The organism is Piscinibacter sp. HJYY11 (assembly GCF_016735515.1).
In the GTDB taxonomy this organism is placed as follows: Bacteria; Pseudomonadota; Gammaproteobacteria; order Burkholderiales; family Burkholderiaceae_C; genus Rhizobacter.
In genome coordinates this window covers 3,501,268-3,555,211 of the sequence record NZ_JAERQZ010000001.1, presented here as the reverse complement: position 1 = coordinate 3,555,211, position 53,944 = coordinate 3,501,268, and the positions used below count along the sequence as shown (strand labels likewise).

The window sequence follows — 53,944 nt, the reverse complement described above, 5'->3', positions numbered from 1 at the left end:
GCGTGCTGCTGGCCGAGCCACTGCCCGACGATGTGCGCGAGCTGCTGGTGGTGATCCAGCACGAGCTCTTCAACCTGGGGGGCGAGATGTCGATCCCGGGTTACGAGCTCCTGAAGGCCGACGCAGTGCTGCGGCTCGACGAGGCGCTCGCGCACTACAACGCGACGCTGCCGCGCCTGAAGGAGTTCATCCTGCCGGCCGGCACGCGCAGCGCGTCGATCGCGCATGTGTGCCGCACGGTGGCGCGGCGTGCCGAGCGGTCGGTGGTCACGCTCGCGGCCAGTGAGACGGTGCGGCCCGAGCCGCGCCAGTACCTCAATCGCCTCTCCGACCTGCTCTTCGTGCTGGCCCGCGTGCTCAACCGCGCCAACCTCGATGGGTTGGGTGGGGACGACGTCTACTGGAAGAGCGAGCGGTTGGCTCGCGATTCGGAGTAACGCGAGCGACTGGCGCGCGATTCCGAGTAGACGCCTTTCCCGCGTTCAGCCGCGGCGCGCCTTCACGGCATTGCTCAAGACATTCAGCACTTCCAGCGAGTCGTCCCAGCCGATGCAGGCATCGGTGATGCTCTGGCCGTAGGCAAGCTTCGCCGGGTCGTCCTTGCCCGCGCTGAATTTCTGCGCGCCGGCCTTGAGGTGGCTCTCGACCATCACGCCGAAGATGCGGCGCGAGCCGTGGGCGATCTGCGAGGCGATGTCCTTGGCCACGTCGATCTGGCGCTCGTGCTGCTTGCTGCTGTTGGCATGCGAGCAGTCGACCATCAGCGTGCCGGGCAGCTTGGCGGCTTCGAGGTCCTTGCAAGCGGATTCGACGCTCGCCGCGTCGTAGTTGGGCGCCTTGCCGCCGCGCAGGATCACGTGGCAGTCCTTGTTGCCCTTGGTCTCGACGATGGCGACCTGGCCGTTCTTGTGCACCGACAGGAAGTGGTGCGGGCGGGCGGCGGCCTGGATGGCGTCGGTCGCGATGCGGATGTTGCCGTCAGTGCCGTTCTTGAAGCCGATGGGCGCCGAGATGCCCGAGGCCAGCTCGCGGTGCACCTGGCTTTCGGTGGTGCGGGCACCGATGGCGCCCCAGCTGATGAGGTCACCGATGTACTGCGGCGAGATCACGTCGAGGAACTCGCTGCCGGCCGGCACGCCCAGGCGGTTGATTTCGGTGAGCAGCTGGCGCGCGATGCGCAGGCCTTCGTCGATGCGGTAGCTCTCGTCGAGGTAGGGGTCGTTGATCAGGCCCTTCCAGCCGACGGTGGTGCGCGGCTTCTCGAAGTAGACGCGCATCACGATCTCCAGCGTGTCGGCGTACTTCTCGCGCTGCTCCTTCAGGCGGCGGGCGTAGTCGACGGCGGCGGCCGGGTCGTGGATGGAGCAGGGGCCGATGATGACGAGCAGGCGGTCGTCCCGGCCCGACATGATGTTGCGCACGCGCTGGCGCGTCTCGGCGATCAGGGCCTCGGCTGCCGTGCCACGAATCGGGAAGAAGCGCACCAGGTGCTCGGGGGGCGGCAGGGGCATCACGTCCTTGATCCTTTCATCGTCGGTCTGGCCGGTCTTGTCGACGGGCGCATACCAACCCTCCGCGGCGCTGCTGGACTTGGCGTTCATTCGAGTTCTCCTCGTTCGTGGTGGCTGTGTGGCTGATCAGGGCAAAAAAAAACCGCCGGGGTGCCCCGGCGGTTTGGTGAGCTGTTGCGTTTAGGTTTGCCTACGCGCTTGCCTCTCCTCCGCCGGTGCGGTGCGAGAACCAAAAGTAGGCAAAGAAGAAGCTGGCGAAACGCATGGCCGGCAATGTAGACGGGCCCGGGTTGATCCGTCAAGCGCGCAGTTTTCGACGACTTGCGCGGCGTCACGCAGGTGAGCGAGTGGTAACGAATTGTTCGGCGTGCGCTAGTTCCTATCCCGTGGCCCGGGGCGTCCATAGCATGGGTTTCACCTGATGGCGCCACCCACGGTGCGCCGCTGGACACAACAGCCACCCATCACGAGGGAACCGCCATGAACCGCACCGCCTTCTTCCGCCGCTTCAGCCTGGCCCTGGCAACGCTCACGATCGCGACCGCCAGCGTCGCCACCGAGGACGCCCAGCTGAGCGCTGCCCGCGCGGCCGCCGCCTCCGATGCCCAGGTCGCCGTGCAATTGCAGGCCTGGCTCGACCAGCGCGACATCGCCCTCGTGGCCCAGGCCGATGGCCTGATCACCCACGACATGCGTGCCGCTGCGGCCGAATATGCCGTGGCGCAGCTGATCGAGGCCGATGGCCTGATCAGCGCCCAGCTCCAGGCGTCGGTGGTGGCCATGCTCGCCGCAGCCGACGGGCTGGTGGTCGACAACGCGGAGTTCGCGGTCAACCTGCCAGCTGCACGCCCCGCCACGATCGTGGTGGCCGGCGGCCGCTGAGGCCGCAAGGGGCCGTTATTCGGTCCCGCCCACCGTCAGCCGGTCGATGCGCAGCGTCGGCTGGCCGACACCCACCGGCACGCTCTGCCCTTCCTTGCCGCAGACGCCCACGCCGGTGTCGAGCTTCATGTCGTTGCCGATGGCGCTGACACGCGTGAGCGCGTCGGGGCCGTTGCCGATGATGGTCGCGCCCTTCACCGGGTAGAGGATCTTGCCGTTCTCGACCCAGAAGGCCTCTGAGGCGGAGAACACGAACTTGCCGCTGGTGATGTCGACCTGCCCGCCGCCGAAGTTGGTGGCGTAGAGGCCGCGCTTGAGGCCGGCGATGATTTCCTCTTTGCTCTTGTCGCCGCCCAGCATGTAGGTGTTGGTCATGCGCGGCATGGGGATGGCGGCGTAGCTTTCGCGGCGGCCGTTGCCGGTGGGCTTGACGCCCATCAGGCGCGCGTTCATCGAGTCCTGGATGTAGCCCTTCAGGATGCCGTCTTCGATCAGCACGTTGCGCTGGCTCGGGTTGCCCTCGTCGTCGACGTTGAGCGAGCCGCGGCGGTCGGGGATGGTGCCGTCGTCGAGCACGGTCACGCCCTTGGCCGCCACCCGCTGGCCGATGCGGCCGCTGAAGGCACTCGACCCTTTGCGGTTGAAGTCGCCTTCCAGGCCATGCCCCACGGCTTCGTGCAGCAGCACGCCGGGCCAGCCCGGGCCGAGCACCACGCTCATCTCACCGGCCTTTGCCGGGCGGGCTTCGAGGTTGGTCAGCGCCGCCTTCACCGCATCGTCGACATAGCTCTCGATGACGCTGTCATGGAAATAGCCCAGGCCGAAACGACCACCACCGCCGCCGCTGCCCACTTCACGGCGCACCTTGCCTTCGACGGTCTGCTCGGCGATCACGGTGACCGACAGGCGCACCAGCGGGCGCACGTCGGCGGCGAGCGTGCCGTCGGCTCGGGCCACGAGCACCACGTCGTACTCGGCAGCCACGCCGGCCATCACCTGCTTGATGCGGGGGTCCTTGGCGCGGGCGAGCTTTTCCACCTTTTCCAGCAGCGCGACCTTCTGCGTGCTGTCGAGCGTGGCGATCGGGTCCATCGGCGCGTAAAGCTTGCGGCTCTCGGCGATGCGGTGGTGGCCGGTGATCTTGACCGTCTTGCTCTGGCCGGCCGCGGCAATGGTGCGCACGGTCTGGGCAGCGTCGAGCAAGGCCGCTTCGGAGATGTCGTCGGAATAAGCGAACGCGGTCTTCTCGCCCGCCACTGCCCGCACGCCGACACCCTGGTCGATGCCAAAGCTGCCCGATTTGACGATGCCCTCTTCCAGGCTCCAGCCTTCGCTGCGCGTGTACTGGAAGTAGAGGTCGGCGTCGTCGATCCGGTGCTCGGCGATCGTTGCGAGCGCTTTCGACAGCGTCGCGTCGGTGAGCCCGAAGGGTTCCAGCAACAAGGACCTGGCGGTGGCCAGGCGCTCCAGGGTGGGTTCGCGCGAGATCATGAAGTCATTGTAGGAGTGGCCTCCTTCCTGGGTGCTGGGCAAAGACCCTGTCCCTTCCGCGCTGTTTCACGGTTCTTTACCCGGCGGGTTGTCTGCCGCACTTCGTGCGCCGCCGTTGTCAGCGTGTGCCGCACAACACATCCACAACCCTTCAGGAGTTCTCATGATCAAGTTCAAGCCCGTGGCGCTTGCCGCCGCCCTCGCCTTCACCAGCCTCGGCGCGTTGGCCCAGGCCGCATCGGCCCCTGCCACCCCGCGCGCCGACAAGCGCGAGGCGAACCAGGACACCCGCATCCAGAACGGCGTGGCTTCCGGCCAGCTGAACGCGAAGGAAACCTATCGCCTCGAGCAGCAGCAAGCACGCATCAATGCCGCCGAAGCGAATGCCAAGGCCGACGGCAAGGTGACCCGCGCCGAACGCGCCCGGATCGAGCGCAAGCAGGACCGCGCCAGCGCCAACATCGCCAAGCAGAAGCACGACGCGCAAACGGCCAAGCCGTGATCGCGCGGCGCGGCGGGCCTTCAGTCGCCCGCCTGCGCTTTCAGCGCCAGCGCGCGCGCATAGAGCGCGTTGCGCGGCGCGCCGGTCAGCTCGGCCGCCAGGGCCACGGCCTGCTTGAGCGGCAGCTCGGCCATCAGCACCGTCAACGCCTTGTCATGTGCATCGGCACCGCTGGGTTCGTCGCTCGGCGCGAGCGCATGCAGCACCAACACGAACTCGCCGCGTGAGCGGTTGGCGTCTTCGGCCAGCCAGGCCGGCAACTCGGCGGCGAGCCGCGTGTCGACGGCCTCGAACTGCTTGGTGAGCTCTCGGCACACCGTGACGCGGCGCTGCGGGCAGTGCTCCGCCAGCCCGCGCAGCAAGGCCTCGATGCGATGGGGCGCCTCGAACAGCACCTGCGTCTCGGCCCGCCCCGCCACCGACGACAGCGCCTGCGTGCGCTCGCCGCCCTTGGCCGGCAGGAAGCCGACGAAGACAAAGCCCTGCCCCACCACGTCACCCGCGACACACACGGCAGCCAGCGCCGCACTCGCGCCCGGCAGCGGCAGGCAACGCCGGCCGGCCGCCGTGACGGCGGCCACGAGCACTGCGCCAGGGTCGCTCACGGCCGGCGTGCCGGCGTCGCTGACGTAGGCGACCCGCTCGCCACGCGCCAATCGCGCCAGCACCTCGCCGGCGGCTTCGCGCTCGTTGTGCTCGTGCACGGCGAGCAGCGGCTTGTCGATGCCCAGGTGGCGCAACAAGGCCGCGCTGTGCCGCGTGTCTTCGCAGGCCACGGCATCGACAAGCGACAGCACGTGGATGGCCCGCAGGCTCAGGTCGGCGAGGTTGCCAATGGGCGTGGCCACGACGTACAGCGCCCCTGCGGGATACTGCTGCGTGCCAGCCGCGGCCTGGGCCGCCTGCAGCATCAGAGAGGGAGCGATGGTCACGGTTCAGAAGACCAGAAAGGAGAAAACCACAAAGGGAGTGGGCGACAGCGCCGAGGCGCGCGCCCTGCAGCACCTGCTTCGCCAGGGGCTCAAGCTCGTGCAGCGCAATTATCGAGTGGCCGCCGGCCCGCGGGCGCGCGGCGGCGAGGTCGACCTCATCATGCTCGACCAGGACGGCACGCTCGTGTTCGTCGAGGTGCGCGCACGGAAAAGCCGCAGCCACGGCGGCGCGGCCGCGAGCGTCACGCATGGGAAGCAGCGCAGCGTCATCTACGCCGCGCAGCACTACCTGCACCGGCGTGCCACACCGCCGCCCTGCCGCTTCGACGTGGTCGCCATCGATGGCGATGCGCTCGAGTGGTTGCGCGGCGCGTTCTTCGCCCAGTGACGGCAGTGGGCGCACACCATTTGGAACCGGGTGTGCAAAACCCGTGTCATATCATCCGTGCCCATGCTGGAACAACGCATCCAACAGCAATTCTTCGACAGTGCCGACCTCAAGTACGCGGCGGCGGAGATCCTGTCGCGCCCGATTGCCGACGCCGTCAACGCGGTGGTCGGCTGCATCACTGCCGGCGGCAAGGTGCTGGCCTGCGGCAACGGCGGCTCGGCGAGCGACGCCCAGCATTTCGCCGCTGAATTCATCGGCCGCTTCGAGCGCGAACGCCCCGGCCTCGCCGCCATCGCGCTCACGACCGACAGCTCCATCCTCACTGCGGTGGGCAACGACTACAGCTTCACCGACATCTTTTCCAAGCAGGTGCAGGCGCTGGGTGCGCCCGGCGACGTGCTGATCGCCATCACCACCAGCGGCAACTCGGCCAACGTGCTGGCCGCGGTGGAGGCGGCGCATGCGAAAGAGATGACGGTGGTCGCGCTGACCGGCCGCGGCGGCGGCAAGCTCAATGACTTGCTGACCGAAACCGATGTCCACATCTGCGTGCCGCACGAACGCACCGCGCGCATCCAGGAAGTGCACATCCTCGCGCTGCATTGCCTGTGCGATGCGGTAGACCTGCAATTGCTCGGAGAACAGGAAAACACATGACCCGCCAGCCCTCCCGTGCGAAACCCATCCGCACCGCTTTCGTCGTCAGCCTGCTGGCCGCCACCACAGCGTTGTCCGGCTGTGCCGCGCTGCTCGTCGGCGGCGCCGTCGTCGGCGGCTCCTTGCTCGTCACCGACCGCCGCAGCTCGGGCACGCAGCTCGACGACCAGGCCATCGAGTTCCGAGCCAACAGCCGCATCCGCGACATCCTCGGCGACCGCGGCCACGTGAATGCGACGAGCTACAACCGCCTGCTGCTGCTGACGGGCGAAGTGCCCAGCGACGCCGACCGTGCCAACCTCGAGCAGGCGCTCTCGCGCATCGACAACGTGAAGTCGGTGGTGAATGAGCTCGCGGTGATGACGGCCAGCTCGCTGAGCCAGCGCTCGAACGACGCGCTCATCACCACCAAGGTCAAGGCCACACTGGTCGATGCGGGCGACATCAGCTCCAACGCGTTCAAGGTGTTCACCGAACGCGGCATCGTCTACCTGATGGGCCGCGTCACCGAGCGTGAAGCCGAGCGCGCCTCCGACCTCACCCGCAGCATCAGCGGCGTGCAGAAGGTGGTGAAGGTGCTCGAGATCGTGTCGGACGCCGAGCTGGCCGAGATCGATCCCAAGGCGGTCCCGAAATCCGCCGCGGCGAAGTAGAGCCCCCCAGGGGGCGCCGCCCCAGGGGCCCGGCAAAGCCGGTTCCCCGGGGCGTTGCTTGATCAAGTCAAGCGCTTGATGAGGCTCGAGGTGTCCCAGCGCTGACCGCCTTGGGCTTGGATGTCGGCGTAGAACTGATCGACCAGGGCCGTGACCGGAAGCCTTGCGCCATTGCGCTTGGCTTCTTCCAGCACCAGCCCCAGGTCCTTGCGCATCCAGTCGACGGCGAAGCCGAAGTCGAACTTGCCGTCGATCATGGTCGGGCCGCGGTTGTCCATCTGCCAGCTCTGGGCGGCGCCCTTGCCGATCACGCCAAGCACGGCCTTCATGTCGAGGCCGGCCTTCTGGCCGAAGGCAATCGCCTCGGCCAGGCCTTGCACCAGGCCCGCGATGCAGATCTGGTTGACCATCTTGGCGAGCTGACCCGAGCCGCTCTCGCCGAGCAGCGTCACCGCCTTCGAGAAGGCCATCGCGACCGGCTGGATGGTGGCGAAGGCTTGCGCGTCACCGCCGCACATCACCGTGAGCGCGCCGTTGATGGCGCCCAGGTTGCCGCCCGACACCGGCGCGTCGATGAACTGCAGGCCGCGTGACCTGGCCTCGGCGCTCAGCTCGCGCGCCACCTCGGCCGACGCCGTCGTGTGGTCGACGAAGATCGCGCCCTCTTTCATGCCGTCGAAGGCACCACGTTCGCCGACCGTCACCGCCCGCAGGTCGTCGTCGTTGCCGACGCAGGCGAACACAATGTCGGCGCCCTGGGCCGCCGCTTCGGGCGTCGAGTCGCTCGCCCCGCCGTACTCGCCCACCCACTGCGCCGCTTTCGCCGCGGTGCGGTTGTAGACCACCACGTCATGACCGGCCCGCTTCAGGTGCCCGGCCATCGGATAGCCCATCACGCCGAGGCCAAGGAAGGCCACCTTCCGGGGTGGAACAGGGTCGTAGGTCTTCGTGTTCATGTCGTGCCCTTAAGCAAGCGAAGCGACGCTTAGATCAAGCAACGCCCCGGGAACCGGCTTTGCTGGGCCCCTGGGGTGGCGCCCCTTGGGGGCAGGAGCGAAGCGACTGGGGGGCCAATCAAACAATCGTCAGGTGTTCGGTTCCTGCCGACAGGTCCTGCGTGCGAGCCCGGTTGCTGTTGAGCTTGATCTGCAGGCGCAGGTCGTTCACCGAGTCGGCGTTGCGCAGCGCGTCTTCGTAGGTGACGAGGTGGTTCTCGTAGAGGTCGAAGAGCGCCTGGTCGAAGGTCTGCATGCCGAGCTCGCGGCTCTTCTTCATGATCTCCTTGATCTCGGTCACCTCGCCCTTGAAGATCAGGTCGCTGATCAGCGGCGTGTTGAGCAGGATCTCGACCGCCGCGATGCGGCCACGCCCTTCCTGGCGGGGCAGCAGGCGCTGGGAGATCAGGCCCTTCAGGTTGAGCGACAAGTCCATCAGCAGCTGGGCACGGCGCTCTTCGGGGAAGAAGTTGATGATGCGGTCGAGCGCCTGGTTGGCGCTGTTGGCGTGCAGCGTGGCCATGCACAGGTGGCCGGTTTCGGCGAAGGCCACCGCGTGCTCCATCGTTTCGCGGTCGCGGATCTCGCCCATCAGGATCACGTCCGGCGCCTGGCGCAGCGTGTTCTTGAGCGCAGAGAACCAGTCGTCGGTGTCCAGGCCCACCTCGCGCTGCGTCACGATGCAGTTCTTGTGCGGGTGCACGAATTCCACCGGGTCTTCGATGGTGATGATGTGGCCGTAGGAGTTCTCGTTGCGGTAGTCGATCATCGCCGCGAGCGAGGTGCTCTTGCCCGAGCCGGTGGCGCCCACGAAGATGACCAGGCCGCGCTTGGTCATGGTCACGTCTTTCAGCACCTGCGGCAGGTTGAGGCTGTCGATGGTGGGCAGCGTCTGCGGAATCGTCCGCAGCACCAGGCCCACATGGCCCTGCTGCACGAAGGCGTTGACGCGGAAACGCCCGATGCCCTGCGGCGAGATCGCGAAGTTGCACTCCTTCGTCTTCTCGAACTCGGCGGCCTGCTTGTCGTTCATCACCGAGCGGGCGAGGGCCAGCGTGTGCTGGCTCGTCAGCGGCTGCGGCGAGACCTTGGTGATCTTGCCGTCGACCTTGATCGCCGGCGGGAAGTCAGCCGTGAGGAAGAGGTCGGAGCCGTTGCGGGAGATCATCAGCCGCAGCAGGTCGTTGACGAATTTCGATGCCTGGTCTCTTTCCATGGTGTCTCTTCCTCTCTTACTGCTAGGCGGTCAGTTGCTCGACAACAGAGCACTCAGGCGCGCACTCACCTGCCGCAACCTCAACGACAGGCGCCGCGACAGCGAGGCCAGCAAGGCCAGGCCGAGCCGCGGCTCGAACATGATCATCTCATCCAGACGCTGCGCGTCGACCACCGCCAGCGTGCACGGCGTGAGCGTGGTGCAGGCCGAAAAACGGGTGCCGGCGTCGAGCAATGACATCTCGCCGAGCATGTCACCCGCGCGGGCCTCTGCCAAGCGGGCACGCCCGCCCCAGGGTTGCACACGGTCGACCGCGAGAGTGCCTTCGAGCACGATGAGCATGTAGTCGCCCTGCTCGTCCTGGCCGATCACTTCCTGGTTCACCGGCACGGTGACGAACTGGAGGTACTGGCTCATGCGCAGGAGCTCGTCCTGGCTCAACGCGGCCACGTAACGATCCGCCCCCCACAGCTTGGCGAAGAGCGGCTCGGCCTGCTTGCGCTCCAGCGGCTGCGCGCCGACCTGCTTGGCGCGCTCGGCCCATGTGGCGAGTTGCACGTCGTCGCCACGGTCATTGAACTGGGTCGAGAAATAGCCGTCGTCGGTGGCCGGGCCTTCGTCGGACATGCGCCCCGAAGCCGCGCCGTTGCCTCGCTTGAGTCGATCCAGAAGTTTCTTCAAGGCTCGCTCGCGGGTGAAGACAGGGGCCGCAGCCGATCAGCCGGGGAAGTTTTCGGGGAACTTCGCCTTGTTGCGCGCTTCGGCCGGCGCAATGATGTTGCGGCGGACGAGGTCGGACAGGTTCTGGTCCAGCGTCTGCATGCCCACCGTGTTGCCGGTCTGGATCGACGAGTACATCTGCGCGATCTTGTTCTCGCGGATGAGGTTTCGGATGGCGGCGGTGCCCAGCATGATCTCGTGCGCGGCGACCCGGCCGCTGCCGTCCTTCAGCTTGCACAGGGTCTGCGAGATCACGGCGACGAGCGATTCCGACAGCATCGCGCGCACCATTTCCTTTTCGGCCGCGGGGAACACGTCGACCACGCGGTCGATCGTCTTGGCCGCCGAACTGGTGTGCAGCGTGCCGAACACCAGGTGGCCGGTTTCGGCCGCGGTCAACGCGAGGCGGATGGTTTCCAGGTCGCGCATTTCGCCCACCAGGATGGCGTCCGGGTCTTCGCGCAGCGCGGAACGCAGCGCGTTCGAGAAGCTCAGGGTGTGCGGGCCGACCTCGCGCTGGTTGACCAGGCACTTCTTCGACTCGTGCACGAACTCAATCGGGTCTTCGACCGTCAGCACGTGGCCGTACTCGTTTTCATTCAGGTGGTTGACCATCGCGGCGAGCGTGGTCGACTTGCCCGAGCCCGTGGGCCCCGTCACGAGCACCAGGCCGCGCGGCTTGAGCGCGAGCTCGGCGAACACCTTGGGCGTGTTGAGCTGCTCGAGCGTCAGGATCTTCGAGGGAATCGTCCGGAACACGGCGCCGGCGCCGCGGTTCTGGTTGAAGGCGTTGACGCGGAAACGTGCGAGACCCTGGATCTCGAACGAGAAGTCGCACTCCAGCGTTTCTTCGTACGCCTTGCGCTGCGAGTCGTTCATGATGTCGTAGACCATCTCGTGCACCTGCTTGTGCTCGAGCGGGTCGACGTTGATGCGGCGCACGTCGCCGTGCACACGGATCATCGGAGGCAGGCCGGCAGAGAGGTGCAAGTCGGACGCTTTGTTCTTGACCGAGAACGCCAGCAGTTGGGTGATGTCCATGTGTTGTCGACTTGGGGAGTTGGGACCCGCACGGATCGTGGGGCCGCGCCTCTGCGATAGGCTCGCGGGATTATGGCGACGATTGCAGCGAACATACAACAAGTGCACGAGCGCATCGCGAGGGCCTGTGCGGCTGCGCAACGCCCCGTGCAAAGTGTCACGCTGCTAACCGTAAGCAAAACTTTCAGCGTCGACGCAGTGCGCGAGGCGGCCGCCGCAGGCGAGCGCCGCTTCGGCGAGAACTACGTGCAGGAAGCGATCGAGAAGATCGAGGTGCTGGCCGACCTGCGCGCGCAGATCGAGTGGCACCTGATCGGCCCCTTGCAAAGCAACAAGACGCGCGTGGTCGCGACGCATTTCGATTGGGTGCACAGCGTCGACCGCTTGAAGATCGCCGAGCGCCTGAGCGAACAACGCCCGGCTGACCTGCCGCCGCTGAACGTGTGCCTGCAGGTCAACGTGAGCGGCGAGGCGAGCAAGAGTGGCGTCGCACCCGACGACTTGCCGGCGCTCGCCCATGCAGTGGCGGCACTGCCCGGCGTGCGCCTGCGCGGCTTGATGTCGATTCCCGAACCGAGCGACGACCCGGCGCAGCAGGCCGCGCCGCACCGCCAGCTGCGCCAGCTCTTTCAGCGCCTGCAGCAGGAGGGCCTTTCGCTCGACACGCTCTCGATGGGCATGAGCGCCGACCTCGAAGCGGCCATCGCCGAGGGGTCGACGATGGTGAGGGTCGGCACGGCGATCTTCGGGCGGCGCTGAATCGACCGGATTTTCTCCGGTCCATCGCAGCTCGTTTGGAGAAATATCCGGCCCCAAGCTGGATATCTTGGCGACATTCTCATCCCGCCGTCGCCACCATGCCGTCTGACTTTCCACCGCCGCCCAGCCTGCACCCCCGCCTACCCGCGCCTTGCCGGCGTGAGGCCGAGCTGCTGTCGGGCCTTTTGCCCCCGCTCGCCACCACGCTCGACTGGCCGCGTGTCGTCAGCACCGCCCGCCCGTGGGTGCAGGCGGTGCGCGACAAACCCGCCCCGTTCTGGGCCATGGAGTCGCTGCTGCGCGAGTACCCCATCTCGAGCGCCGAGGGCTTGGCGCTGATGCGCCTGGCCGAAGCGCTGCTGCGGGTGCCCGACACCGAGACGGCGATCGCCCTGACGGCCGACCAACTCGGGCGTGCGGCCTTCGATTCGCAGGCCGAAGGGCCCCACAAGATGCTGGCCACCTTGTCCGCCAGCGCCATCAGCCTGTCGAAGAAATTCCTGCCCGACAGCCCCGGTGACAACGGCCTCCTCAAGCGCCTTGGTGCGCAGACCGTGGTCGCCGCGACCGTGCGCGCCATCCAGTTGCTCGGGCGCCAGTTCGTGCTCGGCCGCTCCATCCGCGAAGCGATGAACGAAGCCAACCAGGCCCGCGAACACCAGCCCGGCCTGCGCTTCAGCTACGACATGCTGGGCGAAGGCGCGCGCACCGAAGCCGACGCGCAACGCTATCTCGCGGCCTACCTGAACGCCCTGGAGGCCATCGCCGCCAAGCGTGCGACCGGCGATCCCACCACCGCCGACGGCATCTCCATCAAGCTTTCGGCCCTGTTCTCGCGTTATGAAGAGCTGCAGCGCGAGCGTGTCTTCGCCGAGCTGCTGCCGCGTGTGTGGCAACTCGTCGAGCGTGCCGCACAGGCCAATCTCAACCTCACCATCGACGCCGAAGAAAGCGAACGTCTCGAGCTCTCGCTCGACGTGCTGGACGCACTCGCCGCCCGCATCGCCAGCACCCACCCGCAGTGGCGCGGGTTCGGCCTCGCGGTGCAGGCCTACCAGACGCGTGCGCTCGACACCGTCAACGAAGTCGCCCGCATCGCGCGCCGGCACGGCCTCTATTTCATGGTGCGTCTGGTGAAGGGTGCTTACTGGGACGGGGAAGTGAAGCGCGCGCAGGAGCTCGGCCTGCCCGGCTACCCGGTCTTCACGCACAAGCACCACACCGACATCTCCTACCTCGCCTGCGCGCAGGCCCTGCTGTCGCACGCCGACGTGGTCTACCCGCAATTCGCCACGCATAACGCCGGCACCATCGCCGCCGTCCTGCAGCTGGCGCGCAAGGCCAACGCACCGTTCGAGATGCAGCGCCTGCACGGCATGGGCGAAGGGATCTACCGCGAGGTGATGAAAGACCCGCTGATCGCCGTGCGCGTGTACGCGCCGGTCGGCGAGCACCGCGACCTGCTGGCCTACCTGGTGCGCCGGTTGCTCGAGAACGGCGCCAACTCGTCCTTCGTGCACCAGCTGGCCGACGACGAGGTGCACCCCGAGGAGCTGCTCGCCTCGCCGCTTGTGCCCTCGGCCCACCCCGGGCTGCCATGGCCGATCGATCTCTACGGCCCGCGGCGCGCCAACTCGACAGGCGCCGACCCGACCAACCGCGTCGAACGCGCGAGCTTCGAAGCCGCCATCGCCGCGGCGCGGCCGCAGCCGATCGCGCTCGCCAGCGTGGCCGACATCGCGCCGACGATGGCCCGGCTGCAGCAAGGCCAGCACGCGTGGACACGCACGCCCCTCTCGGCCCGCGCCAACATCCTGCGGCGCGCCGCCGACATGCTCGATGCGCGCCTGCACGAGTTCTGCGGCCTGCTGGTGCGCGAGGCGCACAAGACGCTGGGCGATGCGATTGCCGAAGTGCGCGAAGCGGTGGACTTCTGCCGCTACTACGCCGAGCAGGCGGAAGAGCGACTCGCATCGCAATCCCTGCCCGGCCCGACCGGCGAGAGCAACGAGCTCTCGTTGCATGGTCGCGGGGTCTTTGTCTGCATCAGCCCATGGAATTTCCCGCTCGCGATCTTCACCGGCCAGGTGGTGGCCGCACTCGTCGCCGGCAACAGCGTGGCCGCCAAACCGGCGGAACAGACACCGGCGGTCGCGCTACGCATGGTCGCGCTGCTGCACGAGGCGGGTGTGCCGCGTGATGCGCTCGCGCTGCTGCACGGCCTCGGCGAGACCATCGGCGCCGGCCTCGTGGCCGACGATCGCACGGCCGGCGTCTGCTTCACCGGCTCGACCGCCGTCGCCAAGGCCATCAACCGCGCCCTCGCCGCAAAAGACGGCCCCATCGTGCCACTGATCGCCGAGACCGGCGGCATCAACGCGATGGTGGTCGACAGCACCGCACTGCCCGAGCAGGTGGTCGATGCGGTGGTGCAAAGTGCATTCCGCTCCGCTGGCCAGCGCTGCTCGGCGCTGCGCCTGCTGTGCGTGCACGAGAGCGTGGCCGACACCGTGATCGAGATGCTGCGCGGTGCGATGGCCGAGCTGACGCTCGGCGACCCGGGCCGGCTCGAGACCGACGTCGGCCCCGTCATCGACGACGAGGCCTTCGAGAACCTGCAAGGCCACATCGCCCGCCTGCGCACCGAAGCCACGCTCATCGGCGAGACGCCGCTGCACAGCACGCTGCCGCGCCTCGTCGCCCCCATCGCGTTCGAGCTACAGCACATCGCCGACGTGAAAAAGGAGATCTTCGGCCCGGTGCTCCACGTGGTGCGCTGGAGCGGCGCACCTGAAACGGTGATCGCCGAAGTCAACGCGCTCGGCTACGGCCTCACGCTCGGCCTGCAGACGCGCATCGACGGCCGCGCGCACCAGCTCGCCGAGGCGGCCCGCATCGGCAACGTCTACGTCAACCGCAACATGATCGGCGCGGTGGTTGGCGTGCAGCCCTTCGGCGGCGAAGGCCTGTCGGGCACCGGCCCGAAGGCGGGTGGGCCGCACTACCTCTACCGCTTCTGCGCCGAGCGCACGCTGACGATCAACACGGCAGCGGCGGGCGGCAATGCCGCGCTGCTGGCCGGGCTGCGCAACTAGGCGCTTTCGACGCCATGGCGCCGATGCCACTCCTGAAGAGACTCGCTCGGCCACGTCTCGCAATGCACGTGGCCGCGCCCCTTGGGCACATCGACCCATGGCGCAACCCACTGCAGCGCCGCTTCGACCACTTCCTTGGGTTTGGGCAGGGGCGTGTCGATCGCCGACGCATGCGGATGCACGAGCTCCGGCCAGCGCGGGTCCCACAGCCACAAGGCGCTGCCGCAGTGCTTGCAGAAATGCCGCCCCGCCTTCGATCGTGTCGCCCGCTTGCCGGGCTCGCGCATCACCGCGTGATAGATCGAGACACTCTCCTGTCCGGACACGCGCAGCGTCGCCGCATCTCCGCCGAGGTTGATCGCATACCCGCCACCGCCCGCCGTCTTGCGGCAGATCGAGCAGTGGCAGTGCAGATACGGTTGCGGGCTGTGCGACTCCAGGCTGAAGCGCACGGCGCCGCAGTGGCATGAGCCTTCCAGGTGCATGGGCGTCTCCGGCAATGTGATGCCGCATGGTGCGGCAGGCGGCGTGCCGAGACGCGAGCAGGGTTCAGCCGTGCTGGTAGCGGTGCTCCTGCGTGCGGCCCGCAAAGCCATAGGCACTGCCGCGCAGGTCCGCCACGTGGGTGTACGAATGTTCAGCCGCACCGCCCAGCAGCTCGTCCATCGCCCGGTGCACGGCGGCCAGGTAGTCGGCCTTCTCGCGCTTGGTGTTGGTCTCGTCGGTAATGCTCACCATCCAGTGGTAGCTGCGCCGGGGCGCGCCGGCCAGCGGCCGCCCGGCGATGAACCAGTGCGCGGGTGCGATGAACTCGACCACCACCGCGGTGTGCTCGCGGTTCTTGCCGAGAAGCGTTGCGGTGAGCTCGGTGCCGGTCTCGGCCACACGCTGGGCCAGCGCGTCGTCTTGCGGGCCGGAGATCTGGATGTGCAGGTAGGGCATGTGTTGCTCCTTCGTTGAACTTGACAGCTTCACTCTAGGCACCGAGCATTCATCTGAGAAGCAGTTTGATTTTTTGACATTCATCAGAAATGCAGATGAACGACCTCGACCCGCTCTGGCTGCGCAGCTTCGTGGCGGTGGCCGACACCCAGTCGGTCACCCGCGCCGCGCAGCAGGTGCACCGCACCCAGTCGGCCGTCAGCACCCACCTGCAGCAGCTCGAAGCCTCGCTCGGCGTGCGCCTGGCCGAGCGCAGCACCCGCTCGCTCGCGCTCACGGCCGAGGGCGAACGTTTCCTGCCGCATGCCCGCCGCCTGCTCGACTGGCAGGCCGATGCGCGCGCCGCGGTGCAGCCGGCGGCCGAAGAAGAAGTGCGCCGCATCGGCATCAGCGAATACTTCATGCCGGCGCGCCTGGGCGAGTTGCTGGCCCTGCTGCACGACAGCACCCCGGGCGTGCGCTTCGAGCTGCTGTGGGCCAGCTCCGCCTCGCTGCAGCAGCTCTGGCAGGCCGGCACGATGGACCTGGCCGTCGTCACCAGCGACGAGCCCTTGCCCGGCGCCAGGCTCATCCGGCGCGAACCCTTGGCCTGGGTGCACGCCGAACGCTATGCCGTGCCCACCAGCGGCCCGGCCCCCTTGGTGCTGCTCGGCCCCGAGTGCCCGGTGCGCCGCCTGGCGCTCGACGCCCTGGCGCGCGCCGGCCGCGCCCATCACCTGCGCTTGAGCTGCACCGGCGCCCACGGGGCGATGGCCGCGCTGCGCGCCGGCTGGGGCATCGGCTGCCTCAACCAGTCGGCGGTGCCGCCCGACCTCGTGGCCCTGTCGGCCTCGCAGCGCTGGCCCTCGCCCGGACGACTATCCTTCTATTCCCTCACCCGCCCCGCCCTGCAGGCCACCGAGCGTGAACTGCGGCGCTGGGCCCAAGCCTGAAGAACACCACATGACCACGATTGCATTCATCGGCGGCGGCAACATGGCCAGCGCCATCATCGGCGGCCTGCTCAAGAGCGGGCGCGCGCCCGGCGACATCCTGGTGCTCGAGCCCAACGCGGACCAGCGATCGCGCCTGCAGCGCGAGCTGCAGGTGATCACGCTCGAAGCGCCGGGCTCGGTGCTGCAACGCGCCGACACCGTGGTGTGGGCGATCAAGCCGCAAAGCTTCAAGGCCGCAGCCGAGGCCAACCTGCCGCACATCGGCAAGGCCTTGCAGTTCAGCGTGATGGCCGGCATCCGCAGCGACGACATGGCGAAGGCGCTCGGCACCGAGCGCATCGTGCGCTCCATGCCCAACACGCCGGCGCTGATCGGCCAGGGCATCACCGGCCTCTACGCACGCCCCGCCGTCACGGCGCGGGAGCGCAAGGAGGTCGAGCGCATGCTCGCGTCCACCGGCCGCACGCTGTGGGTGAACGCCGAGCACGACCTCGATGCGGTCACCGCGATGTCGGGCTCGGGCCCGGCCTACGTCTTCTATTTCGTCGAAGCGATGATGGAAGCGGCGGTGGAGATGGGCCTCACCGAAGAGCAAGGCAAGACGCTGGCACTGGCCACTTTCCAGGGCGCAAGTGCGCTCGCGCTCGCCTCGCCCGAAACACCCGCCGTGCTGCGCGAGCGCGTCACGTCCAAGGGCGGCACCACCTACGCCGCGCTCACCTCGATGGAAGGCAGCGGCGTGAAGCCCGCGATCGTGAAGGCGCTGAAGGCCGCGCAGCGCCGCGCCGCCGAGCTGGGCGACGAATTCGGCCGCTGAGCCCGGGATATGCCCGCGGTCATGCAAAGGTGGCATGGCCGAGGGGTCCACAAGCGCTGACGGCGGGCCTACAGTCTTCTCCACCAAGACCACAGAAGGCCCGGAGATCGCCATGAGCTACCTCTCTTACGTCACGCCACACGCCAACAGCCCGTGGCACACCTACCTCTCGCAAGTCGACCGCGTCGTGCCCTACCTCGGCCGCCTGGCCAAGTGGGCCGAGACGCTGAAGCACCCCAAGCGCGCCCTCATCGTCGACGTGCCGATCGAGATGGACGATGGCAGCGTGCGCCACTTCGAGGGCTTCCGCGTGCAGCACAACCTCTCGCGCGGCCCCGGCAAGGGCGGTGTGCGCTACCACCCCGACGTCACGCTCGAGGAGGTGATGGCCCTCTCGGCCTGGATGACGGTGAAGAACGCCGCGGTGAACCTGCCGTACGGCGGTGCCAAGGGCGGCATCCGCGTCGACCCGAAGCTGCTCTCGACGAAGGAACTGGAAAAGCTCACCCGCCGCTACACCAGCGAGATCGGCATCATCATCGGCCCGCAGCGCGACATCCCCGCGCCTGACGTCAACACCAACGGCCAGATCATGGCCTGGATGATGGACACGTATTCGATGAACGTCGGCGCCACCGCGACCGGCGTCGTCACCGGCAAGCCCATCCACCTGGGCGGCTCGCTGGGCCGCGTGAAGGCGACCGGCCGCGGTGTCTTCGTCACCGGCCGTGAAGCCGCGCGGCGCATCGGCCTGAAGCTCGACGGCGCACGCGTGGCGGTGCAGGGCTTCGGCAACGTGGGCAGCTCGGCCGCCGAGCTCTTCGTCGGCGCCGGCGCCACCGTCGTCGCCATCCAGGACCACACCGGCACGCTGGTGAACCCCAAGGGCTTCGACATGGCCGAGGCGATGGCGGTGCTCAAGCGCGACGGCGGCATCGGCCAGTACGCCGCCGCCGAACGTGTCGACAACGAGCGCTTCTGGGACGTCGACTGCGACATCATGATCCCCGCCGCCCTCGAAGGCCAGATCAACGTGGACCGCGCCAACCGCCTCAAGGCCAGGCTCGTGCTCGAAGGCGCCAACGGCCCCACCCTGCCCGATGCCGACGACGCGCTGCGCGACCGCGGCATCCTCGTCGTGCCCGACGTGATCTGCAACGCCGGCGGCGTGACGGTGAGCTACTTCGAGTGGGTGCAGGACTTCTCCAGCTTCTTCTGGAGCGAAGACGAGATCAACCTGCGGCTCGACAAGATCATGGTCGACGCGCTGCGCCACATCTGGGACACCGCCGACCGCCACAAGATCACCCTGCGCACCGCCACCTTCGCGGTCGCGTGCGAGCGCATCCTGTGGGCACGCGAGGAGCGCGGCCTGTACCCCTGATCCCGGTGATCGGCACCAGGCCGATCAGTGCGCGAGCGCCGGCTCGCGCCGCGGCAACGAAGGCGCGGGAGGCGCATCGCCCTCGCAGCGGTTGCGGCCGGCGATCTTGCCGCGGTACATCGCTGCATCGGCGCGGGCAATGCCCGCCGACAGCGGCTCCAGCGCCTGCAGCGTGCTCACGCCCAGCGTGATGGTGACGCTCAGGGCCTGATCGGCCTGCGCGAGGTGGGTGTGCTGCACGGCATGGCGCACCCGCTCGGCGACCCGAAGCGCCTCGGCGGCGTCGGTGTCGGGCAGCACGATCAGGAATTCCTCGCCGCCCCACCGGCACACCGTGTCGCCGTCTCGCGTGGCGGACTGCATCGCCTTCGCGACCGCGATCAGCACCTGGTCGCCCACCTCGTGGCCATGCCAGTCGTTGACCGACTTGAAATGGTCCACATCGCCGAGGATCACGCTCATCGGCGCCCCATCGCTGCGGCGCCGCGCGAGGTGCAGGCCGGCCACGTCGAGCGCACGGCGGCGGTTGGCCAGGCCCGTCAGCGGGTCGGTCGTCGCGAGGTCGTGCAGGCGCATCTCGGCGCGCATCACCGCGCGCAGGTAGTAGTTGGCCAGGTGCGCAAGCAGCACCAGCGTGGCGACGATGTTGAAGGCACGCACGCCATCGAGCGCGCCCGGGGTCAGCACGGCCAGCGGCGCGCGGTGGTGCGACATCCAATCCAGCCCGAGGTAGAAGACCGCGAGCAAGAGACCCAGCACGACCTTGGTGTGCTCGCCGCGCACCGGGCTCATGAACACCATCGGCATCATGAGCAGCACGTAGTAGTGGAAGCCGCTTTCCCAACCGAGCACGCGCGTGGCCACGAGCGCGTGCGTCAGCAGCTCGACCCAGATCAATGCAAGCGCCGGGCGGTTGTAGCGCTTGCGCAGCAGCGCATAGGCGGCGCCGTACAGCACGATGCTGCCGACGTTGGCCCAGCCCATCAGCGGCGCCGACAACGCGAAGAACAGGGCGCAGAACGCGACGTGCACCAGCGACGCGGCCACGACGGCCTGCACCAGCGCCTGCCAGTACGAACGGCCGGTGTGGCCGGAACGCCGGGCAGCGGACAGGTCAGACATGCCGCAATTTTCGTCCGCCCTGCCAGCGAGCGCACAGGGCAGCACGCTGCAGATGCGAACTAGCGCACGGCGAAGTCGACCAATACGCCGACGAAGACCACGAAGCCCAGCCAGTGGTTGAGGCGGAAGGCCTTGAAGCAGCCTTCGCGGGTGCGCGTGCGGATCAGCGTGTAGTGCCACGCCGCGATGCCGGCCGCGACCCCAAGACCCGCGAAATAGAACAGGCCCATGCCGAGCGCCACGCCGATGGCCGCCCAGATCGCGATGAACGCCGCATAGAAGAGCATCACGCCCACCACGTCGAAACGGCCCAGCGTGATCGCCGAGGTGCGGATGCCGATCTTCAGGTCGTCGTCGCGGTCGACCATCGCGTACTCGGTGTCGTAGGCCAGCACCCAGAAGAGGTTGCCCACCAGCAGCCACCACGCCACGGCCGGCACGGTGCCCTGCACCGCCGAAAACGCCATCGGGATGCCGAAGCTGAAGGCCACGCCCAGCACCGCCTGCGGCATCGAGAAGAAGCGCTTGGTGAAGGGATAGAAGATGCTGACCGCGAGCGCCGCGAAACTCCACGCGATGGTCGGCGTGTTGGTGGTGAGCACGAGGCCGAAGGCGATCAACGCGAGCGCGGCGCCGAAGACCAGCGCGGCCTTGACGCTCAGCGCACCACTCGTCACCGGGCGCTGCGCGGTGCGCTTCACATGCTTGTCGAAATCGCGGTCGGCCACGTCATTGACCGCACACCCCGCACTGCGCATCAGGAAGGTACCGAGCACGAAGACGACCAGCAGGTGCCAGCCCGGGAAGCCCTGGGCCGCGATCCACAACGCCGAGAGCGTGGGCCACAGCAGCAGGTAGGTGCCGGCCGGGCGGTTCCAGCGGATGAGGTCGAGGTAGAGCGCGAGGCGGGAGGGAGCGGGCGCGGTCGTCGTCATGCGCGAAGTCTAGGGCCGGGGCCTCTTGCGCAGCCTCCACGCGTCAAGGAATGCCAGCGTCACCGCTGCCTCGTTCGCTTCTGCAAGGCCGCTCATGAAGAGCGCACCGACGTCGGCGTTGAACTCTGTGGCGCCGGCCAGGTCGCTGATGCTGCGGAAGGCGATGTAGGGCACGCCGTTGGCATGGGCCACATGGGCGAGCGCGGCGGTTTCCATCTCGAAGGTGTCGGCCTTCAGCGTCTCGAAGAGGTACTGGCGGTACTGCGCGTTGGCGAGGAACACGGTGGCCGAGACACCGAGGCCGCCGACGCGCAGCTGCGGTTGTTCGCGCACGCATTGCTTGGCGTCGAGCTCACCAGAGGGCAGGCGTGCTTTCGGGCCGCAGCGTTCGAGTTTGGGGGTGAGCGTGCGCGCCACCGCGAACATCTCGGCATCGACCGGGTAGTCGAAGCGGAACTCGCCCGTGGGCGCATTCGCCGCGTTGAGCACGTGGGTCTCGCGCATGAAGAGGCCCGGTGCGTAGGGCGGCAGCGGCTGGCCGTCCGGGCCCGTGGCGAGCTTCAAGCCGAGGCAGCTCACATCGCCGGTCTTGCCGCACGGTGCCGGCACCTGCGTGTCGCCGTTCCAGTAGACCTCCATCGGCATCGCCCAACGCTCGGGGATGGTCACATCACCGACGTGCTGAGCCGGGTTCAGGCCACCGGCGATGCCGCTCATGATGAGGCGCTCGATGCGGAAATGGTCGAGCATCTGCTGGGTGACCATCGCCGAATTGACCATGCTGACGCCGCTCAGCACGATCACCACCCGCTGGCCGCGCAGCACGCCGGTGGTGTAGCGCTTGCCGGCCAGCGTCCAGACCCGCTTCTTCTGCGTCTGCGCGATCAGCAGGTCGGCCTCGGCGCCGAAGGCCGAGACGATGCCGATGCGCGGCGTGCACTCGCTGAGGCAACGCGGCGCGGCCTGCGTGCTGGCGCACAGCGCCAGGGCGGCGATGAACCCGGCGATGGCGCGCATCAGAAACGCACTCCCTTGGCCATCAGCGACGCGCTCAGCGCCAGCACCACCAGCAACAGCATCTGCAGGTTCAGCAGGCGCGAGACACGCTGGTACTGCGCCTCGGGGATCTGCGGCGCCTGCCCGGCGTTCAGCGTCGACTTCCAGCGGGCGAAGGTGATCGTCGGGTAGATCGACAGCAGGCCGATCACGATGAAGAGCGTGAGCTTCAGGTGGAAGAAGGGCATGGCCTTGTAGAAGTCCCAGCCCTTCTCGAAATAGATGACACGCAAGGCGCCGACGACGAGCAGGCCGCCGGCAAACGCGCCGTACCAGCGGTCGGCCGCGGCCAGCAGCTTCGCCTCCCGCAAGGTGGGCGTGCGGCTGAAGGTGAACCACTCGAAGAACAGCGTGGCGACGATGCCGAACGCGAAGACGAAGTGCAGGAAGGCGATGAACGAGCTGGCGAGCATGGTGGCGGGCTGGAGTCGTTGGCGAGGCCCCGACTGTGCCGCGCCCGCCCGCCGTGCTCAAGCCCATGCGACGAAACGGTGGATTGGCGGCGCGAGATGCCGGCAGTGCGGCGTCAACCGTCGAGCTGTTTTTGAAACACCAGGCCGGCGTGTTCGCGCAGCGCGTGGAACTTGATCTTCGGCCAGTTCTCCTGCATCGCCCGCAGCTCGCCGGCGTATTCGAGCAGCACGCAGGCGGCGTCGACCGCATCGAGCGCCACGCGGTGGTCGTTGGCGTCGATGAATCGCTTGAGCTCCTTCTCGCCGCCATCGGCTTCGTCACACGTCACCCAGCGCGCCACGTTGTAGCGGGCCGGCATCACGCGCGCCTTCACGCCGTACTCGTGCTCCAGACGGTGCGCGACGACCTCGAACTGCAGCTGGCCCACCGCCCCGAGCAGCAGCACGCTGCCCGCCACCGGGCGGAAGACCTGGATCGCGCCCTCTTCACCCAGCTGGGTCAAGCCCGCACGCAGCTGCTTGGTCTTGAGCGGGTCGGCCACTTCGACGCTGCGGAACATTTCCGGCGCGAAGAAGGGCAGGCCGGTGTACTGCAAGGTCTCGCCTTCGGTGATGGTGTCGCCGAGTTGCAGCACGCCGTGGTTGGGGATGCCGATGATGTCGCCGGCAAACGCCTCGTCGAGCAGCTCGCGCTTCTGGCTCATGAAGGTGACGACGGTGTTGGGCCTCAGGGTCTTGCCCGAGCGCACCACCTTGAGGTTCATGCCGCGCTCGAAGCGGCCCGAGGCCACACGCACGAAGGCGATGCGGTCGCGGTGCGCCGGGTCCATGTTGGCCTGGATCTTGAAGACCACGCCGGTGAACTTCTTTTCGTCGGGCTGCACCACGCGCTGGATGGCCGCACGCTCGCTCGGGGGCGGCGCCAGGTCGACCAGCGCGTCGAGCACCTCGCGCACGCCGAAGTTGTTGACCGCCGAGCCAAAGAACATCGGCGTCTGGTGGCCGGCGAGGAACTGCGCCTCGTCGAACGAGGGTGCCGCTTCCTGCACCAGCTCGATCTCGCCACGCGCGTTTTCATACTGCAGGCCGAAGCGCTCGGCATAGGCCGGGTTGTCGAGGCCGGGGAGGATCTCGTCGTCGGCGCCCTTGCGGTCTTCGCCGGGGCTGAAGACGCGCATCTGCTTCTCGCGCAGGTCCATCACGCCGTGGAACTGCTTGCCCATGCCCACCGGCCAGGTGAAGGGCACGACGCTCATGCCGAGCTCGCGCTCGATCTCGTCCATCAGCGTGAGCGGCTCCTGCACCTCGCGGTCCATCTTGTTGACGAAAGTCAGGATGGGCGTGTTGCGCGCGCGGCAGACCTGCAGCAGGCGGCGGGTCTGCGGCTCCACGCCGTTGGCGGCGTCGATCACCATCAGCGCGGCGTCGACCGCGGTCAGCACACGGTAGGTGTCTTCCGAGAAGTCCTGGTGGCCCGGGGTGTCGAGCAGGTTGATGACGCAGTCGCGGTACTCCATCTGCATCACGCTGGAGGCGACCGAGATGCCGCGCTGCTTTTCGATCTCCATCCAGTCCGACGTGGCGTGGCGCGTGGCCTTGCGCGCCTTCACGCTGCCCGCGATCTGGATCGCGCCCGAGAACAGCAGCAGCTTCTCGGTGAGCGTGGTCTTGCCCGCGTCGGGGTGGGAAATGATGGCGAAGGTGCGGCGGCGGCGCACCTGAGGACTGAGGTCTGACATGGGGTTGCGGCGCTGCTGAAACCTGCGCCGCCTCGTGAAAACCCGTGATTATCGACGCGCGGCTCTGGGCCCTGCCTCGCAGGGGCTCGGACCCCTGTTCATGGGGGGCCTGCATCCAGGCCACAGCCCGACCCGTCTTGAAGGTGCAGGTGGCCACGACGGCCCCTGAGGACCGCAACCAACCTTCAAGGACTGTCACCATGAACCGCACTTCTTCTTTCATCCTCGTGAAGACCGCCGCTGCCGTGGCCACCGTCTTCCTGTCCCTCCCCTCGCAAGCCGCCAACCCCAGCGAAGGCGTGGCCTGCCCGAGCGGCACCCAGGCCCAGCGCAACGGCAACGTGCTCGTCTGTCGCAAGGAGGAGCGCAAGGTGCTCGAGTCGATCTGCTCGCCGCTCGCCTTCAGCGCCAAGGGCGTGAGCCTCAACGGCAACATCACGATGGACCCGACCGGCTCCGACCAGTGCCTGGCCGCCGTCACCGGCGCCAAGGTGCCCTCGGTGATGCGCCCGCCGGTGGTCGGCATCGACCCGCCCGCCTCGGCCTTCTCGCGCGTCGTCAACCCGACCGGGCCCGACACCTTCGTCGCCATCAAGGTGAGCTTCGAGTGGCCCGAGCGCTTCCCGCTGGAGCGCCAGGTCGGGCACGACGTGTCGCGCGGCGTGGTCTGCCCGAGCGGCTTCGAGACCGACAGCATCGCCGGCGGCCGCGGCATCCAGTGCGAGAAGCGCGAAGAGCGCAGCGCCGACTGCGATGCGCTGTGGAAGATCAGCCGCGACGTCGACGGCAACAAGGACGCCTGCTTCCTCGACTCCCCCATCGGCCGCACCAAGGGCAACTACACCATCCCCAAGGGCCTGACCGGCCTCGGCGGCAACCCCGAGTCGCACGGCTGGGACCTGCAGGTGAAGAACGGTGCCGACCTGTGGGTCAAGGAGAAGAAGGACTTCTCCTTCCCCAACGCCCGCTGAGCCCTTGCGTGCCCCGCCCGCCCGGCCGTCGCGCCGGGCGGTGAAAAACACCTCTTGCTGGAGCCCACCATGCGCCGCCTCACCCTGATCGCCGCCGCCTGCAGCCTGCTGGCCGCCTGCACCTCGCCCTCCAAGTCGACGCTGGCCGACGTGCGCCAGCAAGCCAACCCCACCGACCGTGCCCAGCGCACCATCACGAGCTTCACGCCGGCGCTGCGCTGCATGGACGAGCTGATGTTCAGGAGCGGCACCCGCGACGTGACGCTGATGATGGAAGAGCTGCGTGACGCCACCCAGAAAGTGCAGGTCAGCACGCGCGACATGATGACCTCGGCCATCTCCGACATGACGCGCCGCTCGCGCGCCGTTCGGCTCTCGGTCTTCGGCAACGACCAGCAGAACCTTGCGCAGCTCTTGCAGACGGCGCAGAAGACCACGCCCTTCGCCGTGATCCCCGAGTTCAACCTGCGCGGCACAATCAGCCAGCTCGACGAAGACGTGCAGCGCAACAGCGCGAGCTTCGGCCTCGTGCAGCAGCTCTTCGGGCTGCGCTTCGGCAACGAGGCGAAGTTCTCGGTGCTCGGTTTCGACGCAGCCGTGGTGCGCACCGATTCCTTCACGCTGGTGAACGGCGTGACCTCGAAGAACACCACCGTGATCGCCAAGCGCGATGCGAGCGCCGGTGATGGGCAGGCGCGCATCCTCGGCTCGGCGTCCGTCTTCTCCTTCTCCGCGGCACGCTCCGAAGGCCCGGCCCAGGCCGCGCGCAACATGGTCGAGCTCGCCGCCATCGAACTCGTGGGCAAGCTGATCCGCGCGCCCTACTGGCAATGCCTGGGCACGCCCGACGACCACCCCGAGGTGCAGCGCGAGATCGAGGACTGGTTCTTCTCGATGAGCCCGGACGAACGCACCGTGCTTGCCAAGACGCGGATGCGCGACCGCCGTTATTTCGATGGCGCGCTCGATGCCACCCGAAGCCCCGGCTTCGACCAAGCGCTGGCGGCCTACCGCCGCGCCACCGGCCTGCCGCCGCAGGGCGAGATCGACCTTGCGTTCTTCCAGCGCCTGGTCACGCGCGAGGTGCCAAGCGGCCCCCTCGCCACCACCGCCACGGGTGGCGAAGCAGCCGCGGTGCAACTTAATCTCCAGCCGCGCCGCAACAGCGGCCAGGCCGACCTGCAGGTGACGACCGCGAGCGCCGGCTACCTCTACTGCTACGCGCAGGACCCGGCGACCAAAGCGATCCGCCGCGTGTTCCCCAACCGCTTCAGCGCCGACCCGCGCGTCGAGGCGGGGCAGTCGCTGTCGCTGCCCGGCAAGGCCAGGTTTTCCCTCTCGGCTGCACACGATCACGCGTGCGTTCACGCACCACGCGAGGTCTACAATGATTTGCCGCCGCCGTTGCGCTGGGGCGATTTCGAAGATGTGCGCCTCGCGAGCTTCGACGACATCCGCCAGCAGTTCGCCCAAGCCTCCGGCCTACCGATCGTGCTCACACGCGCAGCCAAGCCACGCCGCTGACCTGCTGAACGCCACGTGCCATGACCGCTGACACCGCCGCCCTCGACCAGCTGCTCAGCCGCATCGCACTGCAAGACCGGCAGGCCCTGCGCGAGCTCTACGACCGCACCGCCAGCCGCCTGCTTGCCGTGGCCTACCGCGTGCTCGGCAACCAGGCCACCGCCGAAGACGTGCTGCAGGACGTCTACGTCACCGTGTGGTCGCGCGCCGCCAGCTACCCCGCGGTGCACACCCACGCGATGGCCTGGCTGACGGCGATGGTGCGCAACCGCGCGATCGACCTGCTGCGCAAGTCGCGCCCCGAGGTGCCGCTGCAATGGCAAGGTGAAGATGGTGAAGAACACCAGCACGACGTACCCGATGAAAACGCCTCGCCGATGGCGCAGCTGATGGCCGCGCAGTCCGACGACCGCCTGGGCAGCTGCATCGGCCAGCTCGAGGCCGAGCCGCGGCTCGCGGTGATGCTGGCCTACTACGAAGGTCTCACGCATGCCGACCTCGCGGTGCGCCTGTCGCGCCCGCTGGGCACCATCAAGGCCTGGGTGCGGCGCAGCCTGGTGCGCCTGAAAGATTGCATGGGCGAGGTGGGTTTGTCATGAAGCAACCCCCACGTCGCTACGCTCCTGCCCCCCCAAGGGGGCGGTCATTGGATTCGGGCGGCCGGGCGCCACTGACATGAACTGGTACCACTCACCCGCCGCCATCGAGCACCTCGCCGCGGCCTACGCCTTGGGCACGCTGCAGGGCCGTGCGCGCCGCCGCTTCGAAGCGGTGATGCGCGAGCACCCCACGATCGCCCGCCAGGTCGCGCAGTGGGACGTGCGCCTGCACCCGATGGCCCAGCGCCTGCCGCCGCGCACACCGAGCCAGGCGCTGTGGGGCCGCATCGAGCAGCGTGCCCTGGGGGCGGCTGCGTCGTCGCCCACGCGCCAGTCCCCTGCGGTTCCGTGGTGGCGGCGCCTGCTCTCACCCCTGCCCAGCGGCGCGCTCGCCTTCGGCCTGATGCTGGGCCTGCTGCTGCCCGTGGTCTTCCAGCAGCAGGACACGCAGCTGCCCGAGAGCTACGTCGGCGTGCTCGCCACGCCCGAGGGCAAGACCGGCCTGATCGTGTCGAGCAGGCGCCAGGGCACGGTGCTCGACCTCAAGCAGGTGAGCCCCATCACGCCGCCCGCCGGCCAGACGCTCTACCTCTGGGTGATCGACGCCGCCGGCAACCCACGCCCGGTCGGCCCGGCACCCGCCGGTCCCTTCGTGCAGGTCACGCTGACACAGCCGGCCGAGAAGATCTTCGCGACGGCGGCCGAGGTGGCGGTGTCGATCGAGCCGCAGGGCAGCAGCCCGACGCAGCCGAGCGGTCCCTACGTGTACCGAGGCCTGTGCGGCAAGCTGTGGAAGGTGCCGCCGCCGAAATAGGCCGGCCACGCCGCGATGCCCGAGCTGCCCGACATCACGGTCTACCTCGAACGCCTGGCCGAGAAGGTGCAGGGCCGCGTGCTGCAGCGGGTGAAGCTGCTCAACCCCTTTCTGCTGCGCACCGCGCTGCCGCCGCTCTCGCAAGCCGAAGGCCGGAAGGTCGCGGGTGTGGAGCGCCTCGGCAAGCGCGTGGTGCTCGCGCTCGACAACGGGCTCTTCCTCGTCATCCACCTGATGATCGCCGGCCGCCTACGCTGGCTGCTGCCGGGCGGCAAGCCGCCGGGCAAGATCTCGCTCGCGGTGTTCGAGTTCGACAACGGCAGCGTCGTGCTCACCGAAGCCGGCAGCAAGCGCCGCGCCTCGCTGCACGTGCTGGCCGACCGCGCCGCGCTCGAGGCGATGGACCCGGGTGGCATCGACGTGATGGCGGCCACGCTGGCCGACTTCCGCGAGCGCATCACGCGCGAGAACCACACGCTGAAACGCGTGCTGACCGACCCGCGCCTTTTCAGCGGCATCGGCAACACCTACTCAGACGAGATCCTCTTCCGTGCGCAGCTCTCGCCGATCCAGCTGTCGCAGAAGTTGCAGCCCGAGCAGATCGAGCGGCTCTTCCACGCGACGCAAGCCGTGCTGCAGGAATGGATCGCCCGACTCAATGAAGAAGCCGGTGACTGGACCGAGAAGGTCACCGCCTTCCACCCGCAGATGGCCGTGCACGGCAAGTACAACCAGCCTTGCCCGGTGTGCGGCACGCCGGTGCAGCGCATCGTCTACGCCGACAACGAAACGAACTACTGCGCGCGCTGCCAGACCGGCGGCAAGCTGCTGGCCGACCGGGCGCTCTCGACGCTGCTGCACAAGAGCTGGCCGAAGAACATCGACGAGCTCGGCTGAGCCCGCCCGGGGCGGGCCGGCACGACGATCCACGGGCAAACGAGCACTTCTGCCGCTTGCGTGCCATTGAGGCGACACCTCTAGCGCCACCCAGGCGGGACAATCTGGCCGGCGCGCGCCGCGTGCCTTGCCTCCCTTTCTTGCCGACGCCGCTGCAGTTCTCGGGAATGCGCCCGCCCCTCTCTCTCTTCCAGGCTGCCCGCCAGTTCGTCCTGCTGGCCCTCGGCTGGCTGCTGCTGCACACGGGCACCCTCGCCGGCCCGCTGCGTCTCGAAGAAGGCCATCGCGCGGTCGACGCCTGGCCGGCCGTGAGCCTGCTGGCCGACCCCAGCCGCACGCTCACGCTGGAGCAGGTGCTCGCGCAACGCGATCGCTTCGGGCCGCCGCCGTCGCCCCACGCCACGCTGGGCCGGCGTGACGAGGCCATGTGGCTGCGCATCCCGATCGAGTCGAGCGAGCGTGCGTCGGCACGCTGGATCCTGGACATCGACTACCCGGCGCTGCACCGCATCGACGCCTACCTCGTGTCGGAGGGCCGCGTGCTGCGGCAGGGGGTGCTGGGCAGCCACCAGCCGCATTCGCAGCGGCCGCTGGCCAGCCGCTCGCACGCCATGCCGATCGAGCTGCCACCGGGCAGCCGGGCCGAGCTGCTGCTGCGCGTGCAGACGGGCGGCGCGATGATCCTGCCGATCACGCTCAACACGCTGCAGGCCTTCCACGAGCGGGCGCTCGCCGAGCAGACGCTGCAGGGCGCGCTCGCCGGTCTCGGCATCGCGCTCCTGGTGTACAGCCTGGGCCGCTTCGTCACGCTGCGCGAGACACTCTCGCTCAAGTACGCACTGCTGGCTGCGGGCAGCATCTTCTTCTCACTGTTCCAGTTCGGCATCGGCGCGCAGTACCTCTGGCGCGACTGGATCTGGATGGAGCAGCACGCCGGCGGCCTCTTCTCGCTGATGGCCTTGTGCGGCTCCTTCCTCTTCATCGAGCATGCGCTGACACGACCCGTCGGCGGGCGCAGCGCGGCCCTGGTGCACACGCGCTACACCGGCCGCGGCTTCAGCCGCCTGATGCACGGCGGCGCGGTCACCGTGGCCGCGGTGGCGCTGGCCTACGCGCTGGGCCTCATCGGCACCGGCACCATCACCGCCATCGTGAGCGTGCTGGGCCCGGTGCCCGCGCTGCTGGGCCTGCCGGGCGCGATGGCACGCGCCCGCGAGCGCGACCCGGTGGGCTGGGGTTTCCTGCTCGCCTGGGGCATCTACGCGCTGGCCACCGCCACGCTCATCGGCGTGATCAACGGTGTGCTGCCGGTGAACTTCTGGACGCTGCACTCCTTCGAGTTCGGCGCCACGGTGGACATGCTGTTCTACCTGCGCGTGCTGAGCCTGAGCACGCAGGCGATGCACGCGGCCGCGCAGCACGCGAGCCGCGAGCGCGACATCTTCCACTTCCTCGCGCACAGCGACCCGCTCACCGGCCTGCACAACCGGCGCGGGCTGCAGTCGCAGATCAAGTCGGCGCTGCAGAAGCGCGAGCCCGAAGGCCGCGTCGCGCTCTATCTGCTCGACCTCGACGGCTTCAAGACGGTGAACGACCGGCACGGCCACGAGGTCGGCGACCAGTTGCTGCTGCTCCTGTCGCGCCGCCTGCAGGCGGCCACACGCGCGCAGGACACGGTGGCCCGATTGGGCGGCGACGAGTTCGTCATCCTCACGAGTGGCCTCTCGGGCCCGGCACAGGCCGAGTCGCTCGCGCAGAAGCTGCTCGACACCGTGCGCGAGCCTTTCCAGGTCGGCTCGCACCGCTGCGAGCTGGGCCTGAGCATCGGCTACGCGCTGGCGCCGGCCGATGGCACGGACGCGGCCGAGCTGCTGCGCAAGGCCGATGCGGCGATGTACGCCGGCAAGCAGGCCGGCAAGGGCATGGCCCGGCGCTGGTCGGCCTGAGGCGCCCCGGCGCTGGCCTCAGCTGGCCAGCACCGCCGCCATCGCCACCGCGGTCGCTTCGACGTTCGACGAGTTCAGGCCTGCCACGCACATGCGGCCCGAGCGCACGAGGTAGACCGCGTGCTCTTCGCGCAGGCGGTCGACCTGCTCGGCGGTGAGGCCGGTGTAGCTGAACATGCCGCGCTGGGTGATGAAGTAGTCGAAGTTGCGGCCCGGCAGCTTGGCGCTGATCACGGCGTGCAGCTTCTGGCGCATGGCCTGGATGCGGGTGCGCATCGCGTTGAGCTCGTCGGCCCATTGCTTGGCGAGCTCGGGCGTGCCGAGCACGCGCGCGACGATCTGGCCGCCATGCGTCGGCGGGCTGCTGTAGTTCTTGCGCACCGTCGCCTTCATCTGGCCCAGCACGAGGTCGGCCTGCGCCTTGTCGGGGCAGACGATGGAGAGTCCGCCGCAGCGCTCGCCATAGAGCGAGAAGCTCTTGGAGAAGCTGCTGGCGCAGAAGAAGCTCACGCCTGCATCGGCCAGCGCCCGCACGGCCCAGGCGTCTTCCTCGATGCCGTCGCCGAAGCCCTGGTAGGCGATGTCCACGTACGGGATCAGCTGTCGGGCCTTGAGCACCGGGATCAGCTCGGCCCATTGCGCGCGCGACAGGTCCACGCCGGTCGGGTTGTGACAGCAGGCGTGCAGCAGCACGATGCTCTGCTCGGGCAAGGCCCGGATGGCGGCCAGCATCTCGGGGAAGCGCAGGCCGCCGGTCTTGGCGTCGTAGTAGGGGTAGGTGTTCACCGTGAAACCCGCGCCCTCGAACATGGCGCGGTGGTTGTCCCAGGTGGGGTCGCTGACCCAGACGTTGCTGTTGGGGAAGTAGCGCTTCAAGAAGTCGCCGCCGACCTTCAGGCCGCCCGAGCCGCCGAGGGTCTGGATGGTCGCGATGCGGCCGCTCTTCACGGCTTCGTGGTCGGCGCCGAAGAGCAGGTGCTGCACCGCCTGGCGGTAGTTGGGCGCGCCTTCCATCGGCTGATAGGGACGAGCGCCCACGGTCTGCAGCATCGCCGACTCGGCGGTCTTCACCGCCTTCATCACCGGCAGGTTGCCGGCGTCGTCGAAGTAGATGCCGATGGAGAGGTTGATCTTGTTCGGCCGCGGGTCCTTGCCGAAGGATTCGTTGAGGGTGAGGATGGGGTCGCCAGCGTAGGCGTCGACGTGCTCGAACATGAGGGGCTCCTGCAGGGGAGCGGCGATTATCCGGCTACTGGGCCAGCCACTCGCCCCAGCGGCCATGGGCGTGCGAGCGGGCCAGCGCTTCGAAGTGCGGCGCGCCATCGACACGGTGGCACAGCGTCCAGACGCTTTGCGCTGTTGGCAGCTCGGGACGGGGTGGCGGCAGCTCGACGGCGCCGATCCGCAGGCCGGTGGCTTCGGCCGAGAGCCACATCGCGCCGGTGCGGCGCACGAGCTCGGTGAGCGTCTCGATGTGGCGCTGCAGGGCGGGCTTTTCGAAGTAGGTCAGCACCCAGCTGTTGAAGATGACCGGCTGCACGCCAGGCGGGAGCGCGGCGAGCCACGGTTCGATGGCGGCGGTGCAGTCGGCCTCGCGCCGCACCGGCCAGCGTTGTGCTCGGGCGATCTGCACCGCCTGCTCGAAACGGGTGGCGCGGTCGGTGTCGCTCGGCCACAGACAGGCCCGCAGCCAGCGCACGGCCACCTCGTCGGCGACGGAGACGGGCGCCGGGTCGATGCCGAGGCGCTCGACGATCTGCGGGGTGGGGCCCGTCGGCGGGCGCAGGTCGCCGTGCCACCGGCAGCGCAGCAGGGGCACGCCGGGGCGTGGGTCTCCGGCGCTGTAGCGGTACACGTCCACCCCGAGGTTGAGGCCGGCGCTGGTGCCAACATCAAGCAAGGCGATCTGCGCCGTGCCACGGCGTGCGGCCACCGCGTGCAGCGCCGGCCAGAGCACGGTGCAGCGGCCGATCTCGTTGGTCTGGGTGGTGTGGGTGCGCATGCGCTCGCGCAGGGCGGCGGCGTGGTGGGCGGCGAAGTCCTTCACGTGGATGGGCAGGGCATCGTCGGGCGCACGGTCGCCACCGCAGCTCGGGTAGTAGGCGGCGAGCGGATGGGAGACCCCCGAGAGCAGCAGGTCGTGCACTGCGGCCAGCCAGAGGTTGGGCCGCTGCTGCTCGGGGCTGGCACCGCTCAGCAGATCGAGCAGGGCCGGGTCGGCGGCGACGATGCGGCAGAGCGCCTGGTACAGCGGCTCTTCCGGGCACTCCACGTCGGCGAAGCGGCGGAACTGCGTCGCGAGGTGGTCGACGGCGGCGGGGGTGAGGTCCATGCCGGCAGCGTAGCCCCGGGCTTGCCGTATGAATGTCGGGCATCCGACAATTGGCGAATGCAAGACGACGTCGCCCGCGTGCTGGGCACGAGCCTCCCGGAACTGACGCTGACCGAGGCGCACTGGCAGGGCCTGCTGCCGCTGTGCCGCCTGCACCGGCTGGGCCGCGGCCAGGTGCTGCTGCGGCAGGGCGACGCCACGCCGGCGCTCTTTGGCCTCGCGAGTGGCGAGATGGAGATCCGTTTCCTCACGGTGGATGGCGAGGCCTCGGTGATCGAGCGTGTGCCGCCGGGGCGGCTCTTCGGCCTGTCGTCGTTTGCGAGCGGCGAGGTGTCGACCTTCGAGGTGCAGGGCGGGGCCAAGGCCTCGCGCGTCGTCGCCTTCGGCCCGGCGGCCTACGAATTCCTGATGGACCAGGTGCCCGGTTTCGCGCGCGCGCTGATGCGCGAGTACGCGCGGCGCTACCACGGCACGCTGCGCATGCTCGAGGCCTCGCGCCACCGCAGCGCCGACGAGCGCCTGCGCCTCGCGCTCGAGCAGCTGGCCCGCACCGACCGCGCCGGCCCGGCCGATGCGCAGGGCTGGCGCCACATCCGCACCACGCAGGCGGAACTCGCGGCCCTGGCCAGCCTGTCGCGCCAGACGGTCAACGAGCTGGTGAAGACCCTCGCCGCGCAGAAGCGGCTGCGCGTGGTCTACGGCGGACTGTGGGTGCCCGCCTCGTGACGATCAGGCCGCGAGCGCGGCTTCGATGTCCTTGGTGATCGACTCCGGCGCATCGTTGGGCGCGTAGCGCTTGATCACCTGCCCGTCCCTGCCGACGAGGAACTTGGTGAAGTTCCACTTGATGCCCTTGGTGCCGAGGATGCCAGGGGCTTCGTTGGTGAGCCACTTCCACAGCGGGTGGGCCTCGGCGCCGTTGACCTTCACCTTCTCCATCATCGGGAAGCTCACGCCGTAGTTGAGCTGGCAGAAGGACGCGATCTCGTCGTTGCTGCCCGGGTCCTGCCCGCCGAACTCGTTGCTCGGGAAGCCGACAATCACCAGGCCCTTCTCACGGTAGGTGTTCCACAGCTTCTCCAGCCCGGCGAACTGCGGGGTGAAACCGCAGGCGCTTGCCGTGTTCACGATCAACAGCACCTTGCCACGCTGGGTGGACAGGTGGGCGGGCTGGCCGTCGATGGAGACGGCTTCGAAGTCGTAGACACTGGCCATGAGCGCTCCTGCGGGCTGTGACAAAAGTGGGCCGCCATCGTAGCGCCGACGCCCACCCCGCGCCGCGCAGGGTTGACGCCCCCCCGGCCCGCGCCGAACATCGGCCACCGCCACGACGAAAGCTTCCATGTCCGAGCGCATCCCCATGCGCTACACCGTCGCGCTGCAAGGCTTCAGCGACTTCGAGCGCAGCACACTGGCGTCGTTCTTCCGCCTGGGCCAGCAACGGGCGCCCGCCTATGTGCAGGGCAACTCGCTCGTGGAGAGCGACTTCGTCATCGCCGATGCCGACAGCCCGGCGGCGCTCAACGCCGTCAACGACGCCCACCGCGTGCAGGACGCCATCTTCATCGGCTCCAACGCCCCGTCGGGCGCCGCCGCCCACCTGCCCCGCCCCATCGAGCCCAACCGCATCCTGCGCGAGCTCGACCTGCTGCTCGAAGCGCGCCTCGCCCTGCTCGACGAACCACCGCTCACCGACTGGGTGGTGTCGTCGCCCGACGCGCTGGGCGAAGACGGCTCCCCGGCGCTCGACGTGCTGGTGCTCGACGACAGCCGCATCGCGCTCAAGTTCCTGCAGACCCGGCTGCAGGGGCTCGGCTACCGCGTGCACGCAGTGCAGACCGCCGACGAGGCGATGGCGCTGCTCGACGCGCAAGCTTTCTCGCTGGTCTTCCTCGACATCGACCTCGGCGACAGCCCGCTCGACGGCCTGGCGGTGTGCCAGCACCTGAAGCAGCGCCAGGCGCACCCGGGCGACCTCGCGCCCCGGGTGGTGATCGTGACCGGCAGCACCCGCTCGAGCGACCGCGTGCGCGGCGACCTGGCGGGATGCGACGCCTACCTCACCAAGCCGCTGATGGAAGACGAGTTCATGGCGGCCCTTTACCTGCTCGATCCCACGCGCAAACGCTGAGGTCCAGCAGGCGCTGACAGCGTCAGTGCGCCGCGCTGTTGTCGAGCGTGGACAGCAGTGCCGCGATCAGGATCAGGCTCCCGCCCATCGCCAGCGCCGGCGTCATGGTGCCGCCGCCCAGCAGCAGCGCCGACACCGAGGCGAACAGCACCTCGGTCAACATCACCACCGAGGCCACGTTGGCCGGCAGGCGGGCCGCGCCGTACTGCAGCGAGATGTTGCTGATCAGGAAGAAGCCGCTCAGCACCAGCGCGAGCGGCACCCAGTTCAGCGCCGGGGCCGGTGGCCACGCGACCTGGCCCTGCGTCGCGAGCACGGTGGCCAGCGTGCCGGCCACCAGCACGCCGCCGAGGAACATCGCGAGCGCCCGGCTCTCTTCGGGCTGCGCGGCCTCGCGCCGCAGCATCACGTTGTTGAGCGCGAACGAGAAGCCGCCGCACACGCCCAGCCAGTCGGGCAGCGAGCGTGGCAGCGGGAACCCACCGCCCTCTTCCGGCCACAGCACGATGGCCGCACCGGCCAGCGCCAGCACCACGCGCGCCCCGGCGAGCCATGTGAGCTTCTCGTGCAGCAGCACGCGCGCCAGCAGCACCACCCACAGCGGCATCAGGTAGAACAGCAGCACCACGCGCACCACGTCGCCGATGGCCACGCCCCAGTTGAAGGCCGCGTTGGTGCTGCCCGAAGCGATGACCAGGATCCACAGCACCGGCCGGCGCAGCACCTGGCCGAAGGCGTGGGGCCGGGCGACGCCGATCACCGCCACGGCGAAGAGGTAGACCAGCACGGTGGCCCACAGCGGGTGCAGGCCGGCCGACTGCAGGTGGCGGAACGGCCACCATGAGACGCCCCACACGAAAGCATTGACCATGAGGGCCAGCACGGCCCACAGGCGCGGATGGGACCGCATGGCGCTCAGTGCTTGTCGCTGCGCGCGAGCGCCAGAAGGTGATCGACTTCGTCCTTGAAGCGCACGGTGTTGCTCGCATGCCAGCGGCCGATGACCCACATCGTGCCGGCGACCACGAGGCCGAAGACGGTGATGGCGGCAAAGGCCGACAGGCCGAACTTGGTCATGCCGGTGTAGAACGCACCGAGCGCCAGGATGCAGGCCTGCTCGTTGAAGTTCTGCACCGCGATCGAACGGCCGGCGCCCATCAGGTTGTGGCCGCGGTGCTGAAGCAGTGCGTTCATCGGCACCACCATGTAGCCGCCGATGGCGCCCAGGACCAGCAGGAAGGGCGCTGCCGTCCAGACGTTGCTGATGAAGTTCATCGCGATCACGAGCAGGCCCATCGCGATGCCCATCGGGATCACCTTGGTGGCCTGGTCCAGGCGCATGCGCATCGAGGCGACCACCGCACCCACCGCCGTGCCGATGGCCACCACGCCCACCAGGGCCGAGGCCTTGGTCGTGCCGTAGCCCAGCGCCGCGGCGGCCCAGGCCAGCACGATGTAGCGGAAGTTGCCCGACACGCCCCAGATCAGCGTGGTGGTGGCGAGCGAGATCTGGCCCAGCTTGTCGCCCCACAGGCGTGCGTTGCAGCTGGAGAAGTCGCGCACCAGCGCGACCACGCTGCCGGTCATCGGCTGCAGCGGCGCCTCGGTGCGCGGGATCTTGAGGTTGAAGAGCGCCGCGATCGCATAGAGGCCGATCAGCGAGACGATGGCCGCTTCGGGCGCGGTGTCGATGCCGGTGTCGAGCCCCGGCATGTCGACGCCGAGCATCATGCGCGACACCGCCTGCCCCACGAGCTGGCCACCGAGCAGCACGCCGAGGATGATGGAGGCGATGGTCAGGCCCTCGATCCATCCGTTGGCCTTGACGAGCTGCGAGTTGGGCAGCAGCTCGGTGAGGATGCCGTACTTGGCGGGCGAGTAGGCCGCGGCCCCGAGGCCAACGACCGCGTAGGAGATCAACGGGTGCACGCCGAAGAGCATCATCAGGCAGCCGACCACCTTGATGAGGTTCGAGATGAACATCACCCGCCCCTTGGGCACGGCGTCGGCAAAGGCCCCGACGAGCGGCGCGAGGATCACGTAGAACAGCGCGAACATCGGCACCAGCGCGGCACGTTGCCACTCGGGCTGGCCGGAGGTGCGGAGCAGTTCGACGGCGGCGACGAAGAGCGCGTTGTCAGCCAGCGAGCTGAAGAACTGCGCCGACATGATCGTGTAGAAGCCTTTTTTCATTCGGCGAGAAACAGGTCGTACTGCAAGGGGCCGCGTGGGGTGCGGCGGGGTTATAGCACGCAGGCACGACAAGACCCGCTGGCAGAATCCCCGCATGCCTCGCCCCATCGAAGCCCGGATCCACGCCGATGCGCTGGCCCACAACCTGAGTTGCGCACGCCGGCGCGCGCCCGACGCCAAGGTCTGGGCGGTGGTCAAGGCCAATGCCTACGGGCATGGCATCGAGCGGGCCTACCCTGGCCTGCAGTCGGCCGACGGCTTTGCGATGCTCGATCTGGCAGAAGCCGAGCGGGTGCGTGCCCTCGGCTGGCGCGGCCCCATCCTGCTGCTCGAAGGCTGCTTCGAGGCGCGCGACCTGGAGCTCTGCTCGCGCCTGAACCTGTGGCACGTGGTGCACCATGAATCGCAGATCGACTGGCTGGCCACGCACAAGACGACCTGGCCACACCACGTCTACCTCAAGATGAACAGCGGCATGAACCGGCTGGGCTTCAGCCCGCAGGCCTTCCGCCACGCCTGGCAGCGCCTCTCGGGGCTGACGCAGGTGGACGCGATCACGCTGATGACGCACCTGTCGGACGCCGATGCCAGCCCGGCGGCGGCGCGCGGCGTCGCCCACCAGATCGAGGCCTTTGAGGCCGCCACGCACGACCTCGCCGGCGAACGCTCGCTGTGCAACAGCGCGGCCACGCTGCGCTATGCCGCGAGCCGGCGCGAGCTGCGCGGCGACTGGGTGCGCCCGGGGATCATGTTGTACGGCTCGTCGCCCGACTTCCCGCACCACAGCATCGGCGACTGGGACCTGCAACCCACGATGACGCTGCGCTCGCGCCTGATCGGCACCCAGCAACTGCAGGCGGGCGACACGGTGGGCTACGGCAGCAGCTTCACGGCCGAACACGCGATGCGCATCGGCATCGTGGCCTGCGGCTATGCCGACGGCTACCCGCGCCACGCCGGCACCGGCACGCCGGTGCTGGTGAACGGCGTGCGCACGCGCACGGTGGGCCGCGTGTCGATGGACATGATCGCGGTCGACCTGACGCCGGTGCCCGAGGCGCAGGTGGGCAGCGAGGCCACGCTCTGGGGACTCGGGCCAAACGGTTCCAGGCTGCCGATCGACGAGGTGGCGCAGGCGGCCGGGACCATCGGCTATGAGCTGATGTGTGCGGTGGCGCAGCGGGTGCCCGTGCACGCCGCATGAGCCTGAGGGAGCTGCACCCGCGCACACGGCGCCGGTTGCGCTGGCATGGGTGGTTGCTGACGGCGTGGTGCCTGCTGGTCGGGCTCGCGAGCAGCTGGACGCTGCTGCATGTGTTCGACGTCACCCTGCCCGCCGCGCGCTACGCGATGACTGCGCTGCTGATGTATGCGCTGGGCCTGGTGCTGGGCGTGCAGGTGTGGCTCAAGCACTTCGCCGCCTCGGTGCGCGACGACCCTTCGCTCGGCGAGCGTGTGGCACCCGAACCCGCACCGCGACGCAGCGAGACCGCGCAGAAATCCTTCGACTGGGGCGACGTGCTCGGCAGCGCCGCCGACCTGCTCAGCTTCGACGAAGCCGGCTTGCTGCTGCTCATTCCCGCGCTCCTGCTGATGCTGCTGGGCCTGCTCATCGCCACCGGGCTCTTGCCGGTGATGCTGATCGACGGCCTGGCCGGCCTCCTGGCCGAGGTGGCGGTGCAGTTCGTCTTCGGCACGCTGATCGCGCGGCGCGTGCTGCGGCCGAAATCGGAAGACGAGGCCTTCGTGCACATCCTCGGCAAGACCTGGCTCATCGGCGTGCTGATGGTGCTCGTGAGCGCCGCGCTCGGCTGGGGCCTGCGGCTGTGGGACCCGGGGCTGGTGGCGATCAGCCAGCTGTGGCGCTGATGGCGGTCCTGCTCAACCCGGCCGAGGTGGAGATCACCGCCATCCGCGCGCAAGGCGCGGGCGGCCAGAACGTCAACAAGGTGTCGAGCGCGGTGCACCTGCGTTTCGACGTGCGCGCGTCCTCGCTGCCCGAGGCGGTGAAGGAACGGCTGCTGCGCCTGAGCGATCAGCGCATCACCGACGAAGGCGTGGTCGTCATCAAGGCGCAGACCTCGCGCAGCCGCGAGGCCAACCGCACGGAAGCGTTGCAACGCCTGCAGGAATTGATCGACAGCGTGGCCACGCCACCGCGGCCACGCAAGCCGACGAAACCGACTTTCGGCTCGAAGCAGCGGCGACTCGAAGCGAAAGGCCAGCGCAGCCTGCTCAAGGCAGGGCGCACCAAGCCACACGACGGCTAGTGTCCGGTCACCGTGTGGGGCCTGATGCGCCTCGCCCTGAACCGTGGCATCAATCGCGATCGAGGGTCAGGCGCCGAGCTGGTCGCCCAGCACCATGAGGCTTTGCAGGTCGCCGGCGGGCAGCTTGCCCGCCCGCAGCAGCGTCGCGCTGCGGATGGCGCGCAGGCGGAACCGCAGCTCGTGCTCCACGGCCTCGATCTCGGCGGCGTCTTGCACCGCGAGCTCACCGTCATTCCACAGGCCGCTCGCGTTCCAGCCCTTGCGCAGTCGGGCGAGCAGCGCCTGGGCGAGCGTCAGCGCGTCCACCAGGGCCTGCGACCTGGCGGTCGACGCCAGCGCGACGATGCCGGCATGCGCTGTCTGCAGCGCCGCGTCGAGCAGCGTGAGGCGCTCGCGGATCTGATCGGGCGTGAGGAAGGATTGCAGGGGCGGCTGCTGGCGCGCCGCGTGCGAGATGGGGCCGACGACGCTCAGGTCGAACTCCCCGGGCACCACGCGCAGGGCCACGCTCGCGCGGGCGAGGTCGGGGCAGTCGCCGCGCAGCACGTTGAGCACCGCCTCGGTCACGGCGAGCTGGCGGCCCTGCGGCGAGAGCTGCTCGCGCTGCAGGCAGTGCGGGTAGCCGGAACCGTCGAGCCGCTCGTGGTGCTCGGCCACGGCGCGTGCCACCGCGGGCGGGTAGTCGGTGAGCTGCTGCAGCAGCAGCTTGCCGACGTGGGGGTGCACCACCAGGTGCTGGTAGCTCTGGAAATCCAGCGTGTGCTGGAGGTCGGCCTCGCCGTGCTCGGGTGCGATGTACATCTCGCCCAGGTCGTGCAGCAGGCCGGCGAGCATGGCCAGGCGCACGTCGCCGCGGCTTGCGCCATGCGCCATCGCGAGCACGCCATTGAGCGCCATCGCCTGCACGGCATGGTCGAAGGAGTCGGGCCGCGAGGCCTGGCTGGCGGTGAGCAGCAGCTGCGCCACCGGGTGCAGCGGCAGGTGCGGCGCTTCGCGCAGCAGCGCGGCCGCGTGCGGCATCAGCAGCGGCGTGAGCGCGGAGTCACGCGAGAGCAGCGTCTCGAGCGAATGCACGAGCGAGTGCGCGGTCACGCCGTCTTCGGCCAGCAGGCAGGCTTCGAGCGGGTGGCGCAGCTGGCGGTCCATCAGCTTGCGCTGCAGGGCCTGCGACACCGGCTGTTCGCGGGCCCACAGCTTGGTGCCCGAGATGTCGAAGATGTCGCGCGACGCGATGATGGAGCGCGTCTGGCTCGCCTCCAGGATGACGGCCAGCGCGTGCGGGTTGGCGGTCTGGAAGGGAGAGGTGGCGGGTGCGTTCATGGGCAGGCTCCGACAGGCCGTGGGGACGACCCTGTTGTCGGCCGAACGCGCGCCCACTCAAGGGCGAGGTTGTGACGAGTCGTGTCAGCGGGCCGAGCGGCGGGCCGCTCCGAAGCCGGCCCGCATCCCCCAGGCGGATCGCCCGATGTACCCGTCGGGCGAAGGGCTCGGATCAGGCTCGTTTGAAGAACGCGAGCAACCCGCCCGCGGCGACGAAGAGGCCGCCGAAGGTGCGGTTCATCAGGCGAATCTGCCGCGCCGACTTCAGCAGGCGCAGCACCCGCGCGGCGAGGAGCGTGTACACACCCATCACCACCAGGTCGGTGAAACCGAGCGTCGCGGCGATCACGGCGTACTGCAGCGCGAGCGGCTGCGCGAGGTCGAGGAACTGCGGCACCACGGCCAGCAGGAAGACCGTCCCCTTGGGGTTCACCGCGTTCACCATCCAGCCGCGCAGCACCAGCGTGCGGCGCGGCGTGGCGCCGACGTCGCCATCGGCTTCGGCCACCATCGGCTCGGCCGGCGCCCGCCACTGCTTGACGCCGAGGTACACGAGGTAGGCGACGCCCAGCCACTTGACGATGGCGAAGCCGAGGCTGGAGGTCGCGATCAGCGCGCCCAGGCCGAGCCCGACCACCAGGACCTGCGTCCAGATGCCGAGCACGAGGCCGAGCGTCATGAAGTAGCCCCGCGTGAAGCCATGGTTGAGGCCGGCGCTCATGGCGGCCACGGCGCCCGCGCCGGGCGAGATGCTGATGGCCCACGACGCGGCGAAGAAGGCGAGCCAGGTGCTGAGTTCCATGGGATGTCCTTATGCCGCCGCGCGGCCACGCTCGGCCTCTTCGGCCACGATCTGGCCCAGGCGACGGATGTGCGCCTCGTGCCGTGGCGACCAGGGGTCGCCGTAGTGCAGGCGCAGGAAGTGGTTGAAGCGCGTGCTGTTGCTGAAGGTCGCGCCGGGCGCGCAGCCGATGTGCTCGTGGCGCGCGCGCTCGAAGACCTTGCGCGAGTCCACGCTCTTCGGCATCTCGATCCACAGCATCAGCCCGCCCTGCGGCACGCTGAGCCGGCAGCCGTCGGGGAAGAGCCGCGTCACCGCATCGACCATCTGAGCGCATTGCTGCTTGAGCGCAGCGCGCAGCTTGCGCATGTGGTGGTCGTAGCCGCCATCGCGGATGAACTCGGCGATCACCTCCTGCGGCAGCATCGCGCCGGTGATGGAGGTGTGGAACTTGTGCGACTGCGCCGTCTTGAAGTGTCGGCCGGGCGCGATCCAGCCGACGCGATAGCCGGGCGCCACCGTCTTCGTGAAGGCCGAGCACAGGATCACGTCGTCGTGCGTGTCGAAGGACTTGAGCACCGGGGGCCGTTCGTCGCCGAAATAGGTCTCGCCGTAGATGTCGGTCTCGATCAGCGTGATGCCACGCTCGTGCGCGAGCGAGACCAGGCGGCGCTTGTTCGCCAGTGGCATCAGGCTGCCGAGCGGGTTGTGGAAATTGGGCACCACCACGCAGGCCCGTACCGCGCCGGCGCGCTGGGTGGCGAGGTCGAGCGCCTCGACGGAGATGCCTTCGCGCGGGTGCGTGGGGATCTCGATCGACTTCATGCCCAGCGTGCGGATGATCTCCAGCAGCATCCAGTAGGTGGGCGATTCGAGCGCCACCGTGTCGCCGGCCTGTGCCGCCGAGCGCAGCGCGAGGAACACCGCCTCGCTGCCGCCATTGGTGAGGATGATCTCTTCCGGCCGCAGGCGCACGCCCGCGCCCACGCTGCGGCGCGCGATCTCCTGCCGCAGGTTGAGGCTGCCGGTGATGCTGTAGCGCGAGGCGTATTCGGGATGCACGCGGTTCAGCTTGGCGGTGAGCTGCCGCAGCTTGGCCTCGGGCAGGATCTGGCGTGCCGGCAGCGGGCAGAACGAGGGCGCGGCCTCCGGGTCGTCGTTGCCGAAGAGGAACTGGCGCGTCAGGTCGTCGGGCGTCACGAAGCCGGCGCTGCTCATGCGGGTGTCGAGCTCGGGCTCGGGCAGCGGTGCGTGGCGCGCGGCGACGAAGTAACCCGACTTCGGCCGCGCTTCGACCAGGCGCTGGTTCTCGAGCCATCGGTAGGCCTGCGTCACCGTCGACGGGCTCACGCCATGCTGCTGGCAGAGCATGCGCACGGAAGGCAGCCGGTCGCCGGTGCGCAGGCTGCCGGCCTGGATGGCCTGCGCGAGCTCGCCCGCCACGCGGGTATAGAGCGGCAATCCGGGGTCGGCAGGAGCGTTCATGCAGCCATTCTGACGATTGGCTCTGTGCCGTGACAGATACAGAGCCCTTCTCTTGTCACCAATACAGATGCTCGGTGCGACATCTGTGCCGCCGAAGTTCGTGCAGTGCTGGATATGGCGGCGGCACCCGGGCCTGGACACACTGAATGCCCACGAGACAGGAGAACGCCATGGTCCGATTCACACCCCCCGTCACCCTTCGTCTGCAAGCCGGCGAAGTGCTCGCCTGGCAACAAGCCCCGGCACGGATGCGCGTGGTCGGCGGTGGCCGCGTCTGGGTCACGCAGCAGGACGATCTGGGCGACCATTTCCTGCACCACGGCGAGTGCTTCGAGTTGCAGCGGGAGCGCCGTGTCGTGATCGAGGCCGAGCACGAGGTGCTGCTGCGCTTCGAGCGCGACCCGACCTGGCATGGCCGGCTGGGCGGGCTGCTGCGACGTGGCCTGCGCAGGCTCACGAGGCGAGCCAGCCCGGCGGCTACAGTCGCCGGGTGAGCAAAACCAAGTCTGTCTACACCTGCAGCGAATGCGGCGGCACGAGCCCGAAGTGGCTGGGCAAGTGCCCGCATTGCAACGCCTGGAACACGCTGGTCGAAGGCGTGGCCGAGGGCGCGTCGAAACAACACCGCTTCCAGTCGCTGGCCGCGCCGCAGCCGGTGGCCACGCTGAGCGAGATCGAGGCCACCGACGTCGACCGCCGGCCGACCGGCATCGAGGAGCTCGACCGGGTGCTCGGCGGCGGCATCGTGGCCGGTGGGGTGGTGCTGATCGGCGGTGACCCGGGCATCGGCAAGTCGACGCTGCTGCTTCAGGCGCTCGATGCGCTCTCGAAGACGGTGCCCACGCTCTACGTGACCGGCGAGGAGTCGGGCGCGCAGGTGGCGCTGCGCTCGCGCCGCCTCGGGCTCGACGGCTCGCAGGTGCGCGTGGTCGCCGAGATCAACCTCGAGAAGATCAGCGCCACGCTCGAAGCCGAGCAGCCCACGGTCTGCGTGATCGACTCGATCCAGACCATGTATAGCGAAGAGCTCACCTCGGCGCCCGGCTCGGTCGCCCAGGTGCGCGAATGTGCGGCGCAGCTCGTGCGCATCGCCAAGAGCAGCGGCACGGCCATCGTGCTGGTGGGCCATGTGACAAAGGAAGGCGCGCTCGCCGGCCCGCGCGTGCTGGAGCACATCGTCGACACGGTGCTGTACTTCGAGGGCGACACGCATTCGAGCTTCCGCCTGGTGCGCGCGATCAAGAACCGCTTCGGCGCGGTCAACGAGATCGGCGTCTTCGCGATGACGGAAAAGGGCCTGAAGGGCGTGGCCAACCCGAGCGCGATCTTCCTCTCGACGCACGGCGAGCCGGTGGCCGGCGCCTGCGTGCTGGTCACGCTGGAAGGCACACGGCCGATGCTGGTGGAGATCCAGGCGCTGGTCGACTCGGGCGGGCCGAGCCCGCGCCGCCTCTCCGTGGGCCTCGACCGCGACCGCCTCGCGATGATGCTGGCGGTGATGCACCGCCATGCCGGTGTCGCTTTCATGGACCAGGACGTGTTCGTCAACGCGGTCGGCGGCGTGCGCATCAGCGAGCCGGCGGCCGATCTCGCGGTGATGCTCGCCATCCAGAGCAGCCTGCGGGGCAAGCCGTTGCCGCGCGGCTTCATCACCTTCGGCGAAGTGGGCCTGGCCGGCGAGGTGCGGCCCGCGCCGCGCGGGCAGGAGCGGCTGAAGGAAGCAGCCAAGCTCGGCTTCAGCGTGGCCATCGTGCCCAAGGCCAATGCGCCGAAGAAGGCGATCGAAGGGCTCACCGTGCACGCGGTTGAAAGAATCGAACAGGCACTGGATCTGGTGCGGACTCTCTGAGCGAGCGCGCCACCCCACGGGCAGAATCGGCCGAGACCCCGGTCCACGCCGAAAGCCCTCGATGACGACACCGACTCCCCGATCCCTGCGGCGCCTCCTGACCGCGCTGCCGATGGCCGGCCTGCTGGCCGGCTGCGCGTCGACGCCGACCAACGTCGCGCCGCTTCCACCGGCGAAGTACCAGGTGCTGGGCCAGGCCGAGGGCAAGGGCTGCGGCTCGCTGGGGCTGCTCTTCCCCGTGTACTCGTTCCTGCCCATCGGCCTCAACGAGCGGGTGGAGCGCGCCTACCAGGACGCCCTGGCCAGCGTGCCGGGCGCCACCAGCCTCGTCAACGTGAGCGTCGTCGAGCACTGGAACTGGTGGCTGCTGGCGACGCAGCGCTGCGTCACGGTCACCGGCGATGCGATCAAGGAGGTGTCATGAAGCGTTCGTGGGTTCCCCTTCTCGCATCCGCCAGCCTTCTCGCAGCCTGCCAGGGGGTGCCCGTCGACTTCAGCGGCAGCACGGTGACCGACCGCACCCAGATCGACCCCTACAAGGGCCAGCGGATCTCGGCCGAAGCTTCGGGCATGCAGGTGGCGCTCTTCCTGCCCATCAACGTCAACGACCGGCAGCAGCGCGCCTTCGCAGACCTGCGCCGGCAGGCGGGCGACCGGCTGCTGACCGACATCGTGGTCACCGAGACATGGCGCTGGGCCTTCATCGGCACGGTCTACACCACCCGCCTGGACGCCACGGCCTACCCACGCAAGCCCGCCGAGCCGGCGAAGTGAGCACGGGGCGACCGTGAAACTCGCCGTCCTCAGCGACATCCACGGCAACCTGCCCGCGCTGGAGGCCGTGCTCGCCGACGCCCGGGCCCAGTCGGTCGACGCCTTCCTCAACCTGGGCGACATCGTCAGCGGCCCGCTGTGGCCGGCCGAGACGGCCCATCGCCTGATGCCGCTCGGCTGGCCCACGCTCGCCGGCAACCACGAGCGGCAGCTGCTCACGCAGGCCCCCGAGACGATGAGCGCGACCGATCGCCACACCCACGGCGAGCTGCGCGCCGAGCACCGGGTGTGGCTCGCGTCGTTGCCGGCCACGCTGCGCTGGCGCGACGACCTGCTGATGTGCCACGGCACGCCGACGAGCGACCTGCACTACCTGATGGAGACGGTGACGCCCGGCCACGTGCGTGGCGGCTCACCCGGCGTGCGCGCCGCCACGCGCGACGAGCTGCTGCAGCGCCTGGGCGACGCGATGCGGGGCGTGCCGCAGGCGCTCGTGCTCTGCGGCCATACCCACGTGCCGCGCTGCGAGCGCCTCGCCGATGGCCGCATGCTGGTGAATCCGGGCAGCGTGGGCCTGCCCGCCTACGACGACGCCCATCCGCACCCGCACGTGATCGAGACCGGCTCGCCGCATGCGCGCTACGCGGTGCTGACGCGCCAGCCCGAAGGCTGGGGCCTCAAGCTGCGCAAGGTGGCCTACGACCATGAAGCCGCCGCCCGGCAGGCCGAGCGCCATGGCCGCGTCGACTGGGCGGACGCGCTGCGCACCGGCCGCGTGGGCCGGCTGGAGGCAGAGGCCACACGCTCGTCTTCTAGATAAGATCGATTATCATTTGCATCTCGCTTCTCAGCAGATGCCGCGATGCCTGTTTCCCGTCTTTCCGACCTGCCGAACGGCACCCGCAGCACGGTGGCGGCGCTGAGCGCAGGCTCCGAACCCGCCGACGCCGCGATGCTGCGTCGCCTGGCCGAACTGGGCTTCCTGCCCGGTGAGCCGGTGCAGGTGCTGCGCCGCGGCCCGGGCGGCCGCGAGCCGCTGGCGGTGCAGATCGGCGAGACGCTGTTCGCCCTGCGGCTGGCCGAGGCGCAGTGCGTCGAAGTGAACGCGAAAGGCGCCACGCCATGAGCAGCACCTCTGCCCTGCGCATCGCCCTCGTCGGCAACCCGAACTGCGGCAAGACCGCGCTCTTCAACCTGCTGACCGGCGCGCGCCAGAAGGTGGCCAACTACGCCGGCGTGACCGTCGAGCGCAAGGTCGGCACCGTCACGCTCAAGAGCGGCCGCGCCGTCTCGGTGATCGACCTGCCCGGCGCCTACAGCCTCACGCCCTCGACGCCCGACGAGACCGTCACCCGCGACGTGGTGCTCGGCCAGCGCAGCGACGAAGCGGCGCCCGATGCGATCGTCGCCGTGGTCGACGCGACCAACCTGCCGATGAACCTGCGCCTGGTGCTCGAGCTCAAGCGCCTGGGCCGGCCGATGATGCTGTCGCTCAACATGGCCGACGTGGCGCGCTCGCGCGGCCTGCAGATCGACGTGGCCAGGCTCTCCGCCGAGCTGGGCATGCCGGTGGTGGAGACCGTCGCCGTGCAGAGCCAGGGGCATGCCGCGTTGCTGGCGCAGCTGGAGCAGCAGGCGCAGTGGCCGGCGGCGGCTGCGGTGGCCGGCGCAGCGCCGAGCCCGGCCGAGCTGCAGCGGGAGGTGCGCCGCATCCTCGCGGTGGCCGCGCCCGGCGCGATGCAGTTCAAGCGCTTCAACCACAAGCTCGACGCGGTGGTGATGCACCCGGTGGCGGGCCTCCTGCTGCTCGCGGTGCTGCTGTTCCTCATCTTCCAGGCGGTGTTTGCCTGGGCCTCGGCGCCGATGGATGCGATCGAAGGCAGCGTGGCCTGGGTCGGCGACCAGATCAAGGCGCACATGGCCGACGGCCCGCTGCGCAGCCTGCTGGTCGACGGCATCGTGGCCGGCGCGGGCGGCGTGATCGTCTTCCTGCCGCAGATCCTGATCCTCTTCTTCTTCATCCTCGTGCTCGAGGATTCGGGCTACCTGCCGCGCGCCGCCTTCCTGCTCGACAACGTGATGGGCAAGGTGGGGCTGTCGGGCCGCGCGTTCATCCCGCTGCTGTCCAGCTTCGCCTGCGCCATCCCCGGCATCATGGCCGCGCGCACCATCCCCAACTGGCGCGACCGGCTGGCGACGATCATGATCGCGCCGCTGATGACCTGCTCGGCGCGGCTGCCGGTGTATGCGCTCCTGATCGGCGCCTTCATCCCCGAGCGCCATGTCGGCCCGTTCAACCTCAAGGGTCTCACGCTCTTCGGCCTGTACGTGGCGGGCGTGGTGTCGGCGATGCTCGTCGCCTGGGCCCTGAAGCGGGTGTGGAGCAAGTCGAACTACCAGCCGCTGATGCTGGAGCTGCCGCCCTACCACTGGCCCAGCCTGCGCAACCTCGCGATCGGGCTGTGGGAGCGGGCGATGATCTTCCTGAAGCGGGTGGGCGGCATCATCTTCGCGCTCACGGTGCTGCTGTGGTTCCTGGCCAGCTACCCGGCGCCGCCGGACGGGGCCGCAGGCTCGGCCATCGAGCACAGCTACGCCGGCATGCTGGGCCGTGCGCTGCAGGTCATCTTCGAGCCGATCGGCTTCAACTGGCAGATCTCGATTGCGCTGGTGCCAGGCCTCGCGGCCCGCGAGGTGGCGGTGGGCGCGCTCGGCACGGTGTACGCGCTGTCGGTGCCCGAAGACCAGGTGGCCGATGCGCTGGTGCCGATGATCGTGCAGGGCTGGTCGCTGGCGACGGCCTATGCGCTGATCGCCTGGTTCGTGTTTGCGCCGCAGTGCCTGGCCACGCTGGCGGTCGTCAAGCGCGAGACCAACTCCTGGCGCTATCCGCTGCTGATGGCGGCCTACCTCTTCGGGCTGGCCTACATCGCGTCGTTCATCACCTACCGCACGGTGCTGTGGCTGGGGGGCTGAGGTGCAAGAGCTGATCGTCATGCTGATCGTGGCGGCCTGCACCGTGTATGCGGCGTGGGTGCTGATGCCCTCGTCGCTGCGCCGCGGGCTGGCCCAGCGGCTGCAGCATTGGCCGTGGCCGGCGTTCCTCGGCAAGCCCATGCGCCGCGCGGCGCTGGCGCCCACGGGCTGCGGCTGCGATGCCGGGTGCGACGCCAAGGCCAGCCCGCCGGCGGCGGCCAAGCCGATCCACTTTCACCGCCGGCCGCGCGCCTGATTGCGGGAACCACGCAGGCGGCGGCGCCTCCTGCGCACCTACCATCGCGCGCATGAATCCGATCGTGGGGTGGGGCCTGGCCTTCGTGGCCTTGGTCGCCGGCTGGCTGAACTACGGCTGGCAGGGCGTGGTGATGGTCGTGTCGGCCATCGTGTTCTGGTTGCTGCTGCAGTTCAGCCGCGCCTTGCGGGTGATGAAGAATGCTGCCGCGGCCCCCAAGGGCGAGGTGGGAAGCGCCGTGATGCTCAACGCCAAGCTCAAGGACGGCATGACCTTGATGCAGGTGATCGCGCTGACGCGCAGCCTGGGTGAGCGCGTCAGCGAGACACCGGAGACCTGGGCCTGGCGCGACGGCGGCGACAGCCGGGTCACGCTGGTGTTCGAAGGCGGCAAGCTGCGCCGCTGGGAACTCACCCGCCCGACACCGCCCGAGGCCTGAGCTCCTAGCCCTGCGTGCCGCTCAGTCGGGGCGCCGTCGCAGCAGCAGCATCAGGCCGATCAGGGCCAGGGCGGCCAGCACGAGCGCGACGTTCGAGGGCTCGCCCACGCGCTCGACCACGTCTGCAGGCACGACGCCGCGCCGGGGCTCCGCCGGGATGACCGAAAACGCCAGCACGACCAGGACCGACCATTTCGAAAACGAGTGCTTCATGGCTTCACCTGTGAACGACTGCCGAGCCTCCCGGATGCCACGGCGACCATGCAGATCACTATAGGAAGCCACCCCGCATTGCGCGCCCCCGGGAGCCGGGGGTCGCAAGTGCCCGCTCGTAGAATCGCGCGCATTGCCAAACACTGAGGATGAGCTCCATGTCCATGGAAGACCGCGACGGAAAAATCTGGATGGACGGCCAGTTGATCGACTGGCGCGACGCCAGGATCCACGTGCTGTCGCACACGTTGCATTACGGCTGTGGCGCCTTTGAAGGAGTGCGCGCTTACGACACGGTGAATGGCACCGCGATCTTCCGCCTGCGCGAGCACACCGAGCGGCTTTTCAACAGCGCCAAGATCCTGCGCATGAAGATCCCCTTCTCGATCGACGAAGTGATCGAGGCGCAGCGCGCGGTCGTGAAGGCCAACAACCTGAAGAGCTGCTACCTGCGCCCGCTCACCTGGATCGGCTCCGAGAAGCTGGGCGTCTCGCCCAAGGGCAACAAGATCCACCTGATGGTCGCCGCCTGGTCCTGGGGCGCCTACCTCGGTGAAGAAGGCCTGAAGCGCGGCATCCGCGTGAAGACCTCGAGCTACACCCGCCACCACGTCAACATCACGATGACGCAGGCCAAGGCGGTGAGCAACTACACCAACTCCATCCTCGCCAACATGGAAGCCACCGACGATGGCTATGACGAGGCCCTGCTGCTCGACGCCAGCGGCTTCGTCTCCGAAGGCGCCGGCGAGAACCTCTTCGTCATCAAGAACGGCGTGGTCTACACGCCCGACCTGTCGGCCGGTGCGCTCAACGGCATCACCCGCAACACGGTGTTCGCGATCTGCAAGGACCTCGGCCTCGAGCTGAAGGAAAAGCGCATCACGCGGGACGAGGTCTACATCTGCGACGAGGCCTTCTTCACCGGCACCGCCGCCGAAGTGACGCCCATCCGCGAACTCGATCGCGTGCAGATCGGCCAGGGCTCGCGTGGCCCCATCACCGAGAAGATCCAGAGCGCTTTCTTCGACATCGTGAACGGCCGCAATGCGAAGTACGCCGAGTGGCTGACCGCTGTCTGAAGAGGTTGACATGAGCGACACCCAAGCCCCCATCGAACTGCTCGCCCGCGACCTGCAGGGCCCCGGCGTCATTGCCTGCCCCAACCCCAAGATGACACTCTGGAGCGGGCACCCCAAGGTCTTCATCGACGTGGCCACCACGGGCGAAGGCAAGTGCCCGTATTGCGGCACGGTCTACCGCTTGAAGGCCGGCGAGAAGCTCTCGAGCCACCACTGATCGCATGAGGGCCGAGCGCCGGGCCGTCCCCAAGCCGGCCCGCATCCCCTCGGGGGATCGGCCGACGTACCCGTCGGCCGAGGGGCTGACATGAGGTCCTTGGTCATCGCGCCGCAGTGGATAGGCGACGCGGTGATGTCGGAGCCGCTGCTGCGCACCCTCGCTGCGCGTGGCGAGCGGCTGACGGTTGCCGCCCTGCCCTGGGTCGCGCCGGTCTATCACGCGATGCCGCAGGTGGCCGAGGTGATCGAGCTGCCGTTTGCGCATGGCCGGCTCGATTGGTCGGGGCGGCGCCGCATCGCGCGTGAGCTGCAGGGGCGATTCGACACCGCCTACGTGCTGCCCAATTCGCTGAAGGCGGCGCTGATCCCGTTCTTCGCCCGCATCCCGCGGCGCGTCGGTTACCACGGCGAAGGACGCTACCTGCTGCTCAGCGAGCGCCGGCCCAACCCCGGCGGGCGGCCGCCGATGGTGGCGTTCTACCGCGCACTCAGCGGCGAACCCGCGGTGACGGAAGCGCCGCGCCTGAGCTTCCCGGCCGAGCGACTGCAGTCGGTCACCGCGCCGCTCGGCCTCACACCTCAAAGCTACTGGGTCTTCGCCCCCGGTGCCGAATACGGCCCGGCCAAGATCTGGCCTGCGAGCCACTACGCGCAGCTCGCGCGTGAGCTGCACGCCCGCCACGGCCAGCCGGTGGTGCTGCTGGGCTCGGGCAAGGAAGCGGCGCTGTGCGAAGAGATCGCGAGCGCCGCGCCCGGCGCCTGTCGCGTGCTCGCCGGCAAGACGACACTGATCGACGCGATGGCGCTGATCGCCGGCAGCCGCGGCGTGGTCAGCAACGACTCGGGCCTGATGCACATGGCCGCCGCCTTCCGCATCCCGCAGGTGGCGGTCTTCGGGTCGACCAGCCCCGAACACACGCCGCCGCTCAGCCCGCACGCCCGCGTGCTGTGGCTGAAGGACGAGCTGCAGCTCGACTGCATGCCCTGCTTCGAGCGCACCTGCCGCTACGGCCACTACCGCTGCCTCACCGGCGTGCCGCCCGAGCGGGTGCAGGCCGCGCTGGACGATGCGTTGAGCGATGCCCAGATGAAAAACTGAGCCATGGACATCGACGCTCGCCAACTGATGAGCGAGGCGCTGGTCGGCGCCGGCACCTCGGTGTGGGCGTGGGACGTGGCGGAAGACGCGCTGAGCGGCATGGATGGCAGCGTGGCCCTGCTCGGCTACCAGGTGGGCGACATGGCCCACACGCAGCAGGCCTGGGACAAGCTCATCCATCCGGAGGACCTGGCCGGCAACGAGGCGGCCTACCAGGCCCACGCGGCCGGCAAGACCCCCGCCTACGAAAGCGAATACCGCGCGCGGGCGAAAGACGGTTCCTGGCGCTGGCTCGCCGAACGCGGCCGCATCGTCGAGTGGGCCCCCGACGGCTCACCGCGCCGCATGGTGGGCACGATCAGCGACGTCACGCAGCGCCGCCAGGCCGAGCACGACAGCGCCGAGCGCGACGAACGCCTGCGCCAGATCACCCGCCACGTGCCGGGACTGCTGTACCAGTTCCGGCTGCCGCGCAACGGCCTCGGTGTCTTCCCCTACGTCAGCGAGCGCTGCCACGACGTGCTGGGCCTGGACCCGCAGGCGCTGATGCAGAACGCCGGCGTGCTGTTCAGCCGCATCGACCCAGCCGACCGTCAGCGCACCAACCGCATGCTGGAAGACTGGACCCACAGCCAGGTGGCGCGCCGCATCGAGTTCCGCTACCAGCACCCGGATGGCCGGCTGCGCTGGATGCTCGGCGTATCGTCGCCGCGTGTCGAGTCCGATGGCGCGATCGTCTGGCACGGCTACCTGGAGGACATCACCGACTACCGCGAGCTCGAGCGCGCGCGCGAGCTGGCCGCGGCCGCCGAAGCCGCCAACCGCGCCAAGACCGAGTTCCTCTCGCGCATGAGCCACGAGCTGCGCACGCCGCTCAATGCGGTGCTCGGCTTCTCGCAGCTGATGGAGCTCGACCAGGCCGACCCCTTGAGCGCCGGCCAGCGCCACCGGCTCGGGCTGGTGCGCGAATCGGGCGAGCACCTGCTGCGCATGATCAACGACCTGCTCGACCACTCGCGCATCGAGGCAGGCCAGTTGTCGATCGACCTCGTCGACGTGCCGCTGCCCGAGCTGCTGCGCGAGTGCGCCGACATGCTGGAGCCGGCCGCGATGGCCGCCGGCGTGAGCCTGCACTGGGGCCGCCTCGACGACCCATTGCTCGTGCGCGCCGACCCGACACGGCTGCGCCAGGTGGTGATCAACCTGCTCAGCAACGCGATCAAGTACAACCGCCGCGGCGGCGAAGTGCGGCTGGAAGCACACCCCGACGACGGCCGCATGGTGGTGCTGCGGGTCATCGACAACGGCGTGGGCATCGCGCCCGCGCACCTGCCCGGCCTCTTCGAGCCCTTCAACCGGCTCGGCCAGCGGCGCAGCGGCATCGAAGGCACCGGCATCGGCCTGGCCATCACCCGCGGTCTCGTCACGCTGATGCACGGCCGCATCGACGTGAACAGCGTGCTCGACAAGGGCTCGACCTTCAGCGTGCTCCTGCCCGACGCCGCACCACCGTCGACTCAGGACGTCAGCTTGCCGATGTAGAGGATGGGCCCGGTGGGTGCTCCGGTGGGCGAGCCGCCGGGTGG

General features: G+C 69.0%; 59 protein-coding genes (2 of these 59 running past the window's edge). 35 read left to right on the top strand and 24 right to left on the bottom strand.

What is annotated here, in order from left to right:
• Positions 1-437: the 3' portion of a cob(I)yrinic acid a,c-diamide adenosyltransferase gene (locus JI745_RS16535; protein WP_201809236.1), read on the top strand. It extends 139 nt beyond the left edge of the window; only the last 437 of its 576 coding nucleotides appear in the window; its start codon lies off the left edge, out of view; the stop codon is at positions 435-437.
• Between the two features lie 45 nt (positions 438-482).
• On the opposite strand, the gene JI745_RS16530 is transcribed toward JI745_RS16535, so the two are convergent.
• Positions 483-1,601 carry a 3-deoxy-7-phosphoheptulonate synthase gene (locus tag JI745_RS16530; RefSeq protein WP_201809228.1) on the bottom strand — a complete coding sequence of 373 codons (1,119 nt, stop codon included), beginning with the start codon at positions 1,599-1,601 and terminating at the stop codon, positions 483-485.
• A gap of 390 nt (positions 1,602-1,991) precedes the next feature.
• Between JI745_RS16530 and JI745_RS16525 the strand changes: the two genes are divergently transcribed.
• Positions 1,992-2,393 carry a hypothetical protein gene (locus JI745_RS16525; protein ID WP_201809225.1) on the top strand — a complete coding sequence of 134 codons (402 nt, stop codon included), beginning with the start codon at positions 1,992-1,994 and terminating at the stop codon, positions 2,391-2,393.
• Between the two features lie 15 nt (positions 2,394-2,408).
• On the opposite strand, the gene tldD is transcribed toward JI745_RS16525, so the two are convergent.
• Positions 2,409-3,884 (bottom strand): metalloprotease TldD, encoded by a 1,476-nt coding sequence (tldD, locus tag JI745_RS16520; protein WP_201809222.1) that lies wholly within the window; start codon positions 3,882-3,884, stop codon positions 2,409-2,411.
• Positions 3,885-4,047: 163 nt separating this feature from the next.
• Between tldD and JI745_RS16515 the strand changes: the two genes are divergently transcribed.
• Positions 4,048-4,386, top strand: coding sequence for a hypothetical protein (locus tag JI745_RS16515; RefSeq protein WP_201809214.1), 339 nt, complete (start codon positions 4,048-4,050; stop codon positions 4,384-4,386).
• A gap of 20 nt (positions 4,387-4,406) precedes the next feature.
• Here JI745_RS16515 and rsmI read toward each other — a convergent pair whose 3' ends face one another.
• Positions 4,407-5,297, bottom strand: a complete 891-nt coding sequence (gene rsmI, locus JI745_RS16510; protein WP_201812598.1) for a 16S rRNA (cytidine(1402)-2'-O)-methyltransferase — start codon at positions 5,295-5,297, stop codon at positions 4,407-4,409.
• A 13-nt stretch (positions 5,298-5,310) separates the two neighbouring features.
• Here rsmI and JI745_RS16505 point away from each other — a divergent pair, with 13 nt between their 5' ends.
• The 3 genes from JI745_RS16505 to JI745_RS16495 all read left to right on the top strand — a co-directional run bounded on the left by JI745_RS16505 (position 5,311) and on the right by JI745_RS16495 (position 7,019).
• Complete coding sequence (locus JI745_RS16505; RefSeq protein WP_201809212.1) at positions 5,311-5,706, top strand: YraN family protein; 396 nt, start codon at positions 5,311-5,313, stop codon at positions 5,704-5,706.
• A 63-nt stretch (positions 5,707-5,769) separates the two neighbouring features.
• Positions 5,770-6,366 carry a phosphoheptose isomerase gene (locus JI745_RS16500; RefSeq protein ID WP_201809211.1) on the top strand — a complete coding sequence of 199 codons (597 nt, stop codon included), beginning with the start codon at positions 5,770-5,772 and terminating at the stop codon, positions 6,364-6,366.
• Positions 6,363-7,019 carry a BON domain-containing protein gene (locus JI745_RS16495; protein WP_201809210.1) on the top strand — a complete coding sequence of 219 codons (657 nt, stop codon included), beginning with the start codon at positions 6,363-6,365 and terminating at the stop codon, positions 7,017-7,019. The genes JI745_RS16500 and JI745_RS16495 overlap by 4 nt, the downstream gene beginning before the upstream one ends.
• Before the next feature lie 62 nt (positions 7,020-7,081).
• On the opposite strand, the gene JI745_RS16490 is transcribed toward JI745_RS16495, so the two are convergent.
• The 4 genes from JI745_RS16490 to JI745_RS16475 form a co-directional block, all read right to left on the bottom strand.
• A complete protein-coding gene (locus JI745_RS16490) occupies positions 7,082-7,975 on the bottom strand; it encodes an NAD(P)-dependent oxidoreductase (protein ID WP_201809209.1) in 894 nt (297 codons plus the stop codon).
• Between the two features lie 118 nt (positions 7,976-8,093).
• Positions 8,094-9,230, bottom strand: a complete 1,137-nt coding sequence (locus JI745_RS16485; RefSeq protein WP_201809208.1) for a PilT/PilU family type 4a pilus ATPase — start codon at positions 9,228-9,230, stop codon at positions 8,094-8,096.
• 30 nt (positions 9,231-9,260) lie between these two features.
• Positions 9,261-9,911 (bottom strand): cyclic nucleotide-binding domain-containing protein, encoded by a 651-nt coding sequence (locus tag JI745_RS16480; RefSeq protein WP_236675018.1) that lies wholly within the window; start codon positions 9,909-9,911, stop codon positions 9,261-9,263.
• A 36-nt stretch (positions 9,912-9,947) separates the two neighbouring features.
• A complete protein-coding gene (locus JI745_RS16475) occupies positions 9,948-10,991 on the bottom strand; it encodes a type IV pilus twitching motility protein PilT (RefSeq protein WP_201809207.1) in 1,044 nt (347 codons plus the stop codon).
• Between the two features lie 72 nt (positions 10,992-11,063).
• Between JI745_RS16475 and JI745_RS16470 the strand changes: the two genes are divergently transcribed.
• Entirely contained in the window at positions 11,064-11,750 is a 687-nt protein-coding gene (locus JI745_RS16470; RefSeq protein WP_201809206.1) for a YggS family pyridoxal phosphate-dependent enzyme, read from the top strand.
• A gap of 98 nt (positions 11,751-11,848) precedes the next feature.
• The gene (locus tag JI745_RS16465) at positions 11,849-14,845 is read left to right on the top strand and encodes an L-glutamate gamma-semialdehyde dehydrogenase (RefSeq protein ID WP_201809199.1); all 2,997 of its coding nucleotides are present in this window, start codon (positions 11,849-11,851) and stop codon (positions 14,843-14,845) included.
• Here JI745_RS16465 and JI745_RS16460 read toward each other — a convergent pair.
• Both JI745_RS16460 and JI745_RS16455 read right to left on the bottom strand, forming a co-directional pair.
• Positions 14,842-15,330 (bottom strand): GFA family protein, encoded by a 489-nt coding sequence (locus tag JI745_RS16460; protein ID WP_201809197.1) that lies wholly within the window; start codon positions 15,328-15,330, stop codon positions 14,842-14,844. The genes JI745_RS16465 and JI745_RS16460 overlap by 4 nt on opposite strands.
• A 64-nt stretch (positions 15,331-15,394) precedes the next feature.
• A complete protein-coding gene (locus tag JI745_RS16455; RefSeq protein ID WP_201809195.1) occupies positions 15,395-15,787 on the bottom strand; it encodes a 4-oxalocrotonate tautomerase family protein in 393 nt (130 codons plus the stop codon).
• Between the two features lie 95 nt (positions 15,788-15,882).
• On the opposite strand from JI745_RS16455, the gene JI745_RS16450 reads away from it, so the two are divergent.
• From JI745_RS16450 to JI745_RS16440, 3 genes are all read left to right on the top strand, one after another.
• Positions 15,883-16,719, top strand: a complete 837-nt coding sequence (locus JI745_RS16450) for a LysR family transcriptional regulator (RefSeq protein WP_201809189.1) — start codon at positions 15,883-15,885, stop codon at positions 16,717-16,719.
• A gap of 10 nt (positions 16,720-16,729) precedes the next feature.
• Complete coding sequence (gene proC, locus JI745_RS16445; RefSeq protein ID WP_201809188.1) at positions 16,730-17,539, top strand: pyrroline-5-carboxylate reductase; 810 nt, start codon at positions 16,730-16,732, stop codon at positions 17,537-17,539.
• 112 nt (positions 17,540-17,651) lie between these two features.
• A complete protein-coding gene (locus JI745_RS16440; RefSeq protein ID WP_201809187.1) occupies positions 17,652-18,923 on the top strand; it encodes a Glu/Leu/Phe/Val dehydrogenase in 1,272 nt (423 codons plus the stop codon).
• A 24-nt stretch (positions 18,924-18,947) separates the two neighbouring features.
• Here JI745_RS16440 and JI745_RS16435 read toward each other — a convergent pair whose 3' ends face one another.
• The 5 genes from JI745_RS16435 to JI745_RS16415 form a co-directional block, all read right to left on the bottom strand.
• Positions 18,948-20,045 (bottom strand): GGDEF domain-containing protein, encoded by a 1,098-nt coding sequence (locus JI745_RS16435; RefSeq protein WP_201809186.1) that lies wholly within the window; start codon positions 20,043-20,045, stop codon positions 18,948-18,950.
• 59 nt (positions 20,046-20,104) lie between these two features.
• Positions 20,105-20,980, bottom strand: coding sequence for a 4-hydroxybenzoate octaprenyltransferase (gene ubiA / locus JI745_RS16430; RefSeq protein WP_201809185.1), 876 nt, complete (start codon positions 20,978-20,980; stop codon positions 20,105-20,107).
• A 9-nt stretch (positions 20,981-20,989) separates the two neighbouring features.
• A complete protein-coding gene (locus JI745_RS16425) occupies positions 20,990-21,997 on the bottom strand; it encodes a 5'-methylthioadenosine/S-adenosylhomocysteine nucleosidase (RefSeq protein ID WP_201809182.1) in 1,008 nt (335 codons plus the stop codon).
• Complete coding sequence (locus JI745_RS16420) at positions 21,997-22,449, bottom strand: DUF2214 family protein (RefSeq protein ID WP_201809179.1); 453 nt, start codon at positions 22,447-22,449, stop codon at positions 21,997-21,999. The genes JI745_RS16425 and JI745_RS16420 overlap by 1 nt, the downstream gene beginning before the upstream one ends.
• A 113-nt stretch (positions 22,450-22,562) precedes the next feature.
• Positions 22,563-24,188 carry a peptide chain release factor 3 gene (locus JI745_RS16415; protein ID WP_201809177.1) on the bottom strand — a complete coding sequence of 542 codons (1,626 nt, stop codon included), beginning with the start codon at positions 24,186-24,188 and terminating at the stop codon, positions 22,563-22,565.
• A 200-nt stretch (positions 24,189-24,388) separates the two neighbouring features.
• On the opposite strand from JI745_RS16415, the gene JI745_RS16410 reads away from it, so the two are divergent.
• The 6 genes from JI745_RS16410 (at position 24,389) to JI745_RS16385 (ending at position 30,939) form a co-directional block, all read left to right on the top strand.
• Positions 24,389-25,159 carry a hypothetical protein gene (locus JI745_RS16410; protein ID WP_201809175.1) on the top strand — a complete coding sequence of 257 codons (771 nt, stop codon included), beginning with the start codon at positions 24,389-24,391 and terminating at the stop codon, positions 25,157-25,159.
• 69 nt (positions 25,160-25,228) lie between these two features.
• Positions 25,229-26,683 carry a DUF4384 domain-containing protein gene (locus tag JI745_RS16405; protein ID WP_201809173.1) on the top strand — a complete coding sequence of 485 codons (1,455 nt, stop codon included), beginning with the start codon at positions 25,229-25,231 and terminating at the stop codon, positions 26,681-26,683.
• Positions 26,684-26,703: 20 nt separating this feature from the next.
• A complete protein-coding gene (locus JI745_RS16400; protein WP_201809171.1) occupies positions 26,704-27,282 on the top strand; it encodes a sigma-70 family RNA polymerase sigma factor in 579 nt (192 codons plus the stop codon).
• 76 nt (positions 27,283-27,358) lie between these two features.
• A complete protein-coding gene (locus JI745_RS16395) occupies positions 27,359-28,096 on the top strand; it encodes an anti-sigma factor domain-containing protein (RefSeq protein WP_201809169.1) in 738 nt (245 codons plus the stop codon).
• Positions 28,097-28,111: 15 nt separating this feature from the next.
• The gene (locus JI745_RS16390; RefSeq protein ID WP_201809167.1) at positions 28,112-28,993 is read left to right on the top strand and encodes an Fpg/Nei family DNA glycosylase; all 882 of its coding nucleotides are present in this window, start codon (positions 28,112-28,114) and stop codon (positions 28,991-28,993) included.
• 167 nt (positions 28,994-29,160) lie between these two features.
• Entirely contained in the window at positions 29,161-30,939 is a 1,779-nt protein-coding gene (locus JI745_RS16385) for a diguanylate cyclase (protein WP_201809165.1), read from the top strand.
• An 18-nt stretch (positions 30,940-30,957) separates the two neighbouring features.
• Here JI745_RS16385 and JI745_RS16380 read toward each other — a convergent pair whose 3' ends face one another.
• On the bottom strand, positions 30,958-32,154 hold the full coding sequence (locus JI745_RS16380) for an amino acid aminotransferase (protein ID WP_201809157.1): 1,197 nt from the start codon (positions 32,152-32,154) through the stop codon (positions 30,958-30,960).
• 34 nt (positions 32,155-32,188) lie between these two features.
• Positions 32,189-33,271 (bottom strand): DUF2332 domain-containing protein, encoded by a 1,083-nt coding sequence (locus JI745_RS16375; RefSeq protein WP_201809155.1) that lies wholly within the window; start codon positions 33,269-33,271, stop codon positions 32,189-32,191.
• A gap of 57 nt (positions 33,272-33,328) precedes the next feature.
• On the opposite strand from JI745_RS16375, the gene JI745_RS16370 reads away from it, so the two are divergent.
• Positions 33,329-33,997 carry a Crp/Fnr family transcriptional regulator gene (locus JI745_RS16370; RefSeq protein WP_201809153.1) on the top strand — a complete coding sequence of 223 codons (669 nt, stop codon included), beginning with the start codon at positions 33,329-33,331 and terminating at the stop codon, positions 33,995-33,997.
• Between the two features lie 3 nt (positions 33,998-34,000).
• Here JI745_RS16370 and JI745_RS16365 read toward each other — a convergent pair whose 3' ends face one another.
• The gene (locus tag JI745_RS16365) at positions 34,001-34,486 is read right to left on the bottom strand and encodes a glutathione peroxidase (protein WP_201809151.1); all 486 of its coding nucleotides are present in this window, start codon (positions 34,484-34,486) and stop codon (positions 34,001-34,003) included.
• 127 nt (positions 34,487-34,613) lie between these two features.
• Here JI745_RS16365 and JI745_RS16360 point away from each other — a divergent pair, with 127 nt between their 5' ends.
• The gene (locus tag JI745_RS16360; RefSeq protein ID WP_201809148.1) at positions 34,614-35,402 is read left to right on the top strand and encodes a response regulator; all 789 of its coding nucleotides are present in this window, start codon (positions 34,614-34,616) and stop codon (positions 35,400-35,402) included.
• A gap of 22 nt (positions 35,403-35,424) precedes the next feature.
• On the opposite strand, the gene JI745_RS16355 is transcribed toward JI745_RS16360, so the two are convergent.
• Both JI745_RS16355 and lplT read right to left on the bottom strand, forming a co-directional pair.
• The gene (locus tag JI745_RS16355) at positions 35,425-36,312 is read right to left on the bottom strand and encodes a DMT family transporter (protein ID WP_201809146.1); all 888 of its coding nucleotides are present in this window, start codon (positions 36,310-36,312) and stop codon (positions 35,425-35,427) included.
• 5 nt (positions 36,313-36,317) lie between these two features.
• Positions 36,318-37,595 carry a lysophospholipid transporter LplT gene (lplT, locus tag JI745_RS16350; protein ID WP_201809143.1) on the bottom strand — a complete coding sequence of 426 codons (1,278 nt, stop codon included), beginning with the start codon at positions 37,593-37,595 and terminating at the stop codon, positions 36,318-36,320.
• Between the two features lie 94 nt (positions 37,596-37,689).
• Here lplT and alr point away from each other — a divergent pair, with 94 nt between their 5' ends.
• From alr to arfB, 3 genes are read left to right on the top strand one after another with little or no spacing between them, the layout of a single operon-like run.
• Positions 37,690-38,799, top strand: a complete 1,110-nt coding sequence (alr, locus tag JI745_RS16345) for an alanine racemase (RefSeq protein WP_201809135.1) — start codon at positions 37,690-37,692, stop codon at positions 38,797-38,799.
• The gene (locus JI745_RS16340) at positions 38,796-39,464 is read left to right on the top strand and encodes a hypothetical protein (protein WP_201809120.1); all 669 of its coding nucleotides are present in this window, start codon (positions 38,796-38,798) and stop codon (positions 39,462-39,464) included. Before alr ends, JI745_RS16340 begins: the two co-directional genes overlap by 4 nt.
• Positions 39,464-39,865: an alternative ribosome rescue aminoacyl-tRNA hydrolase ArfB gene (gene arfB, locus JI745_RS16335; RefSeq protein ID WP_201809117.1), complete on the top strand. Its 402-nt coding sequence runs from the start codon at positions 39,464-39,466 to the stop codon at positions 39,863-39,865. Before JI745_RS16340 ends, arfB begins: the two co-directional genes overlap by 1 nt.
• A gap of 66 nt (positions 39,866-39,931) precedes the next feature.
• Here the strand turns inward: arfB and JI745_RS16330 are convergent, their stop codons facing one another.
• From JI745_RS16330 to JI745_RS16320, 3 genes are all read right to left on the bottom strand, one after another.
• Positions 39,932-41,185 (bottom strand): HD-GYP domain-containing protein, encoded by a 1,254-nt coding sequence (locus JI745_RS16330; protein ID WP_201809114.1) that lies wholly within the window; start codon positions 41,183-41,185, stop codon positions 39,932-39,934.
• Between the two features lie 172 nt (positions 41,186-41,357).
• Complete coding sequence (locus tag JI745_RS16325) at positions 41,358-41,987, bottom strand: LysE family transporter (RefSeq protein WP_201809111.1); 630 nt, start codon at positions 41,985-41,987, stop codon at positions 41,358-41,360.
• A 9-nt stretch (positions 41,988-41,996) separates the two neighbouring features.
• Positions 41,997-43,451, bottom strand: a complete 1,455-nt coding sequence (locus JI745_RS16320; protein WP_201809104.1) for a PLP-dependent aminotransferase family protein — start codon at positions 43,449-43,451, stop codon at positions 41,997-41,999.
• 170 nt (positions 43,452-43,621) lie between these two features.
• Here JI745_RS16320 and JI745_RS16315 point away from each other — a divergent pair, with 170 nt between their 5' ends.
• The 9 genes from JI745_RS16315 to JI745_RS16275 all read left to right on the top strand — a co-directional run bounded on the left by JI745_RS16315 (position 43,622) and on the right by JI745_RS16275 (position 49,745).
• A complete protein-coding gene (locus JI745_RS16315; protein WP_201809101.1) occupies positions 43,622-43,945 on the top strand; it encodes a DUF2917 domain-containing protein in 324 nt (107 codons plus the stop codon).
• Positions 43,942-45,300: a DNA repair protein RadA gene (radA, locus tag JI745_RS16310; RefSeq protein WP_201809099.1), complete on the top strand. Its 1,359-nt coding sequence runs from the start codon at positions 43,942-43,944 to the stop codon at positions 45,298-45,300. Before JI745_RS16315 ends, radA begins: the two co-directional genes overlap by 4 nt.
• 61 nt (positions 45,301-45,361) lie before the next feature.
• Positions 45,362-45,724, top strand: coding sequence for a hypothetical protein (locus tag JI745_RS16305; RefSeq protein WP_201809091.1), 363 nt, complete (start codon positions 45,362-45,364; stop codon positions 45,722-45,724).
• Positions 45,721-46,074, top strand: coding sequence for a hypothetical protein (locus JI745_RS16300; protein WP_201809088.1), 354 nt, complete (start codon positions 45,721-45,723; stop codon positions 46,072-46,074). Before JI745_RS16305 ends, JI745_RS16300 begins: the two co-directional genes overlap by 4 nt.
• A gap of 13 nt (positions 46,075-46,087) precedes the next feature.
• Entirely contained in the window at positions 46,088-46,894 is an 807-nt protein-coding gene (locus tag JI745_RS16295) for a metallophosphoesterase (protein WP_201809085.1), read from the top strand.
• Positions 46,895-46,936: 42 nt separating this feature from the next.
• Positions 46,937-47,200, top strand: coding sequence for a FeoA family protein (locus JI745_RS16290; RefSeq protein ID WP_201809083.1), 264 nt, complete (start codon positions 46,937-46,939; stop codon positions 47,198-47,200).
• On the top strand, positions 47,197-49,050 hold the full coding sequence (locus JI745_RS16285; protein WP_201809081.1) for a ferrous iron transporter B: 1,854 nt from the start codon (positions 47,197-47,199) through the stop codon (positions 49,048-49,050). The genes JI745_RS16290 and JI745_RS16285 overlap by 4 nt, the downstream gene beginning before the upstream one ends.
• A 1-nt stretch (position 49,051) precedes the next feature.
• Positions 49,052-49,306 carry a hypothetical protein gene (locus tag JI745_RS16280; RefSeq protein WP_201809080.1) on the top strand — a complete coding sequence of 85 codons (255 nt, stop codon included), beginning with the start codon at positions 49,052-49,054 and terminating at the stop codon, positions 49,304-49,306.
• A 52-nt stretch (positions 49,307-49,358) separates the two neighbouring features.
• Positions 49,359-49,745, top strand: a complete 387-nt coding sequence (locus tag JI745_RS16275) for a hypothetical protein (RefSeq protein ID WP_201809078.1) — start codon at positions 49,359-49,361, stop codon at positions 49,743-49,745.
• A gap of 21 nt (positions 49,746-49,766) precedes the next feature.
• On the opposite strand, the gene JI745_RS16270 is transcribed toward JI745_RS16275, so the two are convergent.
• On the bottom strand, positions 49,767-49,958 hold the full coding sequence (locus JI745_RS16270) for a PEP-CTERM sorting domain-containing protein (RefSeq protein WP_201809076.1): 192 nt from the start codon (positions 49,956-49,958) through the stop codon (positions 49,767-49,769).
• 158 nt (positions 49,959-50,116) lie between these two features.
• Here JI745_RS16270 and JI745_RS16265 point away from each other — a divergent pair, with 158 nt between their 5' ends.
• From JI745_RS16265 to JI745_RS16250, 4 genes are all read left to right on the top strand, one after another.
• Positions 50,117-51,040, top strand: coding sequence for a branched-chain amino acid transaminase (locus JI745_RS16265; RefSeq protein ID WP_404932815.1), 924 nt, complete (start codon positions 50,117-50,119; stop codon positions 51,038-51,040).
• A gap of 10 nt (positions 51,041-51,050) precedes the next feature.
• Positions 51,051-51,257 (top strand): zinc-finger domain-containing protein, encoded by a 207-nt coding sequence (locus JI745_RS16260; RefSeq protein ID WP_201809071.1) that lies wholly within the window; start codon positions 51,051-51,053, stop codon positions 51,255-51,257.
• A gap of 90 nt (positions 51,258-51,347) precedes the next feature.
• A complete protein-coding gene (gene waaF / locus JI745_RS16255; RefSeq protein ID WP_201809069.1) occupies positions 51,348-52,358 on the top strand; it encodes a lipopolysaccharide heptosyltransferase II in 1,011 nt (336 codons plus the stop codon).
• A gap of 3 nt (positions 52,359-52,361) precedes the next feature.
• Complete coding sequence (locus JI745_RS16250; RefSeq protein ID WP_201809061.1) at positions 52,362-53,900, top strand: PAS domain-containing protein; 1,539 nt, start codon at positions 52,362-52,364, stop codon at positions 53,898-53,900.
• Here the strand turns inward: JI745_RS16250 and JI745_RS16245 are convergent.
• Positions 53,876-53,944, bottom strand: partial view of an anti-sigma factor domain-containing protein gene (locus JI745_RS16245; RefSeq protein WP_201809059.1) — the final stretch only. Its footprint extends 642 nt past the window's final position; the window shows 69 of its 711 coding nt (coding positions 643-711); its start codon lies beyond the right edge, outside the window — the gene reads right to left on this strand; the stop codon is at positions 53,876-53,878. The genes JI745_RS16250 and JI745_RS16245 overlap by 25 nt on opposite strands.

Bases quoted from the DNA above. Each gene is read 5' to 3' on its own strand.
- JI745_RS16515 (WP_201809214.1), top strand. From the start codon at position 4,048: ATGATCAAGTTCAAGCCCGTGGCGCTTGCCGCCGCCCTCGCCTTCACC.
- JI745_RS16390 (WP_201809167.1), top strand. From the start codon at position 28,112: ATGCCCGAGCTGCCCGACATCACGGTCTACCTCGAACGCCTGGCCGAG.
- tldD (WP_201809222.1), bottom strand. From the start codon at position 3,884: ATGATCTCGCGCGAACCCACCCTGGAGCGCCTGGCCACCGCCAGGTCC.
- JI745_RS16415 (WP_201809177.1), bottom strand. From the start codon at position 24,188: ATGTCAGACCTCAGTCCTCAGGTGCGCCGCCGCCGCACCTTCGCCATC.
- JI745_RS16495 (WP_201809210.1), top strand. From the start codon at position 6,363: ATGACCCGCCAGCCCTCCCGTGCGAAACCCATCCGCACCGCTTTCGTC.
- JI745_RS16465 (WP_201809199.1), top strand. From the start codon at position 11,849: ATGCCGTCTGACTTTCCACCGCCGCCCAGCCTGCACCCCCGCCTACCC.
- JI745_RS16355 (WP_201809146.1), bottom strand. From the start codon at position 36,312: ATGCGGTCCCATCCGCGCCTGTGGGCCGTGCTGGCCCTCATGGTCAAT.
- JI745_RS16320 (WP_201809104.1), bottom strand. From the start codon at position 43,451: ATGAACGCTCCTGCCGACCCCGGATTGCCGCTCTATACCCGCGTGGCG.
- JI745_RS16475 (WP_201809207.1), bottom strand. From the start codon at position 10,991: ATGGACATCACCCAACTGCTGGCGTTCTCGGTCAAGAACAAAGCGTCC.
- JI745_RS16330 (WP_201809114.1), bottom strand. From the start codon at position 41,185: ATGAACGCACCCGCCACCTCTCCCTTCCAGACCGCCAACCCGCACGCG.
- JI745_RS16290 (WP_201809083.1), top strand. From the start codon at position 46,937: ATGCCTGTTTCCCGTCTTTCCGACCTGCCGAACGGCACCCGCAGCACG.
- proC (WP_201809188.1), top strand. From the start codon at position 16,730: ATGACCACGATTGCATTCATCGGCGGCGGCAACATGGCCAGCGCCATC.
- JI745_RS16285 (WP_201809081.1), top strand. From the start codon at position 47,197: ATGAGCAGCACCTCTGCCCTGCGCATCGCCCTCGTCGGCAACCCGAAC.
- JI745_RS16470 (WP_201809206.1), top strand. From the start codon at position 11,064: ATGGCGACGATTGCAGCGAACATACAACAAGTGCACGAGCGCATCGCG.
- lplT (WP_201809143.1), bottom strand. From the start codon at position 37,595: ATGAAAAAAGGCTTCTACACGATCATGTCGGCGCAGTTCTTCAGCTCG.
- rsmI (WP_201812598.1), bottom strand. From the start codon at position 5,297: ATGCTGCAGGCGGCCCAGGCCGCGGCTGGCACGCAGCAGTATCCCGCA.
- JI745_RS16485 (WP_201809208.1), bottom strand. From the start codon at position 9,230: ATGGAAAGAGACCAGGCATCGAAATTCGTCAACGACCTGCTGCGGCTG.
- JI745_RS16405 (WP_201809173.1), top strand. From the start codon at position 25,229: ATGCGCCGCCTCACCCTGATCGCCGCCGCCTGCAGCCTGCTGGCCGCC.
- JI745_RS16435 (WP_201809186.1), bottom strand. From the start codon at position 20,045: ATGTCTGACCTGTCCGCTGCCCGGCGTTCCGGCCACACCGGCCGTTCG.
- JI745_RS16305 (WP_201809091.1), top strand. From the start codon at position 45,362: ATGACGACACCGACTCCCCGATCCCTGCGGCGCCTCCTGACCGCGCTG.
- JI745_RS16450 (WP_201809189.1), top strand. From the start codon at position 15,883: ATGAACGACCTCGACCCGCTCTGGCTGCGCAGCTTCGTGGCGGTGGCC.
- JI745_RS16395 (WP_201809169.1), top strand. From the start codon at position 27,359: ATGAACTGGTACCACTCACCCGCCGCCATCGAGCACCTCGCCGCGGCC.
- JI745_RS16410 (WP_201809175.1), top strand. From the start codon at position 24,389: ATGAACCGCACTTCTTCTTTCATCCTCGTGAAGACCGCCGCTGCCGTG.
- JI745_RS16385 (WP_201809165.1), top strand. From the start codon at position 29,161: ATGCGCCCGCCCCTCTCTCTCTTCCAGGCTGCCCGCCAGTTCGTCCTG.
- alr (WP_201809135.1), top strand. From the start codon at position 37,690: ATGCCTCGCCCCATCGAAGCCCGGATCCACGCCGATGCGCTGGCCCAC.
- JI745_RS16420 (WP_201809179.1), bottom strand. From the start codon at position 22,449: ATGCTCGCCAGCTCGTTCATCGCCTTCCTGCACTTCGTCTTCGCGTTC.
- JI745_RS16505 (WP_201809212.1), top strand. From the start codon at position 5,311: ATGGTCACGGTTCAGAAGACCAGAAAGGAGAAAACCACAAAGGGAGTG.
- JI745_RS16375 (WP_201809155.1), bottom strand. From the start codon at position 33,271: ATGGACCTCACCCCCGCCGCCGTCGACCACCTCGCGACGCAGTTCCGC.
- JI745_RS16265 (WP_404932815.1), top strand. From the start codon at position 50,117: ATGTCCATGGAAGACCGCGACGGAAAAATCTGGATGGACGGCCAGTTG.
- JI745_RS16260 (WP_201809071.1), top strand. From the start codon at position 51,051: ATGAGCGACACCCAAGCCCCCATCGAACTGCTCGCCCGCGACCTGCAG.
- JI745_RS16500 (WP_201809211.1), top strand. From the start codon at position 5,770: ATGCTGGAACAACGCATCCAACAGCAATTCTTCGACAGTGCCGACCTC.
- JI745_RS16275 (WP_201809078.1), top strand. From the start codon at position 49,359: ATGAATCCGATCGTGGGGTGGGGCCTGGCCTTCGTGGCCTTGGTCGCC.
- arfB (WP_201809117.1), top strand. From the start codon at position 39,464: ATGGCGGTCCTGCTCAACCCGGCCGAGGTGGAGATCACCGCCATCCGC.
- JI745_RS16455 (WP_201809195.1), bottom strand. From the start codon at position 15,787: ATGCCCTACCTGCACATCCAGATCTCCGGCCCGCAAGACGACGCGCTG.
- JI745_RS16490 (WP_201809209.1), bottom strand. From the start codon at position 7,975: ATGAACACGAAGACCTACGACCCTGTTCCACCCCGGAAGGTGGCCTTC.
- ubiA (WP_201809185.1), bottom strand. From the start codon at position 20,980: ATGACGACGACCGCGCCCGCTCCCTCCCGCCTCGCGCTCTACCTCGAC.
- JI745_RS16325 (WP_201809111.1), bottom strand. From the start codon at position 41,987: ATGGAACTCAGCACCTGGCTCGCCTTCTTCGCCGCGTCGTGGGCCATC.
- JI745_RS16425 (WP_201809182.1), bottom strand. From the start codon at position 21,997: ATGCGCGCCATCGCCGGGTTCATCGCCGCCCTGGCGCTGTGCGCCAGC.
- JI745_RS16460 (WP_201809197.1), bottom strand. From the start codon at position 15,330: ATGCACCTGGAAGGCTCATGCCACTGCGGCGCCGTGCGCTTCAGCCTG.
- JI745_RS16340 (WP_201809120.1), top strand. From the start codon at position 38,796: ATGAGCCTGAGGGAGCTGCACCCGCGCACACGGCGCCGGTTGCGCTGG.
- JI745_RS16525 (WP_201809225.1), top strand. From the start codon at position 1,992: ATGAACCGCACCGCCTTCTTCCGCCGCTTCAGCCTGGCCCTGGCAACG.
- JI745_RS16440 (WP_201809187.1), top strand. From the start codon at position 17,652: ATGAGCTACCTCTCTTACGTCACGCCACACGCCAACAGCCCGTGGCAC.
- JI745_RS16250 (WP_201809061.1), top strand. From the start codon at position 52,362: ATGGACATCGACGCTCGCCAACTGATGAGCGAGGCGCTGGTCGGCGCC.
- JI745_RS16300 (WP_201809088.1), top strand. From the start codon at position 45,721: ATGAAGCGTTCGTGGGTTCCCCTTCTCGCATCCGCCAGCCTTCTCGCA.
- waaF (WP_201809069.1), top strand. From the start codon at position 51,348: ATGAGGTCCTTGGTCATCGCGCCGCAGTGGATAGGCGACGCGGTGATG.
- JI745_RS16380 (WP_201809157.1), bottom strand. From the start codon at position 32,154: ATGTTCGAGCACGTCGACGCCTACGCTGGCGACCCCATCCTCACCCTC.
- JI745_RS16270 (WP_201809076.1), bottom strand. From the start codon at position 49,958: ATGAAGCACTCGTTTTCGAAATGGTCGGTCCTGGTCGTGCTGGCGTTT.
- JI745_RS16400 (WP_201809171.1), top strand. From the start codon at position 26,704: ATGACCGCTGACACCGCCGCCCTCGACCAGCTGCTCAGCCGCATCGCA.
- JI745_RS16365 (WP_201809151.1), bottom strand. From the start codon at position 34,486: ATGGCCAGTGTCTACGACTTCGAAGCCGTCTCCATCGACGGCCAGCCC.
- JI745_RS16530 (WP_201809228.1), bottom strand. From the start codon at position 1,601: ATGAACGCCAAGTCCAGCAGCGCCGCGGAGGGTTGGTATGCGCCCGTC.
- JI745_RS16315 (WP_201809101.1), top strand. From the start codon at position 43,622: ATGGTCCGATTCACACCCCCCGTCACCCTTCGTCTGCAAGCCGGCGAA.
- JI745_RS16370 (WP_201809153.1), top strand. From the start codon at position 33,329: ATGCAAGACGACGTCGCCCGCGTGCTGGGCACGAGCCTCCCGGAACTG.
- JI745_RS16360 (WP_201809148.1), top strand. From the start codon at position 34,614: ATGTCCGAGCGCATCCCCATGCGCTACACCGTCGCGCTGCAAGGCTTC.